General features: G+C 70.6%; 52 protein-coding genes. 25 read left to right on the top strand and 27 right to left on the bottom strand.

Translation table 11 applies throughout. The features are described from left to right. A partial coding sequence (locus WH07_RS20930) for a DUF6777 domain-containing protein (protein WP_052744490.1) occupies positions 1-905 on the bottom strand: 905 nt, incomplete at its 3' end. Between the two features lie 322 nt (positions 906-1227). Between WH07_RS20930 and WH07_RS20925 the strand changes: the two genes are divergently transcribed. Beyond that, a complete protein-coding gene (locus WH07_RS20925) occupies positions 1228-1800 on the top strand; it encodes a DUF1990 family protein (protein ID WP_046502152.1) in 573 nt (190 codons plus the stop codon). Positions 1801-1891: 91 nt separating this feature from the next. Here WH07_RS20925 and aac(6') read toward each other — a convergent pair whose 3' ends face one another. The 6 genes from aac(6') to WH07_RS20900 all read right to left on the bottom strand — a co-directional run bounded on the left by aac(6') (position 1892) and on the right by WH07_RS20900 (position 9252). Next, the gene (gene aac(6') / locus WH07_RS20920; RefSeq protein WP_046502149.1) at positions 1892-2365 is read right to left on the bottom strand and encodes an aminoglycoside 6'-N-acetyltransferase; all 474 of its coding nucleotides are present in this window, start codon (positions 2363-2365) and stop codon (positions 1892-1894) included. 137 nt (positions 2366-2502) lie between these two features. Beyond that, complete coding sequence (locus tag WH07_RS40425; RefSeq protein ID WP_198533844.1) at positions 2503-2673, bottom strand: hypothetical protein; 171 nt, start codon at positions 2671-2673, stop codon at positions 2503-2505. 314 nt (positions 2674-2987) lie between these two features. Beyond that, positions 2988-4496, bottom strand: a complete 1509-nt coding sequence (locus WH07_RS20915) for an SDR family NAD(P)-dependent oxidoreductase (RefSeq protein ID WP_408645882.1) — start codon at positions 4494-4496, stop codon at positions 2988-2990. Between the two features lie 135 nt (positions 4497-4631). Continuing rightward, the gene (locus WH07_RS20910) at positions 4632-5387 is read right to left on the bottom strand and encodes a GNAT family N-acetyltransferase (RefSeq protein WP_046502146.1); all 756 of its coding nucleotides are present in this window, start codon (positions 5385-5387) and stop codon (positions 4632-4634) included. A 2-nt stretch (positions 5388-5389) separates the two neighbouring features. Further along, entirely contained in the window at positions 5390-6310 is a 921-nt protein-coding gene (locus WH07_RS20905) for an NADP-dependent oxidoreductase (protein WP_046502178.1), read from the bottom strand. Positions 6311-6570: 260 nt separating this feature from the next. Beyond that, positions 6571-9252, bottom strand: a complete 2682-nt coding sequence (locus WH07_RS20900) for a PA14 domain-containing protein (protein ID WP_106409641.1) — start codon at positions 9250-9252, stop codon at positions 6571-6573. A 115-nt stretch (positions 9253-9367) separates the two neighbouring features. On the opposite strand from WH07_RS20900, the gene WH07_RS20895 reads away from it, so the two are divergent. The 5 genes from WH07_RS20895 to WH07_RS20875 all read left to right on the top strand — a co-directional run bounded on the left by WH07_RS20895 (position 9368) and on the right by WH07_RS20875 (position 15240). Further along, entirely contained in the window at positions 9368-10393 is a 1026-nt protein-coding gene (locus WH07_RS20895; protein WP_046502141.1) for a LacI family DNA-binding transcriptional regulator, read from the top strand. 168 nt (positions 10394-10561) lie between these two features. Next, positions 10562-11656: an ABC transporter substrate-binding protein gene (locus tag WH07_RS20890; RefSeq protein ID WP_046502139.1), complete on the top strand. Its 1095-nt coding sequence runs from the start codon at positions 10562-10564 to the stop codon at positions 11654-11656. 1 nt (position 11657) lies between these two features. After that, a complete protein-coding gene (locus tag WH07_RS20885) occupies positions 11658-13244 on the top strand; it encodes a sugar ABC transporter ATP-binding protein (protein ID WP_079023406.1) in 1587 nt (528 codons plus the stop codon). Further along, positions 13241-14209 (top strand): ABC transporter permease, encoded by a 969-nt coding sequence (locus WH07_RS20880; RefSeq protein WP_408645881.1) that lies wholly within the window; start codon positions 13241-13243, stop codon positions 14207-14209. The genes WH07_RS20885 and WH07_RS20880 overlap by 4 nt, the downstream gene beginning before the upstream one ends. 44 nt (positions 14210-14253) lie before the next feature. Continuing rightward, positions 14254-15240: an ABC transporter permease gene (locus WH07_RS20875; RefSeq protein ID WP_046502171.1), complete on the top strand. Its 987-nt coding sequence runs from the start codon at positions 14254-14256 to the stop codon at positions 15238-15240. Between the two features lie 45 nt (positions 15241-15285). Here WH07_RS20875 and glgC read toward each other — a convergent pair whose 3' ends face one another. From glgC to WH07_RS20860, 3 genes are read right to left on the bottom strand one after another with little or no spacing between them, the layout of a single operon-like run. After that, positions 15286-16503 carry a glucose-1-phosphate adenylyltransferase gene (gene glgC / locus WH07_RS20870; protein ID WP_046502133.1) on the bottom strand — a complete coding sequence of 406 codons (1218 nt, stop codon included), beginning with the start codon at positions 16501-16503 and terminating at the stop codon, positions 15286-15288. 46 nt (positions 16504-16549) lie between these two features. Next, entirely contained in the window at positions 16550-17725 is a 1176-nt protein-coding gene (gene glgA, locus WH07_RS20865) for a glycogen synthase (protein ID WP_046502131.1), read from the bottom strand. Positions 17726-17775: 50 nt separating this feature from the next. Next, entirely contained in the window at positions 17776-18555 is a 780-nt protein-coding gene (locus WH07_RS20860) for an IucA/IucC family C-terminal-domain containing protein (protein ID WP_046502129.1), read from the bottom strand. Between the two features lie 140 nt (positions 18556-18695). Here WH07_RS20860 and WH07_RS20855 point away from each other — a divergent pair, with 140 nt between their 5' ends. Next, positions 18696-19736 carry a DMT family transporter gene (locus tag WH07_RS20855; protein ID WP_107073648.1) on the top strand — a complete coding sequence of 347 codons (1041 nt, stop codon included), beginning with the start codon at positions 18696-18698 and terminating at the stop codon, positions 19734-19736. Here WH07_RS20855 and WH07_RS20850 read toward each other — a convergent pair. Next, positions 19617-20978, bottom strand: a complete 1362-nt coding sequence (locus WH07_RS20850; protein WP_046502126.1) for a transglycosylase family protein — start codon at positions 20976-20978, stop codon at positions 19617-19619. The genes WH07_RS20855 and WH07_RS20850 overlap by 120 nt on opposite strands. Before the next feature lie 182 nt (positions 20979-21160). Here WH07_RS20850 and WH07_RS20845 point away from each other — a divergent pair, with 182 nt between their 5' ends. Continuing rightward, positions 21161-22288, top strand: a complete 1128-nt coding sequence (locus WH07_RS20845) for a LacI family DNA-binding transcriptional regulator (protein WP_046502123.1) — start codon at positions 21161-21163, stop codon at positions 22286-22288. Positions 22289-22541: 253 nt separating this feature from the next. On the opposite strand, the gene WH07_RS20840 is transcribed toward WH07_RS20845, so the two are convergent. Then, a complete protein-coding gene (locus WH07_RS20840) occupies positions 22542-23882 on the bottom strand; it encodes an ROK family transcriptional regulator (RefSeq protein ID WP_079023404.1) in 1341 nt (446 codons plus the stop codon). A gap of 142 nt (positions 23883-24024) precedes the next feature. Between WH07_RS20840 and WH07_RS20835 the strand changes: the two genes are divergently transcribed. Genes WH07_RS20835 through WH07_RS20820 form a run of 4 tightly spaced genes read left to right on the top strand, consistent with a single transcriptional unit; the run spans position 24025 to position 28585 of the window. After that, entirely contained in the window at positions 24025-25335 is a 1311-nt protein-coding gene (locus WH07_RS20835; RefSeq protein ID WP_046502119.1) for an ABC transporter substrate-binding protein, read from the top strand. A gap of 10 nt (positions 25336-25345) precedes the next feature. Next, on the top strand, positions 25346-26356 hold the full coding sequence (locus WH07_RS20830; protein WP_046502117.1) for a carbohydrate ABC transporter permease: 1011 nt from the start codon (positions 25346-25348) through the stop codon (positions 26354-26356). Further along, positions 26349-27209, top strand: a complete 861-nt coding sequence (locus WH07_RS20825; protein WP_046502115.1) for a carbohydrate ABC transporter permease — start codon at positions 26349-26351, stop codon at positions 27207-27209. Before WH07_RS20830 ends, WH07_RS20825 begins: the two co-directional genes overlap by 8 nt. Before the next feature lie 20 nt (positions 27210-27229). Beyond that, a complete protein-coding gene (locus WH07_RS20820; RefSeq protein ID WP_046502113.1) occupies positions 27230-28585 on the top strand; it encodes a GH1 family beta-glucosidase in 1356 nt (451 codons plus the stop codon). A gap of 89 nt (positions 28586-28674) precedes the next feature. Here the strand turns inward: WH07_RS20820 and WH07_RS20815 are convergent, their stop codons facing one another. The 6 genes from WH07_RS20815 to WH07_RS20790 all read right to left on the bottom strand — a co-directional run bounded on the left by WH07_RS20815 (position 28675) and on the right by WH07_RS20790 (position 34789). Next, positions 28675-29571 carry a PfkB family carbohydrate kinase gene (locus tag WH07_RS20815; RefSeq protein ID WP_106409643.1) on the bottom strand — a complete coding sequence of 299 codons (897 nt, stop codon included), beginning with the start codon at positions 29569-29571 and terminating at the stop codon, positions 28675-28677. 35 nt (positions 29572-29606) lie between these two features. After that, positions 29607-30596 carry a zinc-dependent alcohol dehydrogenase family protein gene (locus WH07_RS20810; RefSeq protein WP_046502109.1) on the bottom strand — a complete coding sequence of 330 codons (990 nt, stop codon included), beginning with the start codon at positions 30594-30596 and terminating at the stop codon, positions 29607-29609. After that, entirely contained in the window at positions 30596-31495 is a 900-nt protein-coding gene (locus tag WH07_RS20805) for a carbohydrate ABC transporter permease (RefSeq protein ID WP_046502106.1), read from the bottom strand. Before WH07_RS20805 ends, WH07_RS20810 begins: the two co-directional genes overlap by 1 nt. Next, complete coding sequence (locus WH07_RS20800) at positions 31492-32475, bottom strand: carbohydrate ABC transporter permease (protein ID WP_046502103.1); 984 nt, start codon at positions 32473-32475, stop codon at positions 31492-31494. Before WH07_RS20800 ends, WH07_RS20805 begins: the two co-directional genes overlap by 4 nt. Beyond that, the gene (locus WH07_RS20795; protein ID WP_079023403.1) at positions 32472-33860 is read right to left on the bottom strand and encodes an ABC transporter substrate-binding protein; all 1389 of its coding nucleotides are present in this window, start codon (positions 33858-33860) and stop codon (positions 32472-32474) included. The genes WH07_RS20800 and WH07_RS20795 overlap by 4 nt, the downstream gene beginning before the upstream one ends. Before the next feature lie 167 nt (positions 33861-34027). Then, entirely contained in the window at positions 34028-34789 is a 762-nt protein-coding gene (locus WH07_RS20790) for a DeoR/GlpR family DNA-binding transcription regulator (protein ID WP_046502102.1), read from the bottom strand. Between the two features lie 460 nt (positions 34790-35249). Here WH07_RS20790 and gndA point away from each other — a divergent pair, with 460 nt between their 5' ends. Beyond that, complete coding sequence (gene gndA / locus WH07_RS20785) at positions 35250-36689, top strand: NADP-dependent phosphogluconate dehydrogenase (protein ID WP_046502098.1); 1440 nt, start codon at positions 35250-35252, stop codon at positions 36687-36689. Positions 36690-37203: 514 nt separating this feature from the next. Here the strand turns inward: gndA and WH07_RS20780 are convergent. After that, positions 37204-37833, bottom strand: a complete 630-nt coding sequence (locus WH07_RS20780; protein ID WP_046502096.1) for an aspartate/glutamate racemase family protein — start codon at positions 37831-37833, stop codon at positions 37204-37206. 94 nt (positions 37834-37927) lie between these two features. Further along, positions 37928-38284, bottom strand: a complete 357-nt coding sequence (locus WH07_RS20775) for a GNAT family N-acetyltransferase (protein ID WP_046502093.1) — start codon at positions 38282-38284, stop codon at positions 37928-37930. Positions 38285-38514: 230 nt separating this feature from the next. On the opposite strand from WH07_RS20775, the gene WH07_RS20770 reads away from it, so the two are divergent. Further along, positions 38515-39714 carry a PP2C family protein-serine/threonine phosphatase gene (locus WH07_RS20770; protein WP_157877396.1) on the top strand — a complete coding sequence of 400 codons (1200 nt, stop codon included), beginning with the start codon at positions 38515-38517 and terminating at the stop codon, positions 39712-39714. 71 nt (positions 39715-39785) lie between these two features. Here WH07_RS20770 and WH07_RS20765 read toward each other — a convergent pair whose 3' ends face one another. Both WH07_RS20765 and WH07_RS20760 read right to left on the bottom strand, forming a co-directional pair. Continuing rightward, on the bottom strand, positions 39786-40184 hold the full coding sequence (locus WH07_RS20765; protein ID WP_046502090.1) for a YunG family protein: 399 nt from the start codon (positions 40182-40184) through the stop codon (positions 39786-39788). An 80-nt stretch (positions 40185-40264) separates the two neighbouring features. Continuing rightward, the gene (locus WH07_RS20760; RefSeq protein ID WP_046502088.1) at positions 40265-40813 is read right to left on the bottom strand and encodes a DoxX family protein; all 549 of its coding nucleotides are present in this window, start codon (positions 40811-40813) and stop codon (positions 40265-40267) included. Between the two features lie 263 nt (positions 40814-41076). Here WH07_RS20760 and WH07_RS20755 point away from each other — a divergent pair, with 263 nt between their 5' ends. The 5 genes from WH07_RS20755 (at position 41077) to WH07_RS20735 (ending at position 44188) form a co-directional block, all read left to right on the top strand. Further along, positions 41077-41466, top strand: a complete 390-nt coding sequence (locus WH07_RS20755) for a DUF2089 domain-containing protein (RefSeq protein ID WP_232788993.1) — start codon at positions 41077-41079, stop codon at positions 41464-41466. After that, a complete protein-coding gene (locus WH07_RS20750) occupies positions 41463-41723 on the top strand; it encodes a hypothetical protein (RefSeq protein WP_046502086.1) in 261 nt (86 codons plus the stop codon). The genes WH07_RS20755 and WH07_RS20750 overlap by 4 nt, the downstream gene beginning before the upstream one ends. Before the next feature lie 23 nt (positions 41724-41746). Continuing rightward, complete coding sequence (locus tag WH07_RS20745) at positions 41747-42178, top strand: SHOCT-like domain-containing protein (protein ID WP_046502084.1); 432 nt, start codon at positions 41747-41749, stop codon at positions 42176-42178. 103 nt (positions 42179-42281) lie between these two features. Continuing rightward, positions 42282-43292, top strand: coding sequence for an SPFH domain-containing protein (locus WH07_RS20740; RefSeq protein WP_046502082.1), 1011 nt, complete (start codon positions 42282-42284; stop codon positions 43290-43292). Next, positions 43289-44188: an NAD(+)/NADH kinase gene (locus WH07_RS20735; protein WP_046502080.1), complete on the top strand. Its 900-nt coding sequence runs from the start codon at positions 43289-43291 to the stop codon at positions 44186-44188. The genes WH07_RS20740 and WH07_RS20735 overlap by 4 nt, the downstream gene beginning before the upstream one ends. Before the next feature lie 84 nt (positions 44189-44272). On the opposite strand, the gene WH07_RS20730 is transcribed toward WH07_RS20735, so the two are convergent. Beyond that, entirely contained in the window at positions 44273-45493 is a 1221-nt protein-coding gene (locus WH07_RS20730; protein ID WP_046502077.1) for an SGNH/GDSL hydrolase family protein, read from the bottom strand. A gap of 250 nt (positions 45494-45743) precedes the next feature. On the opposite strand from WH07_RS20730, the gene WH07_RS20725 reads away from it, so the two are divergent. After that, positions 45744-46394, top strand: coding sequence for an endonuclease (locus WH07_RS20725; RefSeq protein ID WP_046502158.1), 651 nt, complete (start codon positions 45744-45746; stop codon positions 46392-46394). 74 nt (positions 46395-46468) lie between these two features. Here the strand turns inward: WH07_RS20725 and WH07_RS20720 are convergent, their stop codons facing one another. Both WH07_RS20720 and WH07_RS20715 read right to left on the bottom strand, forming a co-directional pair. Then, on the bottom strand, positions 46469-46672 hold the full coding sequence (locus tag WH07_RS20720) for an antitoxin (RefSeq protein ID WP_046502075.1): 204 nt from the start codon (positions 46670-46672) through the stop codon (positions 46469-46471). 115 nt (positions 46673-46787) lie between these two features. After that, complete coding sequence (locus WH07_RS20715; protein WP_046502071.1) at positions 46788-47171, bottom strand: luciferase domain-containing protein; 384 nt, start codon at positions 47169-47171, stop codon at positions 46788-46790. A gap of 222 nt (positions 47172-47393) precedes the next feature. Between WH07_RS20715 and WH07_RS20710 the strand changes: the two genes are divergently transcribed. After that, a complete protein-coding gene (locus tag WH07_RS20710; RefSeq protein ID WP_046502069.1) occupies positions 47394-47960 on the top strand; it encodes an inositol oxygenase family protein in 567 nt (188 codons plus the stop codon). Positions 47961-48042: 82 nt separating this feature from the next. Here WH07_RS20710 and WH07_RS20705 read toward each other — a convergent pair whose 3' ends face one another. Beyond that, on the bottom strand, positions 48043-49617 hold the full coding sequence (locus WH07_RS20705) for a M1 family metallopeptidase (RefSeq protein ID WP_046502066.1): 1575 nt from the start codon (positions 49615-49617) through the stop codon (positions 48043-48045). A 797-nt stretch (positions 49618-50414) separates the two neighbouring features. Here WH07_RS20705 and WH07_RS20700 point away from each other — a divergent pair. The 3 genes from WH07_RS20700 to pgm all read left to right on the top strand — a co-directional run bounded on the left by WH07_RS20700 (position 50415) and on the right by pgm (position 53485). Further along, positions 50415-50933, top strand: a complete 519-nt coding sequence (locus WH07_RS20700) for a lytic polysaccharide monooxygenase auxiliary activity family 9 protein (RefSeq protein ID WP_046502064.1) — start codon at positions 50415-50417, stop codon at positions 50931-50933. A 13-nt stretch (positions 50934-50946) separates the two neighbouring features. Further along, positions 50947-51669, top strand: coding sequence for a chitinase (locus WH07_RS20695; RefSeq protein WP_046502061.1), 723 nt, complete (start codon positions 50947-50949; stop codon positions 51667-51669). Positions 51670-51844: 175 nt separating this feature from the next. After that, positions 51845-53485 carry a phosphoglucomutase (alpha-D-glucose-1,6-bisphosphate-dependent) gene (pgm, locus tag WH07_RS20690; protein WP_046502057.1) on the top strand — a complete coding sequence of 547 codons (1641 nt, stop codon included), beginning with the start codon at positions 51845-51847 and terminating at the stop codon, positions 53483-53485. 58 nt (positions 53486-53543) lie between these two features. Here the strand turns inward: pgm and WH07_RS20685 are convergent, their stop codons facing one another. After that, positions 53544-55112: a GMC family oxidoreductase gene (locus tag WH07_RS20685; protein WP_106409639.1), complete on the bottom strand. Its 1569-nt coding sequence runs from the start codon at positions 55110-55112 to the stop codon at positions 53544-53546. Positions 55113-55223: 111 nt separating this feature from the next. Here WH07_RS20685 and WH07_RS20680 point away from each other — a divergent pair, with 111 nt between their 5' ends. Continuing rightward, the gene (locus WH07_RS20680) at positions 55224-56726 is read left to right on the top strand and encodes an aldehyde dehydrogenase family protein (protein WP_046502054.1); all 1503 of its coding nucleotides are present in this window, start codon (positions 55224-55226) and stop codon (positions 56724-56726) included. Positions 56727-56786: the final 60 nt, after the last annotated feature.

Below are 56786 nucleotides of genomic sequence, written 5' to 3'. Positions count from 1 at the left end.
GGCGCGGGGGGTCCTGGGGGCACGGCCGCGGCGGTGGGCTCCGTCGGTGTCTTCACCTCGTCCGGATCGGTGATGTCGGCGTCCGGCCCGTACGCCGGGACGACCCCAGGGCTCCCGTCGGCCTCCCCGCGGGTGCCGGTCAGCCGCTCGACCCACTCATGGCTGGCCGTGTCGACCAGGATCAGGCTGCTCAGGGGCTGGGTGGTGCGGTCGATGACGACGACCCGCTCGGGCCGGTAGCCGCGCCACGGTGTCCCGCGATGGATCATCGACCCCTGGGCCACGATGGGCGGCCGCAGCGGACTGCCGCTCGTGCAGCGCACTCTCGGCAGGCCGTGGCTGTCCACCAGCACGGGGGTGCCCGCCTGGAGTACGGACTGGAACTCGACCGGGCCGCCGTTCCGGTACGCGTGGTTCGTCATCCGGACGTCGGCACGCAGGGTGACGGGGGTCAGGCCGTGCAGGAACCGCGTCACGGAGTCCCGGCTGACCCGCGCGCCCTTGGCGAAGGCGGCGGCCTTGGCGGACTCCTCCGTCAGCAGACCGAGCTGCCGGTCGACATCGCAACTGGCGTTGGCCTGGATACCGCTGTAGAGACCGGGGGTGGAGCCCGGCAGGGCGCGCGCCGTCCGGCCGGAGCTGTTCTCGTTGTGCGCGTTGTACGAGTCGCCGCCGCGCGGCTGGGGGCTGGCCACCGCCCGGCTCTTGGCACTGGTCTTGGGCGGGGCGACGGCGGTGGACTCGGTGAAGGGGTCGGGGCCCCGGTCCATGACCGGCTGGAAGAACAGCTCGTTGCTCTGCGGATCCGTGCCTCCGTCACCGTCCCCGCCGCACCCCGCCGTGATCAGAATGCCGGCGGTCAGCGCGGCAAGCGTGGCATGCCGACGACGGTTGGGTGAGCGCACCGAAATCTCCCGCCTGTTTCATCCAGGAATGACCTCTTCATGTCTGCCGGATCACCCACCGCCCCGCAAGCGGGAACGGGCGCGGCACATCCGGGACTTGAACGCGTTCAGGGAGTGGCACTAGAGTGATCACAGAACTTGAACGCGTTCAAGTGCGGGGGTGGTGAAGGATGTCCGCGCTGGTCAGCCGGACCGGAGTGCCCGGCGCACTGTCGGCCGCACCCACCGGGCCATGCCCGTCCGAGCCGCCGTACGCGGCTCCCGTACCGGATCCGACCCCACTACGCCGCCGGTGGCGTCCACTCGCCGAGGGGAGCGCCGTATGAAGCCCGCCGACACTCTCGGACTCAGCTACGAAGAGACCGGTGCGACCCGGCTCGGTCCGCTGCCCGACGGATACCACCATCTCCACCACCGCACCAGGATCGGCCGGGGCCGCCCGGTCTTCGACACCGCCGGAGCCGCGGTCACCACCTGGGCCCTGCACCGCCGCTCGGGCGCGAGGGTACGGGCCGGAGCGCCCTGGGCCGAGCCGGGCACCGCCGTGGAGGTCTCGGTCGGGCTGGGCCCGCTGCGGCTGAGGGCTCCGTGCCGGGTGGTGTGGACGGCGTACGAGAAGGACCGCACCGGATTCGCCTACGGAACCCTGCCCGGGCATCCCGAGTGCGGCGAGGAGTCCTTTGTCGTCGAGCTGCGGGAGGACGGCTCGGTGTGGTTCACGGTGATGGCGTTCAGCCGGCCGGCCCGGTGGTACACCCGGCTCGCGGGCCCGCTGGTGCCGGTGCTCCAGCTCACGTACGCGCGATGGCTGGGCCGTACGCTGCGCCGGATCGCCGCGCGGACCGAGGCGACCGTGACACCTGCGTCACGGACCGCTCGTCGCGGGTGTTCCTGACCGCCGGACTCGCCTCCCCGACGGACGGCCCCCCGGCGCGGCCGCGCAGTCTGTCGGTGTGCGGCGAGCGCGCGGTCGTCTTCGCACCGCGTCAGGTCAGCTCATCCGCCAGCAGGTCCATCAACAGCCCGTCCTGCCACGTGCCGGTGCGCCGGTCGCGCCAGTACGCCCGCATGATCCCTACGGGTTTGAACCCGGCCCTGCTGTAGCTGCGGATCGCCGCGGTGTTGGCCGCGGCGGGATCGATGGTCAGCCGGTGATGGCCGCGCTCCTGAAGCAGCCACCGGGCCAGCGTGCGCACGGTGTCGGCGCCGAGCCCCTTCCCGTGATGGCTCGCTGTCAGGAAGATGTCGATGCCGGCACGGCGGAACTCGGGGTCGGTCTCCTCGTCGAACGTGACAGCTCCGATGACTTCACCCCCGAAAACGACGGCCAGCATGCCCTCGTAGTCGTCCAGGGGCGGCCACCACGCCGCGACTTCCGGCTCTCTCAGGATCCTGTCGAGGACTTCGGAATCCCCTTCTGCCGTCGTGCGCAGCACGACCTCGTTCCCACGCAGTTCCATGCCCTCATTCCCCCCGAGCGGTGAAGGCACCTTCAGCACTCACGAGCGAACCGACCAAAGCGAGCCAAAACCTGAGCGCCGCAAGCGAAGCGCCCCGCACCCCTGGGGTGACAGGGATACGGGACGGCCGGTGTTCCTCAGTCGATGCCCGGCAGGATGTGCGGTTCCGCGAGGTCGTCCTCGTAACCGGCGAGCCGGATGGGGGCGGACCTGGCCCACACTTCGAGGTTCCCGATCTTCTCCGGGCCCTTCTTGGGCTCGGAGGTCTTCGCCGGTCTCTTTTCCCGCTTGGTCGTTTCTGGTGTCACCGCGCGCTCCTCTGTGTCGCGTAACTCTGGGACAGGGCATTCGTCGCGGTGGCGCCGTTTCGTTGACGGGACCGCAGCCGTGGTAGAGGGCCTGTCCCCGCGCGGCCGTCGGGGATGTATCCCCTGCGTGGCCGTACGTACCTCCCAGAGTAACCAAATGAGCGCCTGCCCGCTCCATCGGGTTCACATTCGGGTGAGGTTCCGAGCAAACGGCCGATTATGAGTTGCCGATTGCCCGGCATTGCCTGGCCTTGTCCGGCATTGCCCGGTACCGATCGGTACCGGGCAATGCCAGTGCATGCCGGACTGTTCGGTCACCAGTTGGCGGGCGCGTAGTCCTTGAGGAAGCAGCCGTAGAGGTCCTCGCCGGACTCGCCGCGCACGATCGGGTCGTACACCCGCGCGGCTCCGTCGATCAGGTCGAGCGGCGCGTGGAAGCCCTCGTCGGCCAGCCGCATCTTGTCCGGATGCGGACGCTCGTCGGTGATCCAGCCGGTGTCGACGGCGGTCATCAGGATGCCGTCGGACTCGAACATCTCCTGGGCGCTGGTACGGGTGAGCATGTTCAGCGCGGCCTTGGCCATATTGGTGTGCGGATGACCGGCGCCCTTGTAGCCGCGGCTGAAGACGCCCTCCATCGCGGACACGTTCACCACATAGGCGCGCCGGGCCGCGGTGGCCGCCATCGCCCGGCGCAACCTGCTGATCAGGATGAACGGCGCGGTGGAGTTGCAGAGCTGGACTTCGAGCAGCTCGACCGGGTCGACCTCGGAGACGGTCTGCACCCAACTGTTCGTGTCGTGCAGATCGGGTACGAGCCCGCCCGCGTCGATCGCCGTACCGGCCTCGATCCTGGCGAGGCTGGCGGAGCCGCCGACCAGGGCGAGCGAGGTGACCTCGGCGGCGCTCAGGGCCTCGCTGCCCGCGGCGGGCAGGACGGCCTGGGCCCCGCTGCCGAAGGCGCCGATGACCTGCGAGGCCGGGAGTTCACCGGCGGGCAGAGGCGCGGACTCGGCGGCGAGGAGTTCGCTGTACGCCTGCGGTGACCGGCGTACGGTCTGCGCGGCGTTGTTGATCAGGATGTCCAGCGGGCCTTCGGCGGCGACGGAGTCGGCGAGGGCCACGACCTGCGCGGGGTCACGCAGATCGATACCGACGATCTTGAGCCGGTGGATCCAGTCGTCGCTGTCCGGCATCGCCTTGAAACGGCGTACGGCGTCGCCCGGGAAACGGGTGGTGATGGTGGTGTGCGCCCCGTCGCGCAGCAGCCGCAGGGCGATATACATCCCGATCTTGGCCCGCCCGCCGGTGAGCAGCGCGCGCTTGCCCGTCAGATCGGTACGGGCGTCCCTGCGGGCACGGTTCTCGGCGGCGCAGCCCTGGCAGAGCTGGTGGTAGAAGGCGTCGACCTCGGTGTAGCGGGTCTTGCAGATGTAGCAGGAGCGCGGACGCTGGAGTATGCCCGCGATCTCGCCGGTGACCGAGGAGGACGGAAGCAGGCCCTGGGTCTCGTCGTCGATGCGCTCCGCGGAGCCGGTGGCGGTGGCCTCGGTGACGGCCTTGTCATGGGCGGTCTTGGCGGCCCTGCGCTCCTGGCGGCGGCGCTGCTTCACGGTCCGGTAGATACCGGCGGTGGCGCGCCGGACCGCGATCGCGTCGGGGTGGTCGACTTCCAGCCGGTCGAGTTCGCCGAGCACGCTCAGGCAGACGGCCATGCGCTCGGGGTCGATACCGGGACCGTACGACGGGTCCCCGCCCTGCGCCGGAATCCCGCCGTACGCCGGGCTCTCGCCGTACGTGGGGCCGCCCTCTGTCACCGTCATCGCCGCTGCCGTTCCTCGATCGCTCGTAGCTCGCCCGTACGCCGGGGTCCCGTGTGCGGGAGTTTCTGCCGTCGCGGGCATCCCCGCAGGTCAGGAGCATACCGACGGGCCGTCTGTCAACAAAATCCCGCTATCTTATCCGGCTTGTCCGATGCTCGGCCGCCGGTCGCCCTCCTCCGGGGCCCCCGGGACGCGCAACGCCAGGAACGTGACCTTCCGGCGGAGGCGGAAGCCCAGCGATTCATAGAGCCGGATGGCGTTCGTATTGCTCGCGGCGGCGTGCAGGAAGGGGATCTCGCCGCGGGCGCGTATGTGGTGGGAGACGGCGAGGACGAGCCGGGCCGCGAGTCCCTGGCCGCGGAACTCCGGGGCGGTGCACACCGCGCTGATCTCGGACCAGCCCGGCGGGCGCATCCGCTCGCCGGCCATCGCGACGAGGGCGCCGCCGCGGCGGATGCCGAGATAGGTGCCCATCTCGACGGTGCGGCTCAGGAAGGGGCCCGGCTGGGTGCGTTCGACCAGGTCGAGCATCTCGGGCACATCGGCGGCGCCGAGGTGTACGGCCTCCTCGTCCGGCGCCGCGGTCACTCCGGCGTCCACGAGCTGGACCCCGTCCGCCCGGAACGTGACCTCCCAGCCGTCGGGCGAGGGCCCGCCGTAGCCCGCGAGCCCGACGGTTCCGCCGGGCCCCGCGAGCGCGGCGGCGTCGGCCCAGTCCTCGGCGGCGGTGTCGTCGCCGGTGCCGGGCAGGGCCACCCAGACCGACACCTCGGGCTGGTACCGCAGCAGTCGGCCGCGCCGCTCGGCGAAGTGCGCCTGCGGCCCGGTCAGCGCGGAACGGGCGGGGTTGTCGAGGGGGTGCGGGGACGGTTCGGGGCCGTCGGACCACATGCTCACGCGGCGACCTCGATCACGATCTTGCCCCGGACATGGCCTTCCTCCACCGCGCGCAGTGCCTCGTCCGCGCGGTCCAGCGGAAAGGTCCGGGTCACATACGGGCGCAGTGTGCCGTCCAGGACCAGCTTGGCGACCTCGTCGAGGACCTCCGCCGTACGGGCCCGTACCAGTGCCGCACCGCCCAGTCGGGGCACCGTGCCCTTGTCGGCCGCGCTGATCAGTTTCGTACGGTCCGCCACCAGCTCGGCCACGGCCCGCAGATCGTCGCCGCCGACCAGGTCCAGGACCGCGTCGATCCCGTCGGGCGCCACAGCGCGTATCCGTTCCACGAGGCCGGGGCCCGACGGGACATGGACGGCGCCCAGGGACTCGACGAAGTCCTTCTTGCCCGCGCTCGCGGTGCCGACGACACGGATGCCGAGGCCGCGCGCGATCTGTGCCGCGGCCACCCCCACTCCCCCGCCCGCGCCGGTGATCAGCAGCGTGGCGCCGGGCGCGAGGTCCGCCTGGCGCAGCCCGTCGTACGCGGTGGCCGCGGCGACCGGCAGCGTGGCCGCGTCCGTGAACGAGAGCGCGTCGGGCTTGTGCGCGGTGACCGCGACCGGCAGCAGGGTGTACTCCGCGTAACCGCCCGTGAGCGTGGATCCGAAGACCGCATCCCCGACCGCGAAGCCCTCCACTCCCGGTCCCGTCGCCTCGACCACGCCCGACACCTCGCTGCCGAGGACGGCGGGCAGTTCGGCGGGCGCGGAGCCGGGCCTGACATAGCCGTTGCGCAGCTTCCAGTCCACGGGGTTCACGCCGGCCGCGCGGACCGCCACCAGGAGCTGTCCCGGGCCGGGGCTGGGAACGGGCAGGTCGGCGAAGGTCTCCACCTCCGGACCGCCGTGCCGGGTATGGACATACGCCTTGGAGATGGCCTTGGGCATGGGGCTCCTCGTTCCTGCCGATCACACCGGACCGCCGCCCGGCACAACAGAGTGTGCAAGGCGGCGGGCCGGATCACTATTCCCACGGCCGGCCACGAAGGGCGGTTTCCCCCGGACCACTACGGTCCGCGAGTACGAATGACCGGTCCGTAAGCGCGAACGGCCGGGTCGTGACCAAACCGGAGCGGTCCCGGTCCGCCCAACACGCGGGCGGACCAGGGCCGTTCAGCCGGTTCCGGAGGCGGGGATCAAGAGCCCGCGCACTCCATCGACGCCGGATCGGAGGCGTCCCGTATCAGCGCCTCGTGCGCCGCCCTCAGCCGCTCCGCGTCCGGCTTCAGCACCGTACGGTCATAGGTGAGCAGTCCGTTCAACTCGCCCTCCACATCGCTGATCTGGGTGTAGACCGCGCCGTTGCTCCCCCGGCAGGCCAGTGATCTGACGTTGTCGAGCTGCGCCAGATACTCGTCGGTGTACGCGGCCTGGTCGACCCCGACATAGGTGTGCTGCACGGGCCACGCGTGGCCGGGCACCGCGAGTCCGAGACCGCCGTACTCGCCGCTGACCAGGGCCCTTCTGCCGTCGGGCGCGGGCAGTTGGGCGCTCGGATAGCCGTGCGCGTCGGCGATGTCGCCGTTGCCGCCGTCGACCGCGCCGCAGCAGTTGAGGCCGCTCATGTTGTTGATCAGCCGGGTCGGATCCCATGCCTTGGCCTGATCGGCGACGCGCGCCTGGTCGTACTGGCCCCAGCCCTCGTTGAAGGTGACCCACATGATCACCGAGGGGCTGCTCGCGTGCTGGTCGATCATCTCCTTCATCTCGTGCTCGTACTGGGCGCGGGACTCCGCGTCCGGGTTGACCGTGTTCATCGCCGGCATGTCCTGCCAGACCAGCAGGCCGAGCCGGTCGGCCCAGTAGAACCAGCGGTCGGGTTCGACCTTGATGTGCTTGCGCACGGAGTTGAAGCCCAGCCGTTTGTGTGTCCTCAGGTCGTAGGCGAGTGCCTCGTCGGTGGGCGCGGTGTGCAGCCCGTCGGGCCAGAAGCCCTGGTCGAGGGTGGCCATCAGAAAGACCGGCTCGCCGTTCAGGACCGTGCGCGGGGCGCCGTCGACCGTTTCCACGGCGATCGAGCGCATACCGAAGTAGCTGCCGATCCGGTCCGTGCCGGCGGTCACCTCCAGCCGGTAGAGGTACGGGTCGTCGGGCGACCAGAGCCGTGGATCGCGGACGGGCACGTTCAGGGGCGCGCCGGTGCGGCCGGTGGCGGTGCCGACCTTGCGCCCGCCCGCGTACGCGGTGGCCGTGACCGGCACCCCGTCCCGTATCCCGCGCACCTCGACGGCCAGCCGCTCCCCCGCCACATCGGGGGTCAGCTTGAGCGAGTCCGCGTGGTCGGGTGCGACGGGCTCCATCCAGACCGTCTGCCAGATGCCGGAGGACGCCGTGTACCAGATACCGCTGGGGTCCAGGCGCTGTTTGCCCATCGGCGGGTTCTCGCCGTCGGCGGCGTCGGTGGGGTCGTAGACACCGACGATCAGCTCCTGGGTACGGCCGGGCTTCAGCGCGTCGGTGACATCGGCGCTGAACCGGTCGTAACCGCCCCTGTGTTCGGTGACCTCGGTGCCGTTGACGTACACCTCGGCCTGCCAGTCGACGGCGTCGAAGTTGAGCTGGAGCCGCTTGCCGTCGCCGATCCGCCAGCCCTGCGGGACGGTGAACGTACGGCGATACCACATCCGGTCCTCGTGCCGCTCGACACCGGAGAGCTGCGACTCCACGGGGTACGGAACGAGGACGCGCTCGGGAAGCGTCCTGCCGACGGGCGGACGCTCGCCCTCCTCGGCGGCGGCGAACTCCCAGCGCCCGTTGAGGTTCTGCCAGGCGTCACGGGTCAACTGGGGCCTGGGGTACTCGGGATGGGCGTTGCCCGGGCCCACGTCCTTGGCCCAGGGGGTGCTCAGCTCATAGGTGGAGGTGTTGGGTCCGCTGCTCCAGAAGGCCTCGACGGGCTTGCCCTCCTTCGCCACGAGCCCGCCTGTCCCGTCGTACCGCACATCGGCGGTGCCGCCCTTGCCGACGACCGGTTCCTTGAGGCTCACGAGCAGCCGCCGGGTGTCCGCGGGGTCGCTCCTCACCGAGCCCAGCGGCCAGACGGCGCCGCCGATGACCGCGCCGAGATGGGCGGCGAGCCCGGCGGGCGGACGGGCGAGGCTCTGGGCGAAGTCGAGACGGAGGGTGCGGCCGTCGGGCAGTACGGTGGCGGCGAGGGCCCCGTCGTACGCGAAGCCGTCGGGGAGCCGGAAGGCGGACTGGGGCACCGGCCGCTTCGTACCGCCGGGCTCGGTCCACCTGAGGTGCAGATTCGAGCCGCCGTAGTGCTCGAAGTACTCCACCTTGATGTCGTACGCCTGACCCGCCGTCAGCTCGATGGGCTGCGCGGTCTGTTCCCTGTCCCAGTCGTCGACCCAGTGGTCGATGGCGAGGCGGCCGTCGATCCAGAGCCGGAAGCCGTTGTCGCCGATGATGGAGAAGGTGTGCGCGCCGCTGGTCTCCGGCACGACCTTCCCGGTCCAGCGGACGGTGACATCGTCCGCCCGTCCGGTGGTGGCGGTGAGTCGTGGTTCGAGGTTGCCGAAGTCGATGGCGGGGTCAAAGGCGGTTGCCTTGAGCTCATGGAAGTCAAAGGCTCCCGGGGCGGACTGGGTGTAGTACTCGCCCTTGAGGCCACGGGCCTCGACGGGATCGTCGGTGGCGGCCGAGGCGGCCGGGACCGCGGTGAGTCCCGCGACGCCGAGAACGGCGGCGAGCAAGAGGGCCAGTTTTCTTCGGATGCGCACAAGTCCTCCTTGAAGCTGAGGGTGGCGGCTCGTTGCGGCTCGTGACGACAGTCTGTACAACGTTGGAAGGAGCGGCAGTTGGCATGACAGCATGCCGTTCGTCCGCTGTCCAGGGTCCTGACGGAGTGCGGATCGGCGCCATATATAACGTTGTACAAACTGGGCGGGGGCGGATCCTGGGGGGGGCCGCTCCGGAGGGGAAGTGCCGATGAACGTCAGCCTGAAGGATGTCGCGGAGCGCGCGGGCGTCTCCATCAAGACCGTGTCGAACGTGGTCAACAACTACCGCCATGTGACACCGGCGATGCGGGAGCGGGTCCAGCGGGCGATCGACGAGCTGGGCTACCGGCCGAATCTGACGGCCCGTCATCTGCGCAAGGGGCGTACGGGCATTCTCGCGCTGGCCGTGCCCGAGCTGGGCAACCCGTACTTCGCCGAGCTGGCGGGCGCGGTGATCGATGTGGCCGCGGAGCACGAGTACACCGTGCTGCTCGATCACACCGGGGGCCGGCGCGAGCAGGAGGTCCTGGTCAGCCAGGGGTTCCGGGCACGGGTCATCGACGGGCTGATCCTGAGCCCGATCGAGCTGGAGCCGGAGGATCTGCTCGGCCGCGACCACGACGCGCCGCTGGTGCTGCTCGGCGAGCGGGAGTACAGCCTGCCGTACGACCACATCGCGATCGACAATGTCGCGGCGGCCAGGACCGCGGTCCGGCATCTGCTGGATCTCGGCCGCACCAGGATCGCCTTCCTCGGCGCCCGCACGGACCGCGTCAACGAACCCTCACAGCTTCGACTGCGCGGCTGGCGTACGGAGTTGACGGCGGCCGGGATCCCCGCGCCGGACTCGCTCGTCGCGCCGACGGGCGGCTGGGACCACGCGGACGGCGCGGCGGCGATGGCACGGCTGCTGGACTCCGGGGCGCTGCCGGACGCGGTCTTCGCGTACAACGACCTGATCGCCATCGGGGCGATGCGTGTGCTGTCGGAGCGCGGGCTGCGGGTGCCGGAGGATGTCGCGGTGGTGGGCTTCGACGACATCACCGAGGGCCGCTACGGCACGGTCACCCTGACCACGATCTCCCCGGACAAGCACACCATCGCCCGGCTCGCGGTGCAGTCGGTGGTGGAGCGGCTGCGCGGCGGAACGACGGCCCCGGAAGCCGCTTCGGCACGTGAACTCCGGGCGGATTTCGCCCTGGTGGAGCGGGAGAGCACCCTCGGCCGGCCATGACCGCCGGCCGGCGGGCTGTTGTGGCAGGAGGGGTTTACAGGTCTCGTACAACGATGTAAAAAGCCTTCCGAACACTCTGAACGCACTCTCAACGCACCGATCGACCGTACGAGTTGACCTCCCGTGGGCGCTCAGCGCGCCGGGGCCGCGCCGAGATGGGGTTCCGCCATGAAGTCTTCCGCCGTCCGCCGCCACACGACCACGACCGTGCTCGCCGCCGCTCTCACCGCCGCTCTCGCGCTCACCGGTTGCGCGAAGTCCGAGGACGACGCGGCCGGTGACACCTCCGCCGCCGCCGACGACAGCGGCGCGGGCCAGGTGGTCGCCACTCCGAGCGCCGGTAACACCGAGACCTGCGCCATCGACCGGTTCGGCGGCGCGAAGACCGATCTCGCCGACGCGACCGTCGGCTTCTCCCAGTCCGAGAAGGAGGCCAACCCCTTCCGGATCGCCGAAACCGCCTCCATCAAGGCCGAGGCGGAGAGGCGGGGCGTCAAGCTGCTCACCGCCAACGCGCAGAGCCAGTTCTCCAAGCAGATCAGCGATGTGCAGGACTTGATCGCCAAGGGCGCCGATCTGCTGGTGATCGCCCCGCTCAACTCGGACGGCTGGGGCCCGGTGCTGCGCGCCGCCGCGGCAAAGCAGATCCCGATCGTGACCGTCGACCGGAAGATCAACGCGACGCCATGCAAGGACTATGTGAGCTTCATCGGCTCGGACTTCATCGAGCAGGGCAAGCGGGCCGCGGACCGGATGATCGAGGCGACCGGCGGCAAGGGCGAGGTCGCCATTCTGCTGGGCGCCGCCGGGAACAATGTCACCACCGAGCGCACCAAGGGGTTCAAGGACCGGATCGCGGCCGAGGCCCCGGGCCTTGAGGTGGTGTTCGAGCAGACCGGCGAGTTCGCCCGTGAGAAGGGCCAGCAGGTCACCGAACAGCTCATCCAGTCCAACCCGGACATCACCGGGATCTACGCCGAGAACGACGAGATGGGCCTCGGCGCGGTCAACGCCCTGAAGGGCGCGGGCAAGAAGCCCGGGGACGTCAAGATCGTTACGGTGGACGGGACGCGCAACGCGGTGCGGGGCATCGTCGACGGCTGGATCTCCGGGGTCATCGAGTCCAACCCGCGCTTCGGACCGCTCGCCTTCCAGACCCTCGACGCCTTCACCAAGGGCGAGGAGGTCGCCCAGGACATCGTCATCCAGGACAGCGCGTACACCGAGGAGAACGCCGAGTCCGGTCTGAGCAAGGCCTACTGACGTGCTGTCGGTGACGGGACTGACCAAGACCTTCCCCGGCGCCCGGGCCCTGGACGGGGTGGACCTCTCCGTCGGGCCCGGCGAGGTCCACGCGCTGATCGGGGAGAACGGCGCCGGCAAGTCCACCCTGATCAAGCTGCTCACCGGGGTGTACCGGCCGGACGCGGGCGAGATCGTCCTCCAGGGCCGGCCGGTACGGTTCGCCACCCCGCTGGAGGCCCAGCACGCCGGGATCTCCACGATCTACCAGGAGGTCAATCTCGTCCCGCTGATGAGCGTGGCCCGCAATCTCTTCCTCGGGCGCGAGCCGCGGGGCCGGCTCGGGCTGATCGACTTCGGACGGATGCACCGGGAGGCGGACGAGGCGCTGCGCGCGCTCGGCCTGCGGGTCGATGTACGCAGGCCGCTGCGCTCGCTCGGAGTCGGCGCCCAGCAGATGGTGGCGCTGGCGCGGGCCATGGCGGCGGACGCCCGGCTGGTGGTGATGGACGAGCCGACCTCGTCGCTCGAACCGCGCGAGGTCCGCACCCTGTTCGGGGTGATCAGGGCGCTCAGGGAGCGCGGGATCGCGGTGATCTATGTCAGCCACCGGCTCGACGAGCTGTACGAGGTGTGCGACACGGTCACCGTGCTGCGCGACGGCAAGCGGGTGCACACCGGGCTCCTCGCCGGTCTCAACCGGCTGAGCCTGGTGTCGCTGATGCTGGGCCGCGAGCTGGGCGAGGCGCGCGCCGCGACCACCGGGGCACGCGCGAGCGGAGGCGAACCGGTGCTCGAAGCAAGGGATCTGACGGTACGTCACTCCCTGCACGGAGTGTCGGTGTCGGTGCGGCCCGGTGAGGTGGTGGGGCTCGGCGGGCTGCTGGGCTCCGGCCGCAGCGAGACCGCCCGGGCCATCGCCGGGGCGCTGCCGCCCGACAGCGGTCAGGTGCTGGTGGCGGGACTTCCCGTACGGACCGGCTCCACGCCCGCCGCGATCCGGGCGGGGATCAGTCTGCTGCCCGAGGACCGCAAGGCCGAGGGCATCGTGCCCGGGCTCTCCGTGCGGGAGAACATCGCGCTGGCCGCGCTGCCCGGACTCGCCCGCTTCGGACTGGTCGACGACGCCAGGGTCGACCGGGTCGTGGACACCTTTGTGAAGCGGCTGCGGATCAAGACCGCCGGACCGCACCAGAAGGTGGGCGAGCTGTCCGGGGGCAATCAGCAGAAGGTGCTGCTCGCCCGCTGGCTCGCCATGCGGCCCAAGGTGATGCTGCTGGACGAACCCACCCGGGGCATCGATGTCGGCGCGAAGGCCGAGGTGCGACGGCTGATCGACGAACTCGCGGACGAGGGGCTCGGGGTGGTGCTGATCTCCTCCGACATGGAAGAGCTGATCGAGGGCTCGGACCGGGTCGTGGTCCTCAAGGACGGCGCGGTGGTGGCGGAGCTGACCGGGACCGAGGTGACGGAGGAGCGGCTGCTGCGCGCGATCGCCTCGGAAGGCACCCGGGCCCCGGAGCCGACCGGAGCGCCGGAGCCGCTCGAAGTGGCCGAACGGGCCGGAGCAGCCCGGAGCCCCGACGCCGACCGGAGGGACAGGCCGTGACGACTGAACTGGCCGCGCCCCGGCGCGCACCCCTGGACCGCACCAGGCTTCTGACGTACCTTCAGGAGTACGGCGTCTATGCCGGTGTGGCCGTCCTGCTGCTGGCCAACGTCCTGTTCACCCCGCATTTCCTCTCCGCCGAGAACTTCCGTACCCAGGCCGTCCAGGTCGCTCCCGTCCTGATCGTGGCACTCGGCATGGCGCTCGCCATCGGCAGTGAGGGGGTCGATCTGTCGGTCGGCTCGGTGATGGCGCTGTCGACCTCGCTGCTCTCGCTCTATCTCGGCTACGGCCCCTGGGTCGCGGTGATCGTGGCCCTGATCGGCGGGGCGGCGGTCGGTCTGGCCAACGGCTCGCTGATCTCGTTCATCGGGGTGCAGCCCATTGTGGCGACCCTGGCGCTGATGGTCGCGGGCCGCGGGCTCGCGCTCGTACTGCTCCCCCAGCTCAAGGACGTCCGGGACCCGGGGGTGGCCTCGCTGGGCTCGGGCGATCTGCTCGGCGTCCCGTACCCGGCGCTGATCGCCGCCGCGCTGGCGCTGGCCGTCGCGTTCACCGTACGTCGCACCACCTTCGGCCGGCAGCTTCTGGCGATCGGCGACAGCAGGCCGGCCGCGAAGCTCGCCGGACTCCCGGTCCGCCGGGTGCTGATCACGGTCTACATCTGCTCGGGCGTGCTCGCCGCGGTCGCGGGAGTACTGGCCACCGCCCGGCTCCAGGCGAGCGATCCGACCTCGCTGGGGACGCTGATGGAGCTGTCCGCGATCACCGCCGTGGTGGTCGGCGGCACCCCGCTGAGCGGCGGGCGGATCAGGATCGGCGGCACGGTGGCGGGCGCCGTGCTGATCCAGTTGCTCACGGCCACGCTCATCAAACACGATCTGCCGCCGTCCTGGACACAGATCGCCCAAGCCGTGGTGATCGTGCTCGCGGTGTACGCGGCCCGGGAACGGGGGAAGCGGTGACCACGGTGGAGACAGGCGACTCCGTCGGGACCAGGGCCGGTTCGGTGCCGACGGCCGAGGAGCCGCCCGGTGCGGGCCGGGCCGAGCGGCTGAGCGCGCTGGCACAGCGGCACGGCGCCCTTGTCACCCTGATCCTGGTGGCCGCCGCCGCCTCGATCGGCTTCGACACCTTCGCGACGGGCGACAATCTGGAGAACATGGCGGTCTCCTCGGCGTTCCTCGCCGTGGTCGCCCTCGGCATGACCTTTGTGATCATCACCGGCGGTATCGATCTCTCGGTGGGCTCGCTGTTCGCCCTCGGCGGGGTGCTCGCCGCCTGGGGTTCCCAGTACGGCACGGCCGTCGCCCTGCTGCTGCCGCTCGCGGTGTGCGGACTGATCGGCCTGGTCAACGGTCTGCTGATCGCCCGGGCACGGCTGGCCCCGTTCATCGTGACGCTGGCCGCGATGCTGCTGGCGCGCGGTGTGCTGCTGTCGGTCACCGACGAGGGTTCGACCACCTATCTGGTGGACGAGACCTCCTTCTTCGCCCGCCTCGGGCAGGACACCCTCCTGGGGATCGGCGTTCCGGTGTGGATCACGGTGGCACTCTTCGTGCTGGGAGCGGTCGCGCTGCGCCGGAGCCGGTTCGGGCAGTACGTGTACGCGGTCGGCGGCAACGAGGACGCGGCGGCCCTGATGGGTGCCCCGGTGGCCCGTACGAAGATCGCCGTCTACACCCTGTCCGGGCTCTGCGCCGGGCTGGCGGGCGCGCTGAACGCGGCCTGGCTGGTCTCCGGGGTGACCATTCTGGGCGCCGGTATGGAGCTGGAGGCGATCTCCGCGGTGGTCATCGGCGGCACCCTGCTGACCGGCGGTTTCGGTTTCATCAGCGGGTCGCTGGTGGGGGTGCTGCTGCTGAAGGTCATCCAGAACGTCATCAACCAGATCGGCTCGCTGGACTCGGCGTACCAACAGGTCGTCAGCGGCGCATTCCTGGCGGTCGTGGTGATCGCCCAGACCTGGCTGGGCCGGCGGCGCCGGATGCTCTGACCGTACGACCGGTCACCGCACGGGCCGGGACCCGCACCCGGCCCGTCAGAGCACCCGCTGCCCCTTGCCCAGCGCGATGATCCCGTTCGGCGAGACGGTGTACAGCTCCCGGTCGCGGACCGGGTTGACACCGATCGTCGCGCCGGGCGGGACATCCACGTTCTTGTCGAGGATCGAGCCGCGCACCACCGCGCCCCGCCCGATCCGTACGTTGTCGTGCAGCACCGAGCCCTGCACCACCGCGCCCTCCGCCACCACCACCCCCGGCGAGAGCACGGACCGGGTGACCTGGCCGCGGATGACACAGCCGGGCCCGACCACCGACTCGCTCGCGATACCGCCCGCCACGAACCGCGCGGGCGGAAGCTGGCCGGGGTGGGTGTAGATGGGCCAGCGCCGGTTGTCGAGACGGAAGACCGGCTGGTCCGAGATCAGGTCCAGATGCGCGTCGTAGTACGAGTCGAGGGTGCCCACATCGCGCCAGTAGCCGTGCTCGCGGGGTGTCTCCCCCGGCACATGGTTGTCCTGGAAGTCGTAGACCTGGGCCATGCCCCGCTCGGTGAGCATCGGCAGGATCGAACCGCCCATGTCGTGCACCGAGTTCTCGTCCTCGGCGTCCCGGTGCAGCGCGTCGACGAGGACCTTGGTGGTGAAGAGATAGTTGCCCATCGAGGCGAAGACCCGCTCGGGGTCGCCGGGCAGTCCGGGCGGATCGGCCGGCTTCTCCAGGAACCGCTCGACCCGGGTGCCGTCCGTGGCGGGCGTGATGACGCCGAAGGACGAGGCCTCGGCGCGCGGCACCCTGATCCCCGCGACCGTGACGCCCGCGCCGTTCTCGATGTGCTGTTCGAGCATCTGGCGCGGATCCATCCGGTACACATGGTCGGCCCCGAACACCGCGATGTAGTCCGGCTGTTCGTCATGGACGAGATTGAGTGACTGGAGGATCGCGTCCGCGCTGCCCAGATACCAGCGCGGGCCGAGCCGCTGCTGCGCGGGGACGGGGGTCACATAGTTCCCGAGCAGACTGGACATCCGCCATGTGGTGCTCACATGCCGGTCCAGCGAGTGCGACTTGTACTGCGTCAGCACACAGATCCGCAGGATGTCGCCGTTCACCAGATTCGACAGCACGAAGTCCACAAGGCGGTACGTACCGCCGAAGGTCACCGCCGGCTTGGCCCGGTCCGCGGTGAGCGGCATCAGGCGTTTGCCCTCCCCGCCCGCCAGGACGATCCCGAGTACCGAAGGTCCGCCACGCATCGCCGCTCCCTCTGTTCGGGTTCTGTTCGCCCGGGCACTGTCCGGACTACTTGAGAAGCTCCTCGTACAGCTCGAACGTACGCCGGGCGACCTGGTCCCAGCCGAAGTCACGCACCGCGCGTTCCCGGCCCGCCGCCCCCATCCGGGCCGCCGACTCCGGCTCGTCGAGCACCCGGTTGAGGGCCTCGGTGAGGCCGGACTCGAAGGCCTCCGGATGGCGTTCGTCGTACGGTACGAGCAGCCCCGTACCGCCGTCGTCCACCACCTCGGGGATACCGCCGACCGCCGAGGCGACCACGGCCGTGCCGCAGGCCATGGCCTCCAGATTGACGATGCCGAGCGGCTCGTACACCGAGGGGCAGGCGAACACCGTGGCATGGGTGAGGAGCTGGATCACCTCGGGGCGCGGCAGCATCTCGGGGATCCAGTGAACACCGTCCCTGGTCCTTCCCAACTCCTCGACCAGCTCACGGAACTCCCGGCCGATCTCCGGGGTGTCCGGCGCGCCCGCGCAGAGCACGAGCTGCGCGTCGGGGTCGAGCGCGCGGGCGGCGCGCAGCAGATGCGGCACGCCCTTCTGGCGGGTGATCCGGCCGACGAAGAGGACGAAGGGCCGCTCGGGGTCGAGTCCGATCCGCTTCAGTACGGCGGTGCCGTGGTCGGGGCGGTAGAGACGGGTGTCGATGCCGTTGTGGATGACCCGCACCCTGGCCGGGTCGAGCGCGGGGTAGCAGGTGAGGATGTCGTCGCGCATGCCCCGGGAGACGGCGACGACGGCGTCCGCGGCCTCGGTGGCCGTACGCTCCGCCCAACCGGAGAGGGCGTAACCGCCGCCGAGCTGCTCGGCCTTCCAGGGGCGCAGCGGCTCCAGCGAGTGGGCCGTCACCACATGGGGGACGCCATGGAGCAGTTTGGCGACATGGCCGGCGAGATTCGCGTACCAGGTGTGCGAGTGGACCAGCTCGCATCCGTCGAGCGCGGCCGCCATGGACAGGTCCACCGAGAAGGTGCGCAGGGCGTCATTGACCCCGTCGAGCCCGGCGGCGGCGCGGTGGCGGACCACTCCCTCGTCCCGCTCCGATGCGGAGTCCTCGCTCCCGGCCCAGCAGTGCACTTCGAGATCGGTCAGGGCGCGCAGCTCCCGGGCGAGGAATTCCACATGGACGCCCGCTCCGCCGTAGACGTCAGGCGGATATTCGCGCGTGAGCAGGCCGACTTTCACGCCATCCCCCGTTCTCGCGTCCCCGCCCGGCGATCGCAGCCCTGTCATCGTCACCCGGATCCGGCCCGGACGGAAGACCGCGGCGGTGGCCGGTCGAAGACACAGTCCCCGCAGAGGGCGCCGGTGGGGCAGCGGTAGTAGAGACAGCAGCTCCGGCGTCTGAAGGATCCGACCGGCGACGTGCCGGGAAAGGAGGTGCCGGTGGTACGGAGGTCGGGATGGCCGAAAAGCTCCGCCGCCAGGGCTTCGGCGCGCTCCGCCACCTCCGGCCGGCCGTTCCGCTCGCCCCAGCGGCTCAGTTCCCGGACGGCTCCGGCGAGCGCGGAACCGGCATTGCCCCACAACAGCCGGGGCGAGATCCGCCCTTCGCGCCGCAGGGCGTCGGAGAGCGGGACGAGATGGCCGTACTGCACCACCTCGCGCACGCTCGCGGCGGTGGCGGGCAGGGTCCGGGCGGTGGCGAGGTCCGCCGTGAGAACCAGGTCGTCGGGCGAGGTCAGGTCCGGGTCCCAGCGCAGCTCGCGCGGGTCGAGGCCGGGGACGGCACCCGTCAGTACGGCGCTGCCCAGCGCGACCGACCAGAGCCGGGCGGCGAGCCCGAGCTGCGCGATCGAGGCGGCGATCCGGCGCTCGGGGGCGCGCAGCCGGGCCGCGACGGTGTCGACCCGGGCGGTCAGCGGGCGGTGGTCGCCCTCGTACACCGAGGCGAGCGGGACATGCGCGGGACCGGGCGCGCCGGTCCGCAGTGCGAAGAAGCCGCCGACGGAGGCGATGAGGGCGAAGTCGGGCCGGCGTGAGTGCCCGGTCCCGTCTTGGTGTCGCTGGTCCACCCCGTCCCCCCATCGGTCAGCATCCGTGACATTACCTCTATGGGGGGACATCCGGCTCCACCTCGTACTACGACAGCAGTACACCGGATTGACCTCTTCAGGACGACGCCGAAGACAGCCGGAAGAGAGATCGTGGGCGCATGAGTGCCCTCGCGCTGTCCGTGCTGCTGTCCCTGGTCTCCGCCCTCGCGTACGCGGTCGGCGCGATCCTCCAGGAGCGCGTCGCGGCGCACACCCCCGACCGCCCCTATGCGCCCCTGCACCACGGGGTGTGGTGGGCGGCCGTGGCGCTGAACGGGCTGGGCGGGGTGCTCCATGTCGTGGCGCTGGCGTACGGGCCGCTCAGCCTGGTCCAGCCGCTGGGCGCGCTCACCATCGTCTTCGCACTGCCGCTGGCCGCGCTCTTCGTGGGCCGCAGGGCGGGGCGCACCGCCTGGCGTGGCGCGCTCATGGCGACCGCCGGTCTGGTGGGGCTGCTCGCGCTGACCTCGGGCAGCGACTCCCAGTCGCTGGACGGCCCGCAGCGGCTCGCCCTGGCCGCGGCCACGTTCGGCGCCGTGGGGGTGCTGTTCCTGGCCGCGCGGTGGGTGGGGCGGCCGGCGGTACGGGGTGTGCTGCTGGCGGCCGCCGCGAGTGTGGCGTTCGGGATCTCCTCGGTCTTCACCAAGACCGTCACGGTGGACTGGGCCTCGGACACCGCGGCCGTGCAGGTGCCGAGCCTGCTGCTGATCGCGGTCCTCGGGGCCGGCGGGCTGCTGCTGTCGCAGGCGTCCTACCGGGGCGCCGGGCTGGCCGCTCCGCTGGCCACGGTGACCGTCGTCAATCCGGTGGTGGCCGCGGGCGTGGGGCTGACGCTCTTCGGCGAGGAGTTCCGCTACGGCTTCCTCGGAACGGGGCTGGCGCTTGGCTTCGGTGCCGTGGCGGCTGCCGGGCTGGTCCTGCTCACGATGGAGCGGCCCGGGGTGGCGGCGGGCGGTCCGGGGGCTCCGCTGGACCACGTCACGGCGCCCGGTCCCGCCGGGGCCCCGGACAATGCCGTGGCCCCGGCCCCGGGAGGAGCCTCAGACGCGGATGCCCGCGGCCCGCAGATAGGCCAGCGGGTCGATGTCGGAGCCGTAGTCCGGCCCCGTACGCATCTCGAAATGGAGATGCGGCCCCGTACTGTTACCGGTCGACCCTGACCTGGCGATCCGCTGGCCGCCGCTGACCTGCTGGCCCTCGCGCACATTGAGCGCGGAGAGATGCGCGTACTGGCTGTACTTGCCGTCGGCGTGCCGGATCACGACCTGGTAGCCGTACGAGCCCGCCCAGCCTGCCGAGACCACGTGCCCGGCGGCGACGGCCTTGACCGAAGTGCCGGTGGGGACGGGGAAGTCCACGCCCGTGTGGTAGCCGCTGGCCCAGGAGCCGGGCTGGCCGTACCGGGTGCCGGTGGAGGCGGATACCGGGGCGGATACCGCGCCCGAGGCGGGCTTCTCGGCGCGGGCGGGTGCCTTCACCTGCTGCGGCTTGGGCTTGGGCTTGGCCGCCTGCTGCTGGGGCTTGGGCTTCGCGGCCTGCTGGGTCTTCTGCTCCGTCTGCTTCGGCTTCGCGGCCTGTTCCGGCTTGTCCTGTGCCTTCTGCTTCTTCTGCTGGACGGTCTGCTTGGGCTTCTCGGCCGGTACGGGCTTCGCCGTGTCCTTGGGCGGCGCGGTGGTGGCGCCGCCCTTCGGGGGCGCGAGGACATGCAGGACGAGCTTCTGGCCGGGGAAGATCAGATCGGGGTCACCGCCGATCAGCCCGCGGTTCTCCTCGTACAGCCGCTGCCAGCCGCCCTTGACGGACTCCTCGACGGCGATCGCGGAGAGCGAGTCACCACGCGCGACGGTGTATCCCTCGCGCTGCGTCGGGACGGTGGTGGGGGATGCCTTCTTGGGCCGGCTCTGCTCGGTCCTCGCGCCCTGCCCGGCCTTCGTCTGGATCGGGCCGCTCGTCCGCTCGCTCGCAGCCTTGGGCGTATTGCCGCCGTCGCGGGCGCGGTCCGGGGCGACGTCCGGTGCGTCGCCGCCACGGGTCAGGCCGGCGCCGGGCGAGCAGGAGGGCCAGGCTCCGGGGCCCTGCCCCTTGAGCACCTTCTCGGCTATCGCGATCTGCTGGTCCTTGGTGGCGAGATCGGCGCGCGGGGCATACCGCTCGCCGCCGTACGCCTCCCAGGTGGACTGGCTGAACTGGAGCCCGCCGTAATAGCCGTTACCGGTGTTGATCTGCCAGTTGTTGGTCGACTCGCAGGCGGCGACCTTCTCCCAGACGTCGACCGACGCCCCGTGCGCGGACCCCGCGGCTATGAACGGCAGTGCCATCCCCGCGCCGCCCGCCGTGACGGTCAGCGACGCACGGTTGATACGACTCGGCTGGTACCTGCGGTGCCGACCGGTTGCGGCCATGACTGGGCTCCCCCACTGGCTGTAGGACACGTCGCAAGCGGACAACTTACGGGCTGGGCACGGACCGTGACAAGACCTCAACTACCGGCGACCGGTGCCCGGTTCCCCGCGTCGGCCGCCATCACCGCGCTCACCAGCGAAGACCACGGAGAGCGCTCTCCACTGCTGCTATAAATAGGGGCATGACGGAACACCCGCGACCGGCAGGAGCGCCCACCCTGGAGGATGTGGCGCGAGCCGCCGGTGTGTCGCGCGCGACGGTCTCGCGGGTCGTCAACGGTGTCCGGAATGTCGACCCGGTGATACAGGAGTCCGTGCGGCAGGCGGTGGCCGCGACCGGCTACACGCCCAACCGCGCGGCGCGCTCCCTGGTCACCCGGCGCGCGGACGCGATCGCGCTGGTGGTCTCGGGGGCGGGGGACGACTCGTCCGACGGCTCGGCGACCGCCCCGGCCGTCGCCGCCCGGGGTTCCGCGGAGGGCGACGGGGACGCCGGGCCGGACGGCGCGAACAACTCCTTCACGGCGGGGGTCTTCGCCGACCCGTTCTTCGGCCGGGTGGTGACAGGGGTCGTCAACTATCTGCGGCCGCACGGCATGTACCCGGTCCTGATGTTCGCCGAGACGTCCGGCGCCCGCGACGAGGTCGTCTCGTATCTCCGGCAGGGCAGCGCGGACGGCGCGCTCGTCGTGTCGACGCACGCCGAGGATCCGCTGCCCGAGCTGATCACGGACGCGGGGCTGCCCGCCGTGCTGTACGCGCGTCCCGCCCGGCCGGCCCGTATCAGCTATGTCGATCTCGCCCACCAGGACGGCGCGCGGCTGGCGGCCGAGCATCTGCTGGCGCGCGGCTGCCGGCGCATCGCCACGATCACCGGGCCGCTGGACGTACCGGCGTGCCAGGACCGGCTCGCGGGCTTCCGGGACACGATGGCACGGCACGGCCATCCGTACATCCCCATCGCCGAGGGACGGTTCACCCAGGAGACCGGCGAGAGCGCGATGGAGCGGCTGCTCGCCGAACACCCGGATCTGGACGGGGTGTTCGCGGCGAACGACCTGATGGCGGTGGGCGCGTGCCATGTGCTGCGTGAGCACGGCAGACGGGTGCCGGAGGATGTCGCGGTGGTCGGCTTCGACGACAGCAGCGCGGCGCTGGCGTGCCGGCCGCCGCTGACCACGATCCGGCAGCCGGTGGAGGAGATGGCGGCGGAGATGGCCCGCCTGCTGCTGGACCGCCTGTCCGGCTCGGACCGCGCGGTCACCTCGGTGATCTTCGAACCGTCCCTGGTGGTACGCGACTCGGCCTGACGGCCGCGGCGACTGAACCCGCGGCCCGCGACCTGCGTCCAGGGGGTGTCTTGTCGACCGGGCCGGATCGGTGAGCTGGCTCCGGTGCGTGCGATCGCAAGGCGGAGGAAGGAGCCGGGGCGGAGTCCTGGCGACGGACGACAACACCGTAAGTGTGCGTGCCGGACCCCGCGAGCCCGGCACTATCGGCGGAACACCACCGGAGGCGTCCGGCGGACGCTGCGCCCCCCGGGCTTCCGGTACCGGCCCGCTCTCACCCCGGTGTGCCGCCCGTCGGCGTCGACGCGCGGCGCCAGCGGCGTGGCGCCGCGACTCCGCCCGGGTCCGGTTCGGCGGCCGGCCCGGGGACGCGGGGGCGACTGCCGCCACGGGCCAGGAACGCCGCGAGCGGCAGGGTCGCCGCGCCCACCGTGACCGCGTCCGGGCCGAGCTGCCCCAGCTCGATCGTGGTGCGCGCCGCCGCGTGCGTCAGCGCGTACGCCTCCGCGTGCCGCCGGATCGCGGGCAGCAGATGCGGTCCGATCAGCAGCCCCGCCCACCCGCCGAGCAGAATGCGGTCGGGCAGGAAGAGATTGGTCAGATCGGCGACGGCCGCCCCCAGGCACTCCGCGGTGTCGTCGAGCAGGGACACCGCCACCGGGTCGGGCTCGGGCCCGTCAGGTCCGGGGAAGGCCGCCGCGAGCAGCGCGGCCAGCGCCGTCTCGTCGTCGGCGTCGTCCGGCAGCGGCCCGCCCGCCTCGTACCAGCGCTCGCGCATCGCCTCCGCTCCGGCGTACGCCTCCAGACAGCCGATGGAGCCGCAGCGGCAGCGGCGGCCGCGCATGTGCACGGTGGTGTGGCCCCATTCGAGCGCGCTGCCCCGGCCGCTCTCCTCGACCAGCGCGCCGCCGTGGATGACGCTCGCGCCGACACCGGAGCCGATGAGCGCGATCGCCGCCGTACCGGCGCCCCGGCCGCCGCCGAACCACATCTCGGCCTGCCCGAGCGTCTTGGCTCCGTTGTCGATGAACAGCGGCACTTCGGACGGTACGTCGAGGACCTCGCGCAGCAGTCGCTCGAAGGGCACCGCGGTCCAGCCGATGGTCTGCCCGTGCACCACGGCCCCGTCCCGGCCACCGCGCTCGATGATCCCGGGGACCCCGATGCCGATGCCGAGGAGCTGCCCGGAGTCGGCCCCGGTGTCGCGCAGTACGTCCGCGACGCCGGTACGGACATGGGAGACGATGCGTTCGACATCGTAACCGTGCTGGGCCAGCAGCCGGTCGGTGCGGGCCAGTTCCGTCAGGGACAGGTCGAACAGCTCGACCCGGACCCGGGTCTCGCCGATGTCGATGCCGATGAGCAGTCCGCCGCCGGGGGCGACGCGCAGCAGCGTACGGGGGCGGCCGCCGTCCGAGTCGACCACGCCGGCCTCCTCCAGAAGGCCCTCGGCGGCGAGTTCGGCAACGACGTTGCTGATAGAGCCTGAACTCAGCCCAGTGGCAGGACCGAGCTCCTGGCGGCTGAGCGGACCGTCGAAATACAACCGTTGTACAACCCTGGCACGGTTGTCCCTTCGCAGGTCACGCACCGTCCGTCTGCCGCGCTCTCCCATGGTGCTCCTTCCGTGGACGCAACATACCCCGGTCACAAACCTTGACGCGACCTTCCCTCACCTCTTAAATCACGTCATAAATTAAGTCATGGAGGCCGTTCGACTCCCGAACGCTGCCACCCCCGGAAAGGGGCCATCCCACATGCGCACCATCAGAGCCGCAGCAGCAGTCGCCATCGTCAGTGCCCTCACGGCCATCACCGGCTGCGGCGGCGGTTCCTCCAGCGACGGCGGAAGTAACGAATCGCCCAAAACCCTGACTTACTGGGCATCCAACCAGGGGCCCAACATCGAGGCGGACAAGAAGATACTCACGCCCGAACTGAAGAAGTTCGAGCAGCAGACCGGCATCAAGGTGAAGCTCGAAGTCATCCCCTGGTCCGATCTGCTCAACCGGATCCTCGCCGCCACCACCTCGGGTCAGGGCCCCGACGTGCTGAACATCGGCAACACCTGGTCGGCCTCGCTGCAGGCGACGGGCGCGCTGCTGCCGTGGGACCAGAAGAACTTCGACGCGATCGGCGGCCGGGACCGCTTCGTCGAGTCGGCGGTCGCCTCGGCCGGTGCGGAGGGTCAGGACCCCGCCGCCGTGCCGCTGTACTCGCTGGCGTACGCGCTCTACTACAACAAGCAGATGTTCGCCGACGCCGGCATCACCCAGCCGCCGGCCACCTGGGACCAGTTGGTCGCGGACGGCAAGAAGATCTCCAAGGACGGCAAGTGGGCGCTGGGCGCCGAGGGCGGCAACAACTCCAACAACATCCACCAGGTCTTCGCCCTCGGTAAGCAGCACGGTGTCGACTTCTTCGACAAGGCGGGCAAGCCGACCTTCACCTCCGACGGCGCGGTCGCCGCTGTGAAGCAGTACATCGACTTCATGGCCAAGGACAAGATCATCGCTCCGGGCAACGCGGAGTACGCCCAGAACCAGTCCCTCCAGGACTTCTCCAAGGGCAAGACCGCCATGGTGCTGTGGCAGGCCGCGGCCTCGACCTTCGCCTCGCAGGGCATGAAGCCCGAGGACTGGGGCGTCGCCCCCGTTCCGGTCCAGTCCGGCACCCCGGGCTCCGGCACCCAGACCAACTCCATGGTCGCGGGCATCAACATCGCGGTGTTCAAGAACACCAAGAACATCGACGGCGCCAAGAAGTTCGTTAAGTTCATGACGAGCGACGAAGAGCAGAAGCTGCTCAACAAGACCTTCGGCGCGATCCCGCCCGTGAAGGCCGCGCAGACCGACGCCGCGTTCGCCGCACCCGACCTGAAGGTCCTCCGCGACACGCTCTCCACCAGCGCCGCCCCGCTCCCCCAGGTCGCGAACGAGTCGCAGTTCGAGACGACCGTCGGTGCGGCCGTCAAGGGCCTGTGGGCCGACGCCGCGGCCGGCAAGCCGGTGACCACCGAATCCGTCAAGGCGGCCCTGACCAAGGCCCAGCAGCAGATGGCGCAGTGAGGCTCTCCCCATGACCGCCACCGTGACACCCAGCAGTGGGCACAAGGCGGGCAATCCGGAGAAGACGGACAACGGGGGTGCGCGCGGACGCCGTCCGCTGCGCATCCCCGACCGGATCCGTCAGGGCGGTCTGCCCTATCTCCTGCTGCTGCCCGCGGTTGTGCTCGAACTGCTCATCCACATCATCCCGATGGTGATCGGGATCTGGGTGAGCTTCCGGCAGCTCACCCAGTTCTTCATCCGGAACTGGGGCAATTCCCCCTCCGCCGGTTTCGACAACTACAAGATCGCCATTGATTTCGACGCCCCCATCGGGCAGGCGCTGCTCCACTCGTTCCTGGTGACCTGCGCCTTCACCGTGCTCTCCGTCGGGCTGTCCTGGCTGTTCGGAGTGGCAGCGGCGATCATGCTCCAGGAGAACTTCCGCGGCCGGAACATACTGCGGACGATCTTTCTGGTGCCCTACGCCCTGCCCGTCTACGCGGCGGTCATCACCTGGGCGTTCATGTTCCAGCACGACAACGGCATCATCAATCACGTCCTGCACGACCAGCTCGGCCTCACCGACAAACCGTCGTTCTGGCTGATCGGCAACAACAGCTTCATCGCGCTGGTCGTCGTCTCTCTCTGGAAGTCCTGGCCCTTCGCGTTCCTGATGCTGATGGCCGCGCTCCAGAACATTCCGCGCGATCTGTACGAGGCCGCCTCCATCGACGGGGCCGGCATCTGGCAGCAGATCCGCAAGATCACCCTGCCGTCGCTGCGCCCGGTCAACCAGGTGCTGGTGCTCGTCCTGTTCCTCTGGACGTTCAACGACTTCAACACGCCCTATGTGCTGTTCGGCAAGTCGGCGCCGGAAGCGGCGGATCTGATCTCGATCCATATCTACCAGTCGTCGTTCGTCACCTGGAACTTCGGTTCCGGCTCCGCGATGTCCGTACTGCTGCTGCTCTTCCTGCTGGTCGTCACGGCGGTCTATCTGCTCCTCACCTCACGGGGAAGGAAGGGCTCGAATGGCTAGGCCCAGGTCTCCCATCGCACCGCCGCAGTCGTTCGTCTGGACGCGCCGCGTCGTACTGACACTGCTGGCGGCCTTCGCGCTGCTGCCCGTCTATGTGATGGTCAGCAGCTCGCTCAAGCCGCTGGAAGATGTGTCGGGCACCTTCGAGTGGTTCCCGGCGAACTTCACGATCCGTCCGTACATCGACATCTGGTCGACCGTTCCGCTGGCCAAGTACTTCGTCAACTCGCTGATCGTGGCGGGTTCGGCGACCGCGCTCTCGGTGGTGATCGCGGTGTTCGCCGCGTACGCCGTGAGCCGCTACCGGTTCCGCGGCAAGCGGGTCTTCACCGTCACGGTGCTGTCCACCCAGATGTTCCCCGGCATCCTCTTCCTGCTCCCGCTGTTCCTGATCTTCGTGAACATCGGGAACACCACGGGCGTCGAGCTGTACGGCTCGCGCGGCGGCCTGATCCTCACCTATCTGACGTTCTCGCTGCCGTTCTCCATCTGGATGCTGATCGGGTACTTCGACTCGATCCCCAGGGAGCTGGACGAGGCCGCCATGGTGGACGGCTGCGGGCCCATCCGGGCGCTGTTCCGGGTCGTGGTGCCCGCCGCGGTCCCCGGCATCGTCGCCGTCGCCGTCTACGCGTTCATGACGGCCTGGGGCGAGGTCCTCTTCGCCTCGGTCATGACCAACGACACCACCAGGACCCTGGCCGTCGGCCTCCAGGGGTACGCCACCCAGAACGACGTCTACTGGAACCAGATCATGGCCGCCTCGCTGGTCGTCAGCGTGCCCGTGGTCGTCGGGTTCCTTCTCCTCCAGCGCTATCTCGTCGCCGGCCTCACCGCGGGCGCCGTCAAGTGACCACTTCAGAAAGGCAGTCCGTGAACGACCTCAACGCCCTTCCGGCCGATTTCACCTGGGGCGTCGCCACCGCCGCGTACCAGATCGAGGGAGCCGTGGCCGAGGACGGCCGCACTCCCTCGATCTGGGACACGTTCTCGCACACGCCCGGCACCATCGACAACGGGGACACCGGCGATGTGGCCTGCGACCACTACCACCGTGTGCCCGAGGACATCGGGCTGATGAAGCGGCTCGGCGTGGACGCGTACCGGTTCTCGATCGCCTGGCCGCGGATCGTACCCGGCGGCGACGGACCGGTGAACGAGAAGGGACTCGCCTTCTACGACCGACTGGTGGACGGGCTGCTGGAGGCGGGCATCACCCCGTTCGCCACGCTCTACCACTGGGATCTGCCGCAGATCCTCCAGGACCGCGGCGGCTGGCCCTCCCGTGACACCGCCGAGCACTTCGCCGCGTACGCCTCGGCCGTCGCGGAGCGGCTCGGTGACCGGGTGAAGGACTGGGCGACCCTGAACGAGCCGCTCTGCTCGTCCTGGATCGGTCATCTCGAAGGCACCATGGCGCCCGGGCTGAAGGACCTCACGGCCGCGGTGCGCACCTCGTACCATCTGCACCTCGGGCACGGCCTCGCCGTCCAGGCGATCCGCGCGGCCTCCTCGGACGCCCGGGTCGGCATCGTCAACAACCTCAGCCCGATCGAGCCGGCCAGCGACAGCGACGCGGACCGCGCGGCGGCCGTGCGCGCCGACGGGCACACCAACCGCTGGTGGCTGGACCCGATCCACGGCCGCGGCTACCCGCAGGACATGCTCGACCTGTACGGAGTGGACCTGCCGCAGCGCCCCGGCGACCTGGAGACCATCGCCACGCCGCTGGACTGGCTGGGGCTGAACTACTACTTCCGCCAGATCGTCCAGGACGACCCGACCGGGCCCGCCCCCTTCGCCCGCCAGGTCGACGTGCCCGGCGCCCGCCACACCCACATGGGCTGGGAGGTGCACGCCGAGGGTCTGGAGCAGCTTCTGCTCCGCCTCACCGACGAGTACGGCGCGCGCCGCATCTTCGTCACCGAGAACGGCTCGGCCTTCCCCGACACCGTACGGGCGGACGGCACCGTCGACGACCCCGAGCGCTCCCGCTATCTGGACGAGCATCTCGCGGCCTGCGCGCGGGCGGTGGAGAAGGGCGCGCCGCTCGCCGGGTACTTCGCCTGGTCGCTGATGGACAACTTCGAGTGGGCGTACGGCTACGACAAGCGGTTCGGTCTGGTCCATGTGGACTACGAGACGCAGCGCCGCACGATCAAGGGCAGCGGCCACCACTACGCGGACATCATCCGCGCGGCCAACGGCGGGTCCGGCAAGGCCGCCTGACCCGCCCTCACTCGCCGTGCAACGGCCGGAGCCACCGTCCTGGGGAGGTCGGACGGTGGCTCCGGGCGCGGCGGGACACCCTCGATCGCTCAGATACCGGCCGGTATCGAGGGTTCCGTACCGGTCTGGGCGCAGACCGAGGCGGCCACCTGCGAGGCGAAGCCCAGCATCCGTGTCACCTGGTCGCGCGAGAGCGCGTCGGCGCCCCCGTCGCGGTGAGCGCCGGTCGTGGTCAGCCAGTTGAGGACGCCCGACATGAACGCGTCGCCCGCGCCGATGGTGTTGACCACCTCGACCGGGACCGCGGGCACGGACACCGGCTCGGCCGGGCCCGCGTAGCCCGTACTGCCCCGGGCGCCCCTGGTGAGGACCACGAGTCTGCCCTCCCCCGCCAGCCGCCGGCAGGTCTCGTCAGGGTCCGCGCCGGGCCAGAGCCGGGCCACGTCCTCGTCACTGGCCTTGATCACCTGCGCCAGTCCGCACAGTTCGCGCAGCCGTCGCCCGCCCGCTTCCGGATCGATCGTCCGGTCCTCGCGCACATTGGGGTCCACCACCAGCAGGGTGTGCCCGGCAGCGGCCCGCGCGGTGGACGCGACGGCCTCGGCGGCCGGTTCGACGACCGCCGCGACGCCGCCCGCGTACACCGCCGCGAACCGTTCCACCTCGCCCGCGTGGTCCGGCAGCCGGAACGTCGCCGTGTCCTGCACGTGGAAGTGGTAGCTGGTGCCGTCCGGGCCCGGGTCGGCGACCGCGAGCGTGGTGGGCAGCTCCGAGCGCGCGCACAGACCGAGTTCGGTACCGGCCGAGACCAGCCGTTCCTCGATCATCCGCGCGAAGCCGTCGCCGCCGAGCGCGCCCGCGAACCAGCTCGGCGTGCCGAGCCTGGCCAGTCCGGCCGCGACATTGGCGGGTGCCCCGCCCGGTTCGGCGTGGTACGTCCGCGGCTCCAGCGGTGACGGTACGAGGTCGATGAGCGCCTCCCCCATCACCAGGACGGCGCCCGGCCGCACGGCGGCTCCGCTCACGGCTCGACCACGATCTTGCGGCCGAGACCCGCCTTGAACCGCTCGATCGCCTGCGGGTACTCCTCCAGCGGCAGCCGGTCGCTGATGAAGACCGCGGGGTCGAGCACCCCGGCGGCGAACAGCGCGGCGGCCCGCTCATAGCTGTGCAGCACCGCCATGGAGCCGGTGATGGTGATCTCCTGGTTGTAGATGCGGTACGGCTCGATGACCGCCTTCGTCGCGTAGTCGGAGACACCGAACTGGAGGAAGGTGCCGCCCTTGGCGACCCGGCCGATCCCGTCCTGGATGGCCGCGGCATTGCCGGTGGCGTCGATGACGACGTCCCAGCCGCGCGGCCGGTCGAGCTCGTCGGCCGAGGCGGCGGAGCGCGAGCAGCCCAGCGCGGCGGCGGTCGCCAGCCGGTCCGGGTTGATGTCCAGGACATCGACGGAGGCGGCGCCGGTCCGCTTGGCGAGTTCCAGCATCATCAGTCCCATGGTGCCCGAGCCGTAGATCAGCACCTCGGCGCCGAGGGTCGAGCTGAGCACGTCATAGCCGCGGACCGCGCAGGACAGCGGCTCGATCAGCGCCGCGTCCCGTACGTCGATGTGGTCGGGCAGTTTGACGCAGTTGGCCACCGGCGCGACCGCGAACTCGGCCGCGCCGCCGGGCTTGCTGACCCCGATCGCGTTCCACCGGTCGCACAGGTTTCCCCGTCCGGCCCGGCAGTAGCGGCACTCGTGGCAGTAGAGCGAAGGGTCGACGGCGACCTTGTCGCCGACGGCCAGTTCAGTGACGTCGGAGCCGATCTCCACGATCTCGCCCGCGAACTCGTGGCCGGGCACGATCGGCAGGGTGGGCGCGAACTCACCCTGCAGAATGTGCAGATCGGTGCCGCAGAGGCCGCACGACGCGACGGACACGACCACGTCCCGGGGGCCCGGGGCGGGATCGGGCACCGTCGTGACGGAGACCTTGCCGACGGCTTCGACGATCGCTGCCCTCATTACTTAACAGCTCCAAGAGAAAGGCCCTGGACCAGCTTGTCCTGGGCGGCGAAACCGGCGGCGAGCACCGGCAGGGAGACGACGACGGACGCCGCGCAGAGCTGGGCGAGGAAGAGGCCCTGGCTGGTGACGAAGCCCGTCAGGAAAACAGGAGCGGTCTGGGCCGTCACCCCGGTGAGCACCCGGGCGAAGAGCAGCTCGTTCCAACTGAAGATGAAGCAGATCAGCGCGGTGGCCGCGATGCCCGGCGCGGCGACCGGAGCCACCACCCGCGCCAGCACGGTCGGCAGCCGCGCGCCGTCCACCTGTGCGGCCTCGATGATGGAGACCGGCACGTCCGCGAGGAAGGACTGCATCATCCACACCGCGATGGGCAGATTCATCGAGGTGTAGAGGATGACGAGCAGCCAGATGTTGTCGAGCATCCCGGTGTTCTTCGCGAACAGATACACCGGCAGCAGTCCGGCGACGACCGGCAGCATCTTCGTGGAGAGGAAGAAGAACATCACGTCCGTCCACTTCTCCACCCGCTTGATGGAGAGCGCGTACGCCGCGGGCAGCGCCAGGACGAGCACGAACACCGTGGAGAACACGGACGCGGTCAGCGAGTTGATCAGCGGCGGCCAGGGGCTCGCGCCGCCGTCGGCGCCGAAGAAGACCCGGTAGCTGTCGAGGGTCAGCCCGGCGGCGAAGGACGGCGGGTTGGTCGCCGCGTCCGCCTCCGAGTGGAAGGAGGTGAGCAGCATCCACAGCGCCGGCAGACAGAAGACGATCCCGACGATCCAGGCCAGCAGCCCGAGCCCGGCGGAGCGCCGCCTGGCCCGCCGGGCGGCGGGTGCGTACGGATCGATCCTGGGCCGTGCGACCGGTGCGGCGTGCGGGGCGGAGAGTGCGCTCATGCGCGGTTCGCCTCCTCACTGAAGAGGGACGAGACCACACGCAGGGCGAAGGTCGCGATCACGATCGTGCCGATGACCACGACGACTCCGGCGGCGGAGGCAAGTCCGTACTCGTGAGCCTGGTAGAAGGTCTGGTAGATGGTGTACGGGAGGTTCGCGGTGCCGAGCCCGCCCGAGGTGAGGGTGAAGACCGCGTCGAAGTTCTGCACGATGTAGATCGAGCCGAGCAGCACGCCCAGCTCCAGATAGCGGCGCAGATGCGGCAGCGTCAGATAGCGGAAGGTCTGCCAGGTGGTGGCGCCGTCCAGCTTGGCGGCCTCGATGATCTCGGCGGGCCTGCTCTGGAGTCCGGCGAGCAGGATGAGCATCATGAACGGCGTCCACTGCCAGACGAGGGCCGCCTCGACCGCGATCAGCGGCATGTCGGAGATCCAGTCCGGCTGGGCCGGGCCGGACACCCCGAAGAGTCCGGTGAACCAGGCCCAGGCCCCGTTGAACAGCCCGTACTCGGGGTTGTAGAGCGCGTGCTTCCACAGCAGCGCCGCCGAGACCGGTACCAGCAGGAACGGGGTGATCAGCAGCGTACGGACAAAGCCGCGGCCGAAGAACTTGCGGTCCAGCAGCAGGGCCAGCAGCAGCCCGAGGATCACACTCACGATCACGACGCTCGCGGTGAGCAGGACGGTGGTGAACACCGAGTCCCGCAGGCTCTCGTCCGAGAACACCGAGCCGTAGTTGGCGAGTCCGGCGAAGCCGCGCTCGTCGGGGGCCAGCGAGTTCCAGTCGAAGAGCGAGATCACCAGGGTCGCCACGAAGGGCAACTGGGTGACCGCGACCAGGAAGATCAGCGCGGGCAGCAGCGGGGCCCGGGTGGCCCAGGCGCGGGCCCGGCCGGTGGCCCCCCGGCCGGTGCGCCGGGGCGCGCCGGGGCGCGATGCGCCGGCCGGGGAGAGGGGGGCGGTACCGAGGGAGGTGCTCACTGCTGCTCCTTGCCTACCTTCTCGGCGAGAGCCTGCGAGGTCTTCAGCGCGTCGGCGACCGACTTCTTGCCGGCGATGGCGGCGCTGATCTCCTGGGAGACCTTGGTGCCCAGGTCGGTGAACTCGGGGATGTCGACGAACTGGATACCGACGGTCGGCCGCGGCTGGGTGCCCGGGTCACGCGGATTCGCGCTGGCTATGGCCTGCTTGGTGACCTCGGCGAAGGCCGCCGCGTCCTTCAGGTAGTCCGGGTTGGCGTAGGTCGAGGCCCGCTTGCCGGCCGGGACGTTGGCCCAGCCGATCTTCTCGCCGACGAGGTTCTCGTACTCCTTGCTGGAGGCCCAGGAGATGAACTTCCAGGCGCTCTCGGTCTTGGTGGAGGCCTTCTGCATGCCCCAGGCCCAGGTGTAGAGCCAGCCGGAGCTCTCCGTCTTGTCGACGGGCGCCGGTACGTAGCCGATCTTGCCCTTGACCGGGGAGCCCTTGGCCTCCAGCGATCCGGCGCCGGCGGTGGCGTCGTACCACATGGCCGAGTTGCCCTGCGTCATGTTGTTGAGGCACTCGGCGTAGCCGGACTGCGGCGCGCCCGCCTGGCCGTGGTTGCGCACCAGGTCGACATAGAAATTGGTGGCCTTGGTGAACTCGGGCGAGGTGAGCTGCGCCTCCCAGTCCTTGGTGAACCAGGTGCCGCCCATGGTGTTGACGACCGTGGTCAGCGGGGCGATGACCTCGCCCCAGCCGGGCAGTCCGCGCAGACAGATGCCCCGCATGTTCTTCTGCGCGCCGTCCACCTTGGCGGCGAGATCGGCGACCTGCGCCCAGGTGGGCTTGGCGGGCATCGTCAGGTTCTTCGCCGCGAAGACGTCCTTGCGGTACATCAGGAAGGACGACTCGCCGTAGAAGGGCTCGCCGTAGAGCTTGCCGTCCTCGGCGGTGAGGGAGTCCTGGAGCGGCTTGAGTATGTCGGCCTGGTCGAAGTCCTTGTCCTTGGCGGAGTACTCGTCGAGCGGGTGGAGCCAGCCGTTCTTGGCGTAGAAGGGCACCTCGAAATTGCTGATGGTGGCTACGTCGTACTGCCCGGCCTGGTTGGAGAAGTCCTGGGTGATCTTGTCGCGGACGTCGTTCTCCGGCAGGACCGTGAAGTTGACCTTGATTCCGGTGTCCTTGGTGAAGTTGTCCGCGGTGAGCTTCTGCAACTCGACCATCTGCGGGTTGTTCACCATCAGCACATTGAGCGTGTCACCGTCCGAGGAGGAGGTGCCGCCCGCGCCGCTGCACCCCGCGAGCAGGGCGATCAGGGCCGCGCTCGCGACCGCGGCTTGGATCCCGCTTCGGCTTCCGCGACGCCGTCGTTGCTGGAGGTGCTGAAGTGGCTGGAGGGGCATGACGTTCTCTCCTGGGATTTGCGGGTTGCTGGGGACAGGGGGACTGCGGAGGGACTGAAAGTATTCCGGAGGACTCGCGGTGGGATTTATGGGTGCTTATAGGGGTACTGAAGGATCCATGAATGTACGAAAGGGTGTACGAGGGAAAATGAGCGGGCCGGACCGGATCAGACCCGGATGACCTGCGGCCCGAGCAGCGAATACCGCTGGGCCTCGGCCGAGGGCAGCCCCGCGTCCGTCACGATCGACTCGAAGTCACCGACCTCGGCGAAGCGGCAGAAGCTGACCGCGCCGAACTTGGTGTGGATCCCGGCGAAGACCCGTCGCCGGGCGCTCCGCATGGCTTGTGCCTTCACCTCGCTAACCGCGGGGTCGGGGGTGGTGAGCCCGTACTCGCGGGATATGCCGTTCGCTCCGACGTACGCCAGGTCGATGACGAACTCGGAGAGCATCCGGGTGGTCCAGTGGTCGACCGTGGCCATGGTGGAGCCCCGGACCCGGCCGCCGAGCAGCAGTACGGCGATCTTCTCGGCGTCCGCGAGCGCGGTCGCCACCGCGAGGGAGGCGGTGACCACGGTCAGCGGACGGTCCCGGGGCAGTGCCTCGGCCACGAGCTGTGGGGTGAAGCCCTCGTCGACGAAGACCGTCTCGGCGTCACCGAGAAGATCGGCCGCGGCGACCGCGATCCGTGACTTCTGGGGGACGAGCCGGGTGGTCCGTACCGCGAGGGTGGTCTCGAATCCGGCGCTCTCCACCGGGTAGGCGCCGCCGTGGGTACGCCGTACGAGTCCGTGTTCCTCCAGGGCGTGCAGGTCTCGCCGTACGGTCTCCTTGGCGACCCGGAGTCTCCCCGCCAGCGCGGTGACCTCCACCGATCCGTCTCGTCGGGCGATCTCAAGGATTTCTCGTCGGCGCTCGTCGGTGTCCACGACCACACACTTCCCTGCTTTGCTGCGGCTCAGCACCCGTTCGGGCTCATGCGTCGTTTGTACAAGCAAGGGACCCGCCGCCACCAGCTTCTTCGCAACATTGGCTGTGCCCGTTCATGCCCGTTTCACCAAGACCGTTTACGCTGGTCACTCTGGCAATCGGGGGTTCAACCGTCCGGGCCGCTGCCCGATTGGTGCCCGGTACGCGCCCGTTCGGCGCCCGGTGCGGTACACACTGTTCCCGTGACCGGAGCGGGCATTCGGAAGCCCGGTCACACCTGCGCACGGTGCGCCTCGCGCTCGCACGGAGAACTACGGCACGATGCCACAGGCCCGGAAATGCACAACGTCCAGGCCGGCTTGACGATTGATGAACAGCCGCGCTCCGCCGTACGTACCGCCTTCCGACGGGACAGCGGTGGCGCGCGGCGCATCCGACGGATACCCAGGAGCACACGACATGAGTGGAACAGCCCAGATCGGTGTCACGGGGCTCGCGGTGATGGGCCGCAACCTCGCCCGGAACTTCGCCCGCAACGGCCTCACGGTCGCGGTGCACAACCGGACCGTGTCGAAGACGCGTGCTCTGGTCGACGAGTTCGGGGACGAGGGCACCTTCGTCGCGGCCGAGTCCGCGGCGGACTTCGTCGCGGCGCTGGAGCGTCCGCGCCGGCTGATCATCATGGTGAAGGCCGGTGGTCCGACGGATGCCGTGATCGAGGAGTTCGCCCCGCTGCTCGAGGAGGGCGATGTCATCATCGACGGCGGCAACGCCCACTTCGCCGACACCCGGCGCCGGGAGCGGGAGCTGCGCGAGCGCGGAATCCACTTTGTCGGTGTGGGTATCTCGGGCGGCGAGGAAGGCGCGCTGCACGGTCCGAGCATCATGCCCGGCGGCTCCGCCGAGTCGTATGCCTCGCTCGGCCCGCTGCTGGAGCGGATCGCGGCGAAGGCGCCCGACGGCGCGCCGTGTGTGACCCATATCGGTCCGGACGGGGCGGGCCACTTCGTGAAGATGGTGCACAACGGCATCGAGTACGCCGACATGCAGCTCATCGCCGAGGCGTACCACCTGCTGCGGTCCGTGGCCGGCTACTCCCCCGCGAAGATCGCGGAGACCTTCAGGTCCTGGAACACCGGGCGGCTCGACTCGTATCTGATCGAGATCACCGCCGAGGTGCTCGCCCATACGGACGCGGCGACCGGCAAGCCGTTCGTGGACATTGTGACCGACCAGGCCGAGCAGAAGGGCACCGGCCGCTGGACCGTGCAGATCGCGCTCGATCTGGGGGTCCCGGTCTCCGGTATCGCGGAGGCGGTCTTCGCACGCTCGCTCTCCGGGCACGCCGCGCTGCGCGAGGCCTCCCGCTCGCTGCCGGGCCCGACGGCGGCGCCGCTCTCCGAGGCGGACGCGGCGCGCTTCGCCGACCAGGTCGAGCAGGCGCTCTACGCCTCGAAGATCGTCTCGTACACCCAGGGCTTCCACCAGATCCAGGCGGGCAGCGAGGAGTACGGCTGGAACATCGACCTCGGTTCCGTCGCCGCGATCTGGCGGGCGGGGTGCATCATCCGGGCCGCCTTCCTGGACCGGATCCGCGAGGCGTTCGACACCCAGCGCGATCTGCCGAGCCTGCTCTCGGACAAGCAGTTCGCCGAGGAGATCGGCGCGGCGCAGGAGGACTGGCGCGCGGTCGTCGCCACGGCCGTGCACCAGGGTGTGCCGACGCCGGGCTTCGCGGCGGCGCTCTCGTACTACGACGCGCTGCGCGCGGAGCGGCTGCCCGCCGCGCTCACGCAGGGGCAGCGGGACTTCTTCGGCGCGCACACCTACCGGCGCACGGACCGCGAGGGCTCGTTCCACACGCTGTGGGGCGGTGACCGCTCGGAGGTCTCCGCGTAGCGCGTGCTTCCCGCTGAGTCCCCGTCGCCGGGTCCGTCAGCTCATCGCCGCCGGGCGCCGTCCCAGGGGCCCTGGTGAGGGTTCCGGCTCCGGCGGCGGTACGGGACCGGGGCCCGGCGGCGGCGGGCTCGGGATCGGGTCCGGTGTGGGTACCGGACCGGGTCCCGGCGGGGGCGCCGGGTGCGGCGGCGGTGTGGGCATCGGCGGCGGAGCCGGTGGCACCGGGTCGGGCCCGGGGCCCGGCGGTCCGGGCCGCGGGGTGGATGTGGGCGGTACGGCGTCGGGGTGTACGGGATCGGGATGTACGGGGGCGGGGTTCGGGCTGGTCATGGCCTTGCCTCCAGGAGTGCGGGCGTGCTGCGTTCTCACTCTCTCCCGGTGCGCGTGCCCCCGCGCGCCGGGTCCACGCACGATCCGCCACCGGTGCCCGCACGGCGACCGCACGGTGGCGCTGGGGGGCACCCGGGAGGTTTTCCGTACCCGCGGTTTTCCGTACCCGCCGGCCGGACCGGCGTCAGATCGCGGCGGCGGCCGCGGCAGCGGCGTTCAGGCCCGGGCGCGGGCTGGAGAACACCGGGATCCCGCAGGTCGTACGGTCGGCCGCGTCGGCCATCGAGGCCTGGGCCAGTACGACCACATCCGCTCCGGTGACCCCGTCGACCGCGGCAGCCACCATGTCCAGATAGGCGTCGCGGTCGCCCGCCTCGAAGCGCTCCCAGGCACCCTCGACCAGCAGCATGCGCAGATCGACCGGGCGCCCCGCCGCCTCCTGGCGGATCAGCGCGGCCGTCGGTTCCAGTGTGCTCTCCAGGGCGGCGACCACGACGACCCGGCCGGCCGCCGCGGCGGCCGCGGCCATCGGCCGGTCCACCCGCAGCACGGGCACACCGAGGACCACGCTGGTCTTCTCCGCGACCTCGCCGATGGTCGAGCAGGTGCAAAGCACTGCGGTCGTGCCCTCGGCGACCGCGGGGGCGAGCGCCGCCGCGATGTCCTGGGCCACCGATTCGGGGCCCTCGGCCCGCGCCCGGATGAGCAGCGACTCGTCGACGACATGACGGAGGGCGAGTCCGGGGTGGTCCACGTCCCGCAGGGCGTCGAAGACCGGGACATGGACCGGGGAGGTATGGAGCAGAGTCAGCATGATCGCGATGCTAGTACCGCGACCGGCATTCTCCACTTGACCGGGCAAAGCATGCCGGAACGGACAGCAACTTCGGCCAGGCGCCCGCGCCGCCTCAGTCCTGGCGTGACTCGCGAGCCTCCTTGAGTCCCTCCGTCGCGGCCTTGACCACGTCGGCGGGGGCCGCGGGCGCGTCCTCGGGATGACGCTGGGCCCAGCGCGCGGCGTACGGGCAGACCGGTACGACGGGTACGCCCTCGCGCCCGGCCATCGCGTACAGCTCACGCACCAGCGCGCCCGCGATGCCCTTGCCCTCGTGCCCCTGCTCCACCCCGGTGTGCACCGCGACCAGCGCGGGCGGGACCTCGGCGGCGTCGAGCGTGAGATAGACGATCGAACCGACCGCCCGGCCGTCCTGATACGCCTCCAGCCGGCCCTCGGAGCGGTTGTCGCGGATGTCGAGATCTGACATGAGAGTGCTCTCCCTGATTCGATGCGACCACGCGGTTGTCGGGACGGACATGGGTGTCCAGCCTGCGGAATATAACCCGGAAAAGTGCATTTCTGTACTATCCTTCACCAATCACGGCCGGACCTGGGCCGCAGGGGAAGCACCGGACACCGGCAGCGCCCGCGAACGTCTGTCGCCAGTCGGACACACCGCTCAAGCACAGGCAAACCATGGAACCACTCCGCCGGAGGATGAAGCCGAAACGTATCCCCGCCGGTCTGACGCGGCTCATCGAGGCTGCCACGACCAGCGGCTTGCGAATGCCGGGCAATCCGGCGGCCCAGCAGTCGACGGTCATGAGATCGCTGTCGCAGGCGCCCAAGCTGCTTCCGGTTGCCGTGCTGTGCACGGTCACGGTAACGGGTTTCCTCGTTCCCCCCGAAATCCATCTGGCCTCGCTCCTGGTGGCCGTCCCCGCGATGACCGCGGGACTCGCGGGCCCCGGGGTCACGGGGGTCATCACCGCGGTCTCGTGTGTGGCCGGGGTCTCCCTGGACATCCGGGACGGTCTGCTGAACTCGGCGATCCTGCCCATCCATGTGATCGATCAGCTCGTGGTATGCGGTCTGGTCCTGCTCTTCTGGTATCTGCGGGGGCTGGACACCAAGGCGTTCAACCAGGTCCGGTCCGTCTCCGACACGGTGCAGCGCGCGGTGCTGCGCCCCCTTCCCCTCCGGATCGGACGGCTGCGGATCGCGTCGGTGTACCGCTCGGCGGCGGCCCAGGCACAGATCGGCGGCGATCTGTACGCGGCGGCGCGGATCCCCGGCGCGGTCCGGCTCATCATCGGGGACGTACGGGGTCACGGGCTTCCGGCGGTCGACGACGCCACCACGGTGCTGGGCGCCTTCCGGGAGGCCGCGCACCGCGCCGCCACCCTGCCGGAGCTGGTCGCCTCGCTGGAGGGCAGTGTCCGCAGGCATCTCATGGAGGTCAGCGCGGCCGACCGCGACAGCGGTGAACGGTTCATCACCGTCCTGGTCGTCGAGGTGCCCGACGACATTCCCGTGGTCCGGATGATCAGTTGCGGCCACCCGTCGCCCCTGCGCTCCGGTGGCGGCCCGGCCGAGCCCCTGCGCTCGACCCAGCCCGCGCCTCCACTCGGGCTGGCAGGTTCGGCCGAGGAGTACCACCTCGATGTCTTCCGGCTGGAGCCCGGGGAGACACTCCTGCTCCACACCGACGGCCTGCTCGAAGCCCGCGATGCCACCGGCATGTTCTACCCGGCGTCCGACCGGATCGCCCAACTGCGCTGGCGCGAACCCGATCAGCTCCTGGAGGTCCTGATGAAGGACCTGCTGAAGCATGTGGACGGCCGGTTGCAGGACGACGTGGCACTCGTCGCGATGGATCGCCTGCCGGAACCGACGGCGCAGCCGACGAACGCGTAGGCCGTGTCCGCGCCCGTGGGTTGGCACGCGTGGCACAGGTCGTCGCACCCCGCCCCCGATCGCTGCCGTACTCAGCGAAGCCATGCCGGACGCCCGAGGCGCCCGGCGACCCGCTCGCGCAGGAGGAGGTACTCGTCCCAGCGACGGGACAGCGGGCCCGGCGGCCGGGCCACGACGCGCCGGGCGGTGACGGTCTGGCCTCGCTCGAACTGCTCGTGCGTCAGGTCGAGTTCGACACCGCTGGGCAGTTGGTTCCACCAGTGGTAGCCGTGCTGTTCCCCATCAAGATGGACTTCGCCGAGCATGAGGTCGCCGCCGAATATGTCATGGACGATCAGCGCCGTGATGTCGCAGTGGCCCCGGGCCGGGTTGCCGGGGTGCCAGTCGGCGCGGTCGTCCGGTGAACAGGTGTCGGCGGCCCAGCTCGTTCGCAGGGCCTTGTCGAGGTCGAGCAGGCTCCAAGGCTTCATCGCCGCAGCATCGCACCCGCCACTGACAGTCACCCCCCGGCGCCCACACGCCGGCCGGTCAGGCACCGGTCGGGCACCCGTCAGGCACCGTTCAGCGCGGGCTCCTCCGACTCCTGAGATGCCGCCATCGCCTTCGCCCGCTTTCCGATGACCGCGGCCGCCGCCGCGGCGCTGACCGCGAAGGCCGCCGGGACCATCCAGGGCCGGTCGAGGCGGTGACAGGTGGCGTGGTCCAGGGAGTAGCGGCCCGCGCCCGTCAGACCGAGGGACGCGGCCGTCCAGCCGAGGAAGCCGGGAAATTCGAAGCCGCCCGACTGGCCGAAGAAGCCGTTGGGCACATGCACCGCCGACGCCCCGGCCATCCCTCCGGCGGCCGCCGCTCCGGCCGCCGGAGTGGCCAGGCCCAGCGCCAGCAACAGCCCGCCTCCGGTCTCGGCGAGTCCGGAGGCCACCGCGCTGGGTTTACCGGGCCGGTAGCCCATGGCCTCCATGCCCTGCGCGGTGCCCTCGATCCCGGCCCCGCCGAACCAGCCGAAGAGTTTCTGGCCGCCATGGGCGACGAGCACGGCTCCGATGCCGAGCCGCAGGGCGAGCAGACCGAGGTCGCGACGGTTCACACAGGTCGTCATGGCGGGCTCCGGAAGGTGGGAGGCGTCGAAAGATGGCCGAGGGCTACGGACGTACGACTCCACTCTCGGCGGCCCGTGGCGCCGAGGGGCAGCGTTGCTGGGCCGTACGGGTCGCCGTGACGGCCCCGAGGGGGCGTCCCAACGTCGAGATCGGCCGGGCGCCCCCGGACCTGGTTGCACGCAAGCCACATAATCAAGATCCAGATCATAGATCTCAATATCCGCCGGTTGACTCCTTAAAAATCTCAAGGTAGAAATGAAGCATGGTCGCTGAGAGCAAGGAGCCGACGATGGACTGGCAGGACCTGACGGACCTGACGCGTGGTCGGCCGTTCGCGGTCGAGCGGGTCCGCCTCGCCGACAGCGGCATCGCGATCGAGGGGCGGTTCGAGCCGCCGCAGTTGGCGCAGCTCGGCATCGACGACCAGATCTTCGTCGCCGCGTTCGTCCGGGCGCACGGATCCATCAAGGAGATGGAGCGGATCTTCGGGGTGAGCTACCCGACGGTCAAGTCCCGGCTGAAGCGGATCGCCGAGCACCTCGACTTCGTCGACGTCGACCCGGCGCCCACGAGCGCCGCCGACGTCGTCGACCGTCTGCGCCGGGGAGAGATCAGCGCCGCGGACGCCCTGGCCGAGCTGGAGGGGCGATGATCCCGCAGCTCGTGACGGTGCATGTGCGCCGTTCCAACGGGCGCCGGGTGCGGATGTACATCCCCGTCGTGCCGCTGGCGCTGGTGCTGTCACCGCTGCTGGTGCTCGCCGTGCTGGGCGGATGCATCGCATGCCGCATCTTCCGGATCAGCCCGGGAGGCGCGCTGCGCGGTGCGGGACGGGTGCTGTGGGCCTTGCCCGGCACCCGGTTCGAGATGGAGCAGAGCCGGACAGTCGTGCTGGTCAGCGTCAGATGACTCAGAGAAACGGGAGGACACACATGAACGAGCAGGGCCGCCAGATCCTGGAGATGCTGGCCGAAGGAAAGATCACCGCGGACGAGGCCGAGCGGCTGCTCGAAGCGCTCCAGCGCACACAGCCCGAGACGCCGACGGGTACGGCCTCCCGCCCGAAGGCCCGCCCCAAGTATCTGCGCGTGGTGATGGACGCCGAGGACGACACCGGCGGTGACGGCCCCACCCGGCTCAACGTCCGTGTCCCGCTGCAACTGCTGCGCGCCGGCGTCCGGCTCACCACCCTGATCCCACCGGTGGCCATCACCAAGGCCAACGCGGAGCTGGACAAGGCCGGCGTGCCGATCGACCTCGCCGAACTCAAGCCGCAGCACCTCGACGACCTGATCGAACACCTCGACGATCTCATCGTCGACCTCGACGACCCCGGCTCCAAGATGCGGGTCTACTGCGAGTGATACCGCCCATCCGGTAGCGCCGCCCCCTCACTCACGTCACCTTGACGATAAACAGACCGGCCCAATATCGTCGCCATGACGAAAAAGAGGGGGGTCCCTTTCCATGGCCGACATCACCCGCCGCTTCGGCCGGCGCCATCTCCGCTCCGCGCCCACCGCCCATGTCCGCCACCACCGGCGGGGCAAGCTCGTCCACGACGGAACGGGGCTGAGCTTCTGGTTCCGGGCGCTGACCGCCGCACTCTCCGAAGTCCCGGTCGACGACCGTGAGTTGGCGATGGCCTTCCATGCGCGTACCGCCGACTTCCAGGACGTCACGGTCCAGTCCACCGTGACCTACCGGATCAGCGAACCGGCGACCGCCGCCGCCCGTATCGACTTCTCCATCGATCCGGACACCGGTGCCTGGCGCGGCGCGCCGCTGGAGCAGATCGCCACCCTGCTCACCGAGACCGCCCAGCAGCACGCCCTCGACGTGCTGGCCCGTACCCCGCTCTCGGCGGCTCTCGCCGACGGTGTGGCATCGGTGCGCGAACGGATCTCCGAGGGCCTCGGTGCGGAACCGCGGCTGCCCGCCACCGGGATCGAGGTGGTGGCCGTGCGTGTCGTGGCGATCCGTCCCGAGCCCGAGGTGGAGCGCGCGCTGCGCACGCCCGCCCGCGAACAGATCCAGCAGGAGGCCGACCGCGCCACCTACGAGCGCAGGGCCGTGGCCGTCGAGCGCGAGCGGACCATCGCCGAGAACGAACTCGCGAGCAGGATCGAACTGGCGCGCAGGGAGGAGCGGCTGGTCGAGCAGCACGGCACCAACGCCCGCCGCGAGGCCGAGGAGAGCGCCGCCGCCGACGCGATACGGGCGGAGGCCGAGGCCCTCCGTACCGTACGGCTCGCCAGGGCCGGGGCCGAGGCCGCGCGCGAGACGGGCGAGGCGCGCGCCGCCGCCCAGTCCGCCTGGCTCCGGGTGCACGCCGAGGTCGAGGCGGCCACCCTGCACGCGCTGGCCGCCACCCGTCTCGCCGAGAACCTGCCGCGTGTCGAGAGCGTCACCCTCTCCCCCGATGTGCTCACCGGCCTGCTGGCCAGGCTGGGCCGCCCCGGCGGGGACGAGGCGTGAGCCTCGCGCCGCGTGCGGTGCTGGTGCACCGCACCAGTGAGTACGAGGAGTTGCTCGCCCGGCACGGCACCCACGGCCAGGCCGCCTTCTTCCTCTCCTCGCGCGGCCGGTCCATCGAGGAGGTCGCGGAGCGGCACCGGCGGGCGCGCCGGGCACTGGCCGAGGTCGCGGCGGCGGTGCCGTCGCTGTGGCGGCAGGCCCGGGTGGAGCGCGCCGATCTGGACCGGTTCCTGTTCGCTCCCGAGGATGTGGTGGTCGTGGTGGGCCAGGACGGTCTGGTCGCCAACGCCGCCAAATACCTGTCCGGCCAGCCTGTGGTGGGCATCGACACGGACCCCGGGCGCAACCCCGGTGTACTGGTGCGCCACCGTGCCGCCGACGCGCCCGCGCTGCTGCGGGCGGCCGTCGCCGGCGCGGGCTCCATGGACGAACTGACCATGGTGGAGGCGGTCACCGACGACGCCCAGCGGCTGCTCGCGCTGAACGAGATCTATCTCGGCCGACCGGGCCACCAGACCGCCCGCTACCGTCTCGGCCCCGACGACGAGAGCGCCCCCGCCAAGGCCCAGGCGTCCTCGGGTGTGCTGGTCGGCACCGGTACGGGCGCCACCGGCTGGCTCGGCTCGCTGCACCGCGAACGCGGTGGCGGGCCGCCGCCACCGGGCCCGGCCGAGCCCCGGCTGCTCTGGTACGTACGGGAGGCCTGGCCCTCCCCGGCCACCGGCACCTCGCTGGTGGCCGGGGTGCTGACCGCCTCGGAACGGCTCCGGCTCACCGTCGAGTCGGACCGGCTGGTCGCCTTCGGAGACGGAATGGAGAACGACGCGCTGGAGCTGACATGGGGTCAGACCGTGCGGGTGGGCCGATCCCCGACCGCCCTGCGGCTGCTGAGCTGAGACGGGCGGCAGCGGATGCGCCAGGAGGCGGAGGAGCCTTCACAGAGGAGCAGGGTTCCCCAACCCCCTGGCGCCACCATGGTGTTACCGGTTGCAGTTCAGGCTGCGCAGATCGATGGCGTCGGCCATGACCTTCATCCCCGCGTCGTTCGGGTGGAGATGGTCCCCGCTGTCGTACGCGGGGAGGATCTTCGCCGGGGCCGCCGGGTCCTTGACCACCGCGTCGAAGTCGACGACCGCGTCGAACGCCCCGCCGCGGATGAAGGAGTTGACCTGCTGGCGGATCGCCTCGCCGCCCGCGTTCCACTCCCCCCAGCCCTCGTACGGCATGACGGTCGCGCCGACCACACAGACACCGGCGGCATGGCTCCGGTCGATGATCTGCCGGTATCCGTCGATGAGTTGGGCGGCCGTGGGCGCGGGGCTGGCCTTGATGTCGTTGACGCCTTCGAGCAGGATCACCGTACGCAGCCCGCGTTGCGACAGGACGTCCCGGTCCAGCCGCTTCAGCGCGCTCACCCCGGCACCGTCGGAGAGCACCTTGTTGCCGGAGATGCCCTCGTTGGCGACCCCCTTGAGCGTGGTGCCGGGGTCGGCGCCCAGCCGGCCCGCGAGGAAGTCGGGCCAGCGGCGGTTGGTGTTCGCGGTCGAGCTGGCGCCGTCGGTGATCGAGTCGCCCAGCGCCACGACCGCCCCGGTGCCGCGCGGGGCGTCGACCACGACCGCGTCGAGGTAGTGGCGGAAGCCGGTCTGCTGGGTGTACGAGGTGGCGGCCTCCTCGGCCGTGTGGTCACCCACGGGCGCGATGTACGAGGTCTGGTGCCCCATCCGGTGGCCGGTGGCCGTACCGGCGGCGTTCTGTACGTACACACTGATCGCGAGATCCGACTGCGGGCGTACGGTGCCGGGCAGCGGGTCGCTGTAGACGGAGCCGCCCGGCGGCACCGTGACGGAGGCGGCGCCGCCGAAGGACAGCGCGCGGTTGGTGCCGGGGGCCACGGCGGCGCCGGAGGCCCGTACCCCGGCGTAGGCGCGGCCGAAGGTCACCGGCTGTTCACCGAAGGCGTTGGAGAGCCGGATCCGCAGCGCGCTGCCGCCGGCACTGGTGTGCACGACGATCCGATGGCTGCGGTTGGCGACGGCGGCGTCCAGCCGGTCGGCGCTGGCACCCCAGGTGACCACCGAGGTGGTGGCGGGACGGGCGGCGGTGGCGGTGGGTGCCGCGAGGACGGTGGCGAGCGCGAGAGCGAGGGTGATGACGGCGATCGCACCGGGGGTGCGAAGGGGTAACACCGGTCTGTTCATTGCGGGTTGGACCCTCTCGTGACGACGATAGTCGTGCCCATGACATAAATGAACACGGACAGAAAGCGCTTCCGGTTCAATGTTCGAACGGGCCGGGTGGCGTCCCGGTGGCGTCGTCACGCGCGGCTGCGGTGTTCGGACAATGCGACCGGCGGCGCCCGGAGTCACAATGGAGATGCGGGGCACCCGGCCGGCACCGGGCCGCGCCGGGGCGGGTACCCGCGATTCCGCCGCACGGAGGAGGCGCGTCGTGCCGGACACCAGCGATCGCGAGACCGTACGGAAACTGCTCGCCACCCATGGCCGTACCTACGCCGACCAGGCGCACATCCAGCTCCGCGACACACCGCAGCCGCTCTACCAACTGCTGGTGCTGTCCTGTCTGTTGAGCGCGCGGATCCGCAGCGACACCGCGGTCGCCAGTTCCCGCGCCCTGAGCGAGGCGGGATTCCGCGACGCGCGGCGGATGGCGGACGCCACCTGGCAGGAGCGGGTGGACGCGCTGGGCCGGGGCGGCTACCGCCGTTACGACGAGCGCACCTCGACCCAGCTCGGCGCCGGCGCCGAGCTGCTGCTCGACAAGTACCACGGCGATCTGCGCCGCCTCCGTGCCGAGGCGGGCGGGAACATCGACAGACTGCGCTCACTGCTGCGGCAGGTTCCGGGACTCGGCCCGGTGGGCGTGGACATCTTTCTGCGCGAGGTCCAGGGCGTCTGGCCGGAGGTCGCCCCGTATCTGGACAAGAAGGCTCTCCAGGGAGCGCGCAAACGCGGGCTCCCCGATGAGCCCAGGGCGCTGGCCCGGCTGACCGGTCACACCGATCCCGCCGTCTTCGCCGCGGCGATGGTACGGGCGGCTCTCGAACGGCCAAGGACGGGCGGCACGCAGGACGCGTCATGAACGGCCGTTACGAGAAGCCGTTACGAGAAGGGCGCGCGAAGGGGCAGTTGGCGGTCACGGCTGTCGACGGTGCGTCAGGAGTTGGGCGGCCGGGGGTCGGACGACGGCGGCTTGTCGGTGCCCAGCCGCTCGTTGATCTTCTTCTGCGCGGTGTCGACCTGCGACTGGTACTTGTTCCCCGTCTTCCGGTCGACAGCGTCACCCGCCTTCTCCACCCCCTGGCGGACCGCGCCCTCATGCCCCTTGATGAGGCCCTTCAGTTTGTCGAGCATCGACATGTTCGGCTCCTCGCTCGGAACGGACTCAAGTCCACCTTCACCGCTGTCCGGCGATCCCGCATCCGCAGATCCCGCATCCGCGCCGGTACGGAACAGCGGCGGCGCGGAACGGCCGTCAGTGCGAGGACGACAGCACGCGCTGCCGGGTGCACGGATCACTCAGGGCCCCTGCGCCGTCCTCCTCGGGCAGCGCCCCCGCGGCCAGCAGCGCCGCGCTGACCAGAGTGGCCAGCAGGTCGATGTCGGCGCCGGTGTCGAGCCGTACGGTCACCCAGCCGCAACCGGCCCGCAACCGGAGTGCGGTGGACCTCTTGAGCGCGGGGCGGAGCTTGGCGATCATGGCGTGGGTGAGGTGCACATCCGCTTCGTTTTCGCCGTGGAAGTGCACGATGTCCCGTGTTCCCGCGCGTACGCAGGAATCTGTGCCGCAATAGGCCCGGCCACCGCTGAGACCCGGCCAGGTCATCAGCCGTTCGCCGGCATGTCTGGCAGCGTTCATGCTTCCAGCGTGCCGTACGCCGCGTCGCCGCACAGTGGAACGCTGAACAAAGAGTGCTCCATTTTTCCGGCGCCCCACGCCGCCGTGCAGGCCACGGGCCGACGGCTTTTGTTCGTCACGTGTTCAACGCTCCGCCCGGCGGCCCGTTCACCCCTTCGTGATCTCCTCGGCAGGCGGGGGAAGTTGGCGACGGCGGACGTTTCAGAACGGGAAAGGGCCACCATGGCTGCGAACTCGGTCGACGAGCTGATGGATCTCCTCCACGCGTGCCGGGGCGTCCGCGACTTCCCCGGCGGCGGAGCCGATTCCGTCGATCTCCATGAGCACGCCCTGCAGACGGCCGCCCTGCTGCGCCGCCGCCATCCCGCCGACAAGGAACTCCAGATCGCGGGTCTGGTCCACGACCTGGGCCATCTCCTGCTGCCCGGTGACGACGAGGGGCACGCCGACCGGGCCGCCGACGCCGTACGCCCGCTGCTCGGCCACCGGGTGGCCAGGCTCGTACAGCTCCATGTGCCCGCGAAGCGGTATCTGGCCGCGATGGAGCCGTGGCACACGCTCCCCGAGCACAGCGCGCGGACCCTGCTGCGCCAGGGCGGGCCGATGACCCGGGCGGAGGCGGAGGCGTTCGCGCTCGACCCGATGGCCGAGGACGCGGTACGGCTGCGCAGGGCCGACGAGGAGGGCAGGGCCGTCGGTCTTGACGCGGGGATCCTCGACGACTGGCGGCCGGTCCTCGAATCGGTCGCGGCCGGTCACCACCACGTCGGGGCGCGCTCGCCGTACTAGGGGGAGCGGCACTGGTACGTGGCTGACGGCTTACGGCGCCGGGAACCCGGACGGACGGTGTCCGGGCCCCGGCGCCCATACGCTACGAGAGCGTCGCGCTGCCCTGGTCCTTCGGGGCGCGGAGGAGCTGACGACGGGCGGTGGAGCCCGTGGGCGGGGTGACGGTCCAGTCCGGGTGGCCGGGCATCCTGGGCGTCTTCGTGCCGTACAGCCACTCGGTGAGGAAGCCGGTCAGGTCCTGCCCCGACACCTCGGAGGCCACCGCGATGTACTGCTTGGTGGACGCGTGGCTGTTGCGGTACCGGTCGAGGAAGGTGTGCTCGATACGGCTGAAGACCTCCTCGCCGACCAGCGTCCACAGCGCGTACAGCACCAGCACACCGCCGGTGTAGCGCTGGCTGTGGAAGAGGGTGGCCGCTGTCGGCGACGCGACCGGGCCCGCGTCCTGGCGCCACTGGTCGCCCCGCGAGTAGACATCCTTCATCCGGGCTTCCATGCTGGTCAGGCCGATCGAGTCGGGCCAGCCGCGCTCGTACCGGTACAGCAGCCCGTAGTAGTCCGCGTGGCCCTCGTTGAGCCACAGGTCGGCCCAGGTGGCGGGCGAGACGAGATTGCCGAACCAGGTGTGGACCAGCTCGTGCATCATGTGCGAGCCGATCAGATTCTCCGCCTGGAGAAGGTAGTTCGGCTTGTAGATGGTGAGGGTCTGCGTCTCCAGACCGGTGAAGTCGAAGGCGTTGGGGTCGTCGGTGTTGGCCGGGAGGATGCCGTACGCCTCCAGGGGGAAGCGGCCCAGCCGCCGCTCCAGCCAGACGATCTGGTTGGGGGTCAGGGACAGCGCGGGCTCAAGTGCCGCGGCCCGTGCGGTCGGTACGACATCGCGCACCCGCAGCCCGCTCGGGCCGGGCCGCTCGATCACCTTGTAGTCGCCCACGGTGACCTGGATCAGCTCGGTGGCGAGGGGCTCGCGCGAGTGGTACGTGACCGTGGTGGTGCCGTTCGCGGTCCTGGTGGAGACCAGCGAACCGGTCGCGACGGCCGTCAGCGCCTCGGGCGCGGTGATACGGAAGGTGAAGTCGGCCTTGTCGCTGGGGTGGTCGTTGCAGGGGAAGACCGTACGCGCGAGATCCGGCTGCCCGGCCACCGCGAAGCCGTCGGGCGTGGGCACCCAGCCGTTGTACGGGAACGCGAGCTTGCGGGGGGCGGCGGTGTAGTCGACCCGTACGGTGAACTTGGCACGGTCCGCCAGACGGGCCGGCGGGGTGACGACCAGCTTCTCGGGCCGCTGTTCGAAGGTCGCCGCGCGTCCGTTCACATGGACCCGGTGGACCTCGAAGCCGACCGCGTCGAGGGAGAACAGGGACAGGTCCTGCTTGGCGTACGCGGTGACCGTGACGCTCGCGTCGACCAGCCGGGTGCCGGCGAGGTAGGTGAAGTCGAGGAAGTAGGCGGAGACGCGGTAGCCGGTGTTGCCGAGCACCGGGTAGACGGGGTCGCCCAGGCTGTCGCCGCCGGGGGTCCCGCCCGTTCTGAGGCCTCCGGCGTCCTGCCCTTCGGTGGTCCGTGCCGCGGCCGACGCGGCCGGGGAGAGGGCAAGAGCTGCTGTGGTGCCGAGGAGCGCGGCGGCCGGTGCCGTCACTCGGGTGCGATATCGCATGGTCCTCTTTCGGTTCGTTCCATGAGGGCGTGAAGTCCCGGCGGCCGGGCGGAGGCATGCCTCCGCGACCGTCGTGACTCTCCCCCGTGACCTCAGGCGTTACGGCTGCGAGTGCCCCTCCCGGCAACGTTCGCGCCGTCGCGACGCCCAGCACGCGCGCTCGCGGCGTCGGCCACAAGCCCGGGTGGCTCCGCTACGAGGTCTTCCGGCCGCCTTGCGACCGCACGCACTGAACGCCGCTCCTTGGCGCGCGAACCTTGCCGGTCGCGGCACAGCTCCTGCCGTAAGTGCGACCTGAGCAGCATGATCGACGCGGTGGATGACCGCGTCAACTGCCCACGCGGAGGGCCGCTCCGGACATTTCGACGGCCCGATTCGGCCCGGGAGCGGCCCGGATCCGGCCTCGGACCGGCTCCGGAGCCGAGACCGGGGCACGCCGGGAGCCGCCCTCGGGGCCTTGCTCGGGACGGCGTCGGGACGGCCCTGTGACAGGCCCGTGACAGGTGTTACGAGGCGGACGCCGGCCGGAGCACGCCCCGCCCCGCACCCTCTCCTCGCCCACCGGCCTCAACCGGCCTTTGCCGCAAGGCCCTTGACGAGGACACGTCGGCCGGTATGGTCTAGTCCAAGTGGTCGAGACCTTTCCGGTCGCAACGCCTCCGGCGGCGTCCGGCGCCCAGGAATCCACCACCGCCCTTCGCGCCTCTTGGCCCCCACACTCGAGAGGCCGACCTGCCGTATCGGGATCCCCCACGGTCCGGATATCACGCAGGAAGACCTGATGTGAAGGAGAACGCATGCACCCGAAAAGGAAAATGGCGGCAGCGCTCGGCGCCGCCCTCGCTCCGGTTCTCGCCATAAGCCTTCCCACCGGTTCGGCGAGCGCTCATGGATATATTTCCTCGCCGCCCAGCAGGCAGGCCCAGTGTGCCGCCGGAACCGTCGGCTGCGGTGACATCAAGTACGAACCGCAGAGCGTGGAAGGCCCCAAGGGGCTGACCAGTTGCAGCGGCGGAAACTCGCGCTTCGCCGAACTCGACGACGACTCCAAGGGCTGGGCCGTCACCCCGGTCGGCAGCACCACCACATTCAACTGGAAGCTGACGGCACGCCATTCCACCAGCACCTGGCAGTACTTCGTCGGCGGACAACGGGTCGCCGAATTCAACGACAACGGGGCCCAGCCCGGTGCGACCGTGAGTCACCAGGTGAATTTCGGCGGCATCACCGGCAGGCAGAAGGTCCTCGCCGTCTGGAACATCGCGGACACCGTCAACGCGTTCTACGCGTGCGTCGATGTCAATATCGGCGGCTGAGGGAGGGGACCCGATGCGTACACGCACGCGCGTGCTGATCACCGCGGCCGCTTCGGCCGCCGCGCTCTCGCTGGTCTCCCTCGCACCGTCCTCGGTGACCGGCACGGCACAGGCCGCCGATTTCATCGTCAGCGAGGCCCAGTTCAACCAGATGTTCCCGAACCGGAATCCCTTCTACACGTACGGCGGACTGACCGCGGCACTGAGCGCCTATCCCGGATTCACGGGGACGGGGAGCGACACCGTACGGAAGCAGGAAGCCGCTGCCTTCCTGGCGAATGTCAGCCACGAGACCGGCGGTCTGGTCCATGTGGTGGAACAGAACACGGCGAACTACCCGCACTACTGCGATGCCTCGCAGCCATACGGCTGCCCCGCGGGAGTGGCCAAGTACTACGGCCGCGGCCCGATTCAGTTGAGCTGGAACTTCAACTACAAGGCCGCGGGCGACGCGCTGGGCATCGATCTGCTCAACAATCCCGATCTCGTGCAGAACGACTCGGCCGTGGCGTGGAAGACCGGGCTCTGGTACTGGAACACCCAGAGCGGTCCCGGCACCATGACTCCGCACAATGCCATGGTGAACGGCGCGGGTTTCGGCGAGACCATTCGCAGCATCAACGGCAGCATCGAATGCAATGGCGGAAACCCCGCCCAGGTGCAGAGCCGGATCGACCGCTACACGAGTTTCACCGGGATCCTCGGAGTGGAGCCGGGCGGCAATCTCGGTTGCTGATGCAGACACCGTAACGCCGCCAGGGGCGGTGCCACCGGCTCACCGGCCGGTGGCACCGCCCCTTCGCGACGGCCGCGCGGTGCCCGGTACGGCGGGGCGCTCGCGGGGCGCTCCGGCGGCCCGGGAAAATGGGCCGGGGAACCGATCGCAGCAACCGACCTGGAGGAGTGGGCAGATGCCGCACGAACGAGCGGGACAGCCGGCCCGGCCGGAGGATCTCATCGATGTCGCCCGGCTGGTGACCGCGTACTACGCGCTGCGCCCGGACCCGGCCGAGCCGGCCCAGCACGTGGCGTTCGGCACCTCCGGGCACCGCGGATCGTCCCTCGCCACCGCGTTCAACGAGGACCACATCGCCGCGACCAGCCAGGCGATCTGCGAATACCGCGCCGGACAGGGCACCACGGGCCCGCTCTTCCTGGGTGCCGACACCCACGCGCTGTCCGAGCCGGCCCGGGTGACCGCCATCGAGGTCTTCGCCGCCAACGAGGTGACCGTCCTCGTCGACAGCGCGGACGGCTACACCCCCACCCCGGCCGTGTCGCACGCCGTCCTCGCCCACAACCGCGGCCGCGCCTCGGGGCTCGCCGACGGCGTGGTGGTCACGCCGTCCCACAACCCGCCCGCCGACGGCGGTTTCAAGTACAACCCGCCGAGCGGCGGCCCGGCCGGTTCCGAGGCGACCGGCTGGATCCAGGACCGGGCCAACGAGATCATCGCGGGCGGGCTCAAGGACGTACGGAGGATCCCGTACGCCCGTGCCCTGGCGGCGCCGACGACCGGACGGTACGACTTCCTCGGCACCTATGTGACGGACCTGCCGGCCGTGCTGGACCTGGACGCGGTGCGCTCCGCGGGGGTACGGATCGGCGCGGACCCGCTGGGCGGGGCGTCGGTCGCGTACTGGGGCCGTATCGCCGAGCAGCACCGGCTCGATCTGACGGTGGTCAATCCGCTGGCCGATCCCACCTGGCGGTTCATGACGTTGGACTGGGACGGGAAGATCCGGATGGACTGCTCGTCGCCCTACGCCATGGCCTCGCTGATCGACCGGCGCGACGAGTACGCGATCGCCACCGGCAATGACGCCGACGCCGACCGGCACGGCATCGTCACCCCGGACGCCGGGCTGATGAACCCCAACCACTATCTCGCCGCCGCCATCGCCTATCTCTTCGCCCACCGCGAGCGCTGGCCGGCCGGGGCGGGCATCGGCAAGACGCTGGTGTCGTCCGGGATGATCGACCGGGTCGCCGCGGACCTCGGGCGCGAACTGGTCGAAGTGCCCGTCGGCTTCAAATGGTTCGTGGCCGGGCTGTCCGACGGCTCGCTGGGCTTCGGCGGGGAGGAGTCGGCCGGGGCGTCCTTCCTGCGGCGCGACGGCTCGGTGTGGACGACCGACAAGGACGGCATCGTCCTGGCGCTGCTGGCCTCGGAGATCCTCGCGGTCACCGGGCGTACGCCGTCGGAGCACTACGCCACGCTCACCGGCCGGTTCGGGGCGCCCGCGTACGCCCGTATCGACGCACCCGCCACCCCGGCGGAGAAGTCGGTGCTGGCCCGGCTCTCCCCCGAGCAGGTCACGGCGGACACGCTCGCGGGCGAGCCGGTCTCCTCGGTGCTGACCGAGGCGCCCGGCAACGGGGCGCCGATCGGCGGTATCAAGGTGATCACCGAGAACGCCTGGTTCGCGGCCCGCCCCTCGGGCACGGAGGACGTCTACAAGATCTACGCGGAGTCGTTCCTCGGGGCCGGCCATCTGGGGCAGGTCCAGGAGGAGGCGAAGGGGGTCGTGGCGAGCGCGCTGGGAGGCTGAGGCTCGCGGACGGGGCGCGGGCGTCCGTCGGTGCTCCGGGGCGCCGGTCGGCGTTCCGCTACGGGGTGCGCCGGAGGAGGTCCGCCGCTCGTTCGGCGATCGCGTAGACGGTGGCCACGGTGTTGGCGGACACGATCGTCGGCATCACCGAGGCGTCGGCCACCCGCAGTCCGCCGATCCCGCGCACCCTCAACTCCGTGTCGACGACGGCCATCTCGTCCGTACCGATCCTGCATGTGCCCACCTGGTGCGAGTACGTCCGCAGGCTCGCGTACAGATACGCGCGCACGGCGTCGCCGTCGTCGTCCCGTACCCCGGGCCCGGGCAGGACCTCCTCACCGCGCCAGGTGTCCAGGGCCCGGGCGCGTCCGATCGCGCGGGCGATCCGCAGTGCGGCGGCCATGGCCTCCAGGTCGCGGGGGTCGCCGTAGTAGTCCGGGTCCAGCCGGGGCGGCGTCCCCGGCCGGGCACCGGCCAGCCGCACGGAACCGCGGCTGCGGGGCGCCACCGCAGAGAAGGCGATGGAGACGCCCTGCCCGGGATCGGGCAGCCGGGGCGGCAGCGCGGGGGCGTAGTACGGGATGTCCATGACCTGGAACTGGAGGTACGGCGCGTCCGCCGCGCCCGGGGCATCCGGCACGTCCCGGCGGGCGGCGGCGTTCTGGGCGGGGTCGCCGCGCACCAGGCCGATCGCCTCCGCGTGGTTGTTCACCCCGGCCGGTATCGGCCGCGCCGGGCCGTAGACGACGGTCGACCGGGGATGGTCCTGGAGATTCGCGCCGACTCCGGGAAGGTCCAGAACGACCTCGATCCCCACACTGCGGAGATGGTCCCGCGGCCCGATACCCGACTGCATCAGGAGTTGCGCCGATCCCACCGTGCCCGCGGTCAGGACGACTTCTCCCCGGCACCCGGCTCGGAACACCTCGGAGCCCACGCCGTACTCCACCCCCGTACAGCGCCCGCGCTCCACCAGGACCCGATGGGCCGACGCCTCCGTCACCACCCGGAGGTTGGGGCGGCGCAGCACAGGTGCGAGATAGGCGTCGGCGGCGCTCTGCCGTCTGCCCCCGACGATATTGAGATCGGCCCAGCCGAAGCCGCGCTCCAGTCCGCTGTTGATGTCGGCCACGAGCGGGTAGCCGGTCTCGGCCGCGGCGGCCAGCCCCGCCCACGCGACCGGATGCCGTGACTCCGCGGGCCGTACGGTCAGGGGTCCGCCGACGCCCCGTACGGCCGGATCGCGCCCCTCGGCGTGTTCGCTGCGCTTCATGTACGGCAGCAGATCGTCGAATCCCCAGCCGGTGGCGCCGGCCGCGGGCCACGCGTCGTAACCGGAGCGGTGGCCGCGGAGAAAGCACATGCCGTTGATGGCGGAGGATCCGCCGAGGCCACGCCCGCGCGGCCAGGGAATCGTCGTACCGGTCGCGGACTGCGCCACCGAGACACCTGCCCAGTCCGCCGATGTCCCCTGGAGCGCCGGCCAGGTGGACGGCGCGGTCTCCAGCGGCCTCCGGCTGCCGGCCTCCAGCAGGAGTACCCGGGAACCGGCGTCCTCCGACAGCCGCGCGGCCAGCACACAGCCCGCGGTACCTCCGCCCACCACGATGACGTCGTACAGGTCCACTGCGGATTCCCTTGCGCGGCTGCGGATCACCCTGCGGTTCGTCCCACCAATGGCAGGGTACTAAAAAGGGGCAAAATGGGTTAATTGCCTTCTGCGGGAGAGGAACGGCCGATGAGCACCGGAATACGTGGCGAGGCTCCCGGTACGGACACGATCCCCGGCGTCAAAGAGATCGCCGACCGCCATTGGCGCATGCTGATCGGCGGACGGCTCACCGATGCCGCCTCGGGCGCGACACTCGATGTGGTGAACCCGGCCGACGCGAGCACCATCGGCCGCTTCCCGCAGGGCGACGCGAGCGACGTGGATGCCGCGGTCGACGCGGCGCGCACGGCGGCGCCGGGCTGGGCGGCCATGTCCATCACGGACCGTGCGCGCGTGCTGCGCGAATTCGCCGACGCGATCGAGGCGAACGGTACGGAGCTGGCCTGGATCGACACCATGGACTACGGCAGCCCGGTCACGATGATGCGGAACGATGTCCGTATCGCGGTGGCGCAGCTCCGCTACTTCGCGGGCCTCGCGCTCCAACTCCGCGGCGAGACCATTCCGATGGCGGACCGGAACGCGATGGACTTCACGCTGCGGGACCCGTTCGGCGTGGTGGGCCGGATCGTACCGTTCAACCATCCGCTGATGTTCGCCGCGGCCCGGATCGCGGCCCCGCTGCTGGCCGGCAACTCCGTGGTCCTGAAACCGGCGGAGGCGACCTCCCTGTCGGCGCTGCGGCTGGGCGAACTGGCGGCGGACATCGTGCCGGCCGGTGTGCTGAACGTCGTCACCGGACTGGGCGGGGTGGCCGGGGACCGGCTGGTGACGCATCCGGATGTGCCGCGTATCGCCTTCACGGGCTCCGACACGGTCGGCCGCGGGATCCAGGCCAGGGCCGCGAGCACCGCGGTAAAGAAGGTCACGCTGGAACTCGGCGGGAAGAACCCGCTGATCGTCTTCGCGGACGCCGATCCGGACGAGGCCGCCGACGGCGCCGTACGGGGCATGAACTTCACCTGGCAGGGCCAGTCCTGCGGATCGACATCGCGGCTGCTGGTCCACCGGTCGGTGTACGACCGGGTGGTCGGCGAGGTCGGCCGGCGGATGGACCGGATACGGATGGGCGACCCCCGGCTGCCCGACACGGAGATGGGGCCGCTGGCCTCGGCGAACCAGTACCGCAAGGTGACCGGTTATGTCCGGGCGGGCCTGGCGGATCCCGCGCTGGAACTGATCACCGGCGGCAAGATCCCGGACGGCCCGGGCTTCTTCGTACCGCCCACGCTCTTCTCCGCCCCTGCCGGCGCGACCGGCCCGCTGTTCAGCGAGGAGATCTTCGGCCCGGTGCTGGTCGCCGCGCCGTTCGACAGCTACGACGAGGCCATCGCGCAGGCGAACGCGCTGCCGTACGGGCTGACGGCCGCGGTCTGGACGACCAGCCTCCGTACCGCCATGGCGGCGGCCCGCGATCTGCGGACCGGTTACCTCTGGGTCAACTCCAGCGCCGCGCACCTGCCCGGCACCGCCTTCGGCGGAGTCAAGAACTCGGGGGTCGGCCGGGAGGAAGGCATCGAGGAACTCCTCGAATACACCCAGCCCAAGAACGTCTACCTGCGCTTCTGACGGGCCGGAAGGCACGGACAGACCACGGGGGACGGTGCACGGGCGGGAGACGGGTCTCCG

It is taken from the genome of Streptomyces odonnellii (genome assembly GCF_000981895.1).
Taxonomy (GTDB): domain Bacteria; phylum Actinomycetota; class Actinomycetes; order Streptomycetales; family Streptomycetaceae; genus Streptomyces; species Streptomyces odonnellii.
The sequence above is the reverse complement of the archived record's forward strand: the minus strand, read 5'-3'. Positions and strand labels throughout refer to the sequence as shown.

Coding starts and splice junctions, on each gene's coding strand:
- WH07_RS20915 (WP_408645882.1), bottom strand. CDS start 4,496: ATGACGGTGACAGAGGGCGGCCCCACGTACGGCGAGAGCCCGGCGTAC.
- WH07_RS20890 (WP_046502139.1), top strand. CDS start 10,562: ATGAAGTCTTCCGCCGTCCGCCGCCACACGACCACGACCGTGCTCGCC.
- WH07_RS20715 (WP_046502071.1), bottom strand. CDS start 47,171: ATGAACGCTGCCAGACATGCCGGCGAACGGCTGATGACCTGGCCGGGT.
- WH07_RS20810 (WP_046502109.1), bottom strand. CDS start 30,596: ATGAGGGCAGCGATCGTCGAAGCCGTCGGCAAGGTCTCCGTCACGACG.
- WH07_RS20855 (WP_107073648.1), top strand. CDS start 18,696: ATGAGTGCCCTCGCGCTGTCCGTGCTGCTGTCCCTGGTCTCCGCCCTC.
- WH07_RS20830 (WP_046502117.1), top strand. CDS start 25,346: ATGACCGCCACCGTGACACCCAGCAGTGGGCACAAGGCGGGCAATCCG.
- WH07_RS20805 (WP_046502106.1), bottom strand. CDS start 31,495: ATGAGCGCACTCTCCGCCCCGCACGCCGCACCGGTCGCACGGCCCAGG.
- WH07_RS20925 (WP_046502152.1), top strand. CDS start 1,228: ATGAAGCCCGCCGACACTCTCGGACTCAGCTACGAAGAGACCGGTGCG.
- WH07_RS20775 (WP_046502093.1), bottom strand. CDS start 38,284: ATGTCAGATCTCGACATCCGCGACAACCGCTCCGAGGGCCGGCTGGAG.
- WH07_RS20750 (WP_046502086.1), top strand. CDS start 41,463: ATGATCCCGCAGCTCGTGACGGTGCATGTGCGCCGTTCCAACGGGCGC.
- WH07_RS20740 (WP_046502082.1), top strand. CDS start 42,282: ATGGCCGACATCACCCGCCGCTTCGGCCGGCGCCATCTCCGCTCCGCG.
- WH07_RS20680 (WP_046502054.1), top strand. CDS start 55,224: ATGAGCACCGGAATACGTGGCGAGGCTCCCGGTACGGACACGATCCCC.
- WH07_RS20845 (WP_046502123.1), top strand. CDS start 21,161: ATGACGGAACACCCGCGACCGGCAGGAGCGCCCACCCTGGAGGATGTG.
- WH07_RS20700 (WP_046502064.1), top strand. CDS start 50,415: ATGCACCCGAAAAGGAAAATGGCGGCAGCGCTCGGCGCCGCCCTCGCT.
- WH07_RS20850 (WP_046502126.1), bottom strand. CDS start 20,978: ATGGCCGCAACCGGTCGGCACCGCAGGTACCAGCCGAGTCGTATCAAC.
- WH07_RS20745 (WP_046502084.1), top strand. CDS start 41,747: ATGAACGAGCAGGGCCGCCAGATCCTGGAGATGCTGGCCGAAGGAAAG.
- WH07_RS20815 (WP_106409643.1), bottom strand. CDS start 29,571: ATGGGGGAGGCGCTCATCGACCTCGTACCGTCACCGCTGGAGCCGCGG.
- glgC (WP_046502133.1), bottom strand. CDS start 16,503: ATGCGTGGCGGACCTTCGGTACTCGGGATCGTCCTGGCGGGCGGGGAG.
- pgm (WP_046502057.1), top strand. CDS start 51,845: ATGCCGCACGAACGAGCGGGACAGCCGGCCCGGCCGGAGGATCTCATC.
- WH07_RS20900 (WP_106409641.1), bottom strand. CDS start 9,252: ATGCTGTCATGCCAACTGCCGCTCCTTCCAACGTTGTACAGACTGTCG.
- WH07_RS20765 (WP_046502090.1), bottom strand. CDS start 40,184: ATGAAGCCTTGGAGCCTGCTCGACCTCGACAAGGCCCTGCGAACGAGC.
- WH07_RS20910 (WP_046502146.1), bottom strand. CDS start 5,387: ATGTGGTCCGACGGCCCCGAACCGTCCCCGCACCCCCTCGACAACCCC.
- gndA (WP_046502098.1), top strand. CDS start 35,250: ATGAGTGGAACAGCCCAGATCGGTGTCACGGGGCTCGCGGTGATGGGC.
- WH07_RS20760 (WP_046502088.1), bottom strand. CDS start 40,813: ATGACGACCTGTGTGAACCGTCGCGACCTCGGTCTGCTCGCCCTGCGG.
- WH07_RS20710 (WP_046502069.1), top strand. CDS start 47,394: ATGGCTGCGAACTCGGTCGACGAGCTGATGGATCTCCTCCACGCGTGC.
- WH07_RS20825 (WP_046502115.1), top strand. CDS start 26,349: ATGGCTAGGCCCAGGTCTCCCATCGCACCGCCGCAGTCGTTCGTCTGG.
- WH07_RS20770 (WP_157877396.1), top strand. CDS start 38,515: ATGAAGCCGAAACGTATCCCCGCCGGTCTGACGCGGCTCATCGAGGCT.
- WH07_RS20780 (WP_046502096.1), bottom strand. CDS start 37,833: ATGCTGACTCTGCTCCATACCTCCCCGGTCCATGTCCCGGTCTTCGAC.
- WH07_RS20755 (WP_232788993.1), top strand. CDS start 41,077: ATGGTCGCTGAGAGCAAGGAGCCGACGATGGACTGGCAGGACCTGACG.
- WH07_RS20795 (WP_079023403.1), bottom strand. CDS start 33,860: ATGCCCCTCCAGCCACTTCAGCACCTCCAGCAACGACGGCGTCGCGGA.
- WH07_RS20720 (WP_046502075.1), bottom strand. CDS start 46,672: ATGTCGATGCTCGACAAACTGAAGGGCCTCATCAAGGGGCATGAGGGC.
- WH07_RS20895 (WP_046502141.1), top strand. CDS start 9,368: ATGAACGTCAGCCTGAAGGATGTCGCGGAGCGCGCGGGCGTCTCCATC.
- WH07_RS20835 (WP_046502119.1), top strand. CDS start 24,025: ATGCGCACCATCAGAGCCGCAGCAGCAGTCGCCATCGTCAGTGCCCTC.
- WH07_RS20705 (WP_046502066.1), bottom strand. CDS start 49,617: ATGCGATATCGCACCCGAGTGACGGCACCGGCCGCCGCGCTCCTCGGC.
- WH07_RS20840 (WP_079023404.1), bottom strand. CDS start 23,882: ATGGGAGAGCGCGGCAGACGGACGGTGCGTGACCTGCGAAGGGACAAC.
- WH07_RS20730 (WP_046502077.1), bottom strand. CDS start 45,493: ATGAACAGACCGGTGTTACCCCTTCGCACCCCCGGTGCGATCGCCGTC.
- WH07_RS20695 (WP_046502061.1), top strand. CDS start 50,947: ATGCGTACACGCACGCGCGTGCTGATCACCGCGGCCGCTTCGGCCGCC.